The organism is Sporosarcina sp. P3, assembly GCF_002743415.1.
Lineage (GTDB): Bacteria > Bacillota > Bacilli > Bacillales_A > Planococcaceae > Sporosarcina > Sporosarcina ureae_A.
This window is the reverse complement of sequence record NZ_PDZE01000006.1, coordinates 1-57671: the sequence shown is the minus strand read 5'-3', so window position 1 is coordinate 57671 and position 57671 is coordinate 1. Positions and strand designations below refer to the sequence as shown.

The following is a 57671-nucleotide window of genomic DNA, read 5'->3' as shown; positions in this document are numbered from 1 at the left end:
CGATATTATGGTTGGAAAAGGTCCGACGGCACGGTCTGTACGACTAGACTTGCCGCCGTTTACATTGATCGGTGCAACGACGCGTGCAGGGGCATTGTCTGCACCGCTACGTGACCGTTTCGGAGTACCGCTTCGACTTGAGTATTATGAAGTGGAATCATTGACGGAGATCGTTATTCGAAGCGCGAATTTATTTGGCGTGGACATCGATCCGCAAGCAGCTGTCGAACTGGCGAAACGCTCTCGCGGAACACCGCGTATTGCCAATCGTCTATTGCGAAGAGTGCGCGATTATGCACAAGTGCGCGGGAACGGGATCATTACACATTCGATTGCACAAGAAGCGCTCGATATGTTACAAGTGGATCATCATGGACTCGATCAAATCGACCATCAGTTGCTCCATAGCATGATTGAACGGTTCCGCGGGGGGCCAGTCGGCATCGATACACTTGCTGCAAGTATTGGGGAAGAGTCGGTGACGATCGAAGACGTCTATGAGCCGTATTTATTACAAATGGGATTTATTCAACGTACATCAAGAGGTCGGATGGCGACAGAAAAGGCTTACGAGCATTTCGGCTATCCGCTTCCTGAGTGACAGATAGGAGTTAGCAGGATGGAAGTAGAAGACTTTGATTTTGATTTACCAGAACATTTAATTGCTCAAACACCGCTTTTAGATCGCACAGCGAGCCGTTTACTCGTCATGGGGCGTGATACCGGTACGGTTACACATAAGCATTTCCGTGATTTAGTGGATGAACTAGAAGCAGGGGACTTGCTAGTGTTGAATGATACAAAAGTATTGCCGGCGCGTTTGATCGGGACGAAAGAAGAAACTGGCGCGACGATTGAAGTGTTGTTATTAAAAGAGACAGGTGATGACCGCTGGGAAACGTTGGTTAAGCCTTCAAAACGTATTAAAGTAGGGACGGTCGTGACGTTTGGTGACGGCTTGTTGCAGGCTGAATGTACCGCTCTCGGTGAACAAGGCGGGCGCGAATTCAAATTTAGTTATGACGGCATTTTCTATGAATTGCTCGATCAGCTCGGACAGATGCCATTGCCTCCATATATTACCGAGACATTAGAAGATCAGACGCGCTATCAAACCGTTTTCGCCAAAGAGCGTGGATCTGCGGCAGCACCTACAGCGGGCTTGCACTTCACCGATGAAATCTTGGATGCATTGCGTGAAAAAGGCGTGCAGATCGCGTTCATTACATTGCACGTTGGACTGGGTACATTCCGTCCTGTTAGTGTAGATTCAATTGAAGATCACACGATGCATGCGGAATACTATGTCATGACGGAAGAGACAGCGGCACTTGTTCGCGAGACAAAAGCGAATGGCGGCAATGTAGTGGCGGTCGGTACGACGTCTACACGGACGCTTGAAACCATCGCTTCAGAGAATAATGGGGAAGTCGTCGCAGCAAGCGGCTGGACTTCGATATTTATTTATCCTGGGTATGAGTTTAAAGCAATTGACGGTTTGGTGACGAATTTTCACTTGCCAAAATCTACACTATTGATGCTGTTATCGGCATTTGCCGGACGTGATCATGTCATGCATGCATATGAACAAGCCGTGAAAGAGCAGTATCGATTTTTCAGTTTTGGCGACGCGATGTTTATTCGCCCAGCTACAAGAAAGGAACGAGGTTAATTGGCAGCTATTACGTACGAACATATCAAAACATGTAAACAAACGGGTGCGCGACTTGGAATTGTTCACACGCCACACGGTTCATTTGAAACTCCTGCTTTCATGCCGGTCGGAACACAAGCTACGGTCAAAACGATGGCTCCCGAAGAATTGAAGGCGATGGGTGCAGGGATTATTTTAAGCAACACGTATCATTTATGGTTACGTCCGGGTAATGAAATTGTGAAAAAAGCAGGCGGATTACATAAATTCATGAACTGGGATCGTCCCATTTTAACGGATTCCGGCGGCTTCCAAGTATTTTCCTTAAGTAAGTTCCGCGATATTAAAGAAGAAGGCGTGCATTTCCGTAATCATATTAATGGAGATAAGCTATTTTTGAGTCCAGAAAAAGCAATGGAAATCCAAAACGATTTAGGTGCCGACATTATGATGGCGTTTGATGAATGTCCTCCATTTCCTGCGACGCATGAGTATATGAAAGCCAGTGTCGAGCGTACATCACGATGGGCTGAACGTTGCCTTGAAGCACATGGACGTCCAATAGATCAAGGACTATTCGGTATCGTACAAGGTGGCGAATTTGAAGATCTTCGTAAGCAAAGTGCACGTGATCTAGTATCGATGGATTTCCCAGGCTACGCAATCGGTGGATTGTCTGTCGGGGAACCGAAAGATATTATGAATAACGTGTTGGAGTTTACGACACCACTGCTTCCACAAGATAAGCCTCGTTATTTAATGGGTGTTGGATCTCCAGACTCATTGATCGACGGTGCGATCCGTGGAATCGATATGTTCGACTGTGTCTTGCCGACGCGTATTGCACGTAACGGTACGTTGATGACAAGTGAAGGTCGTGTAGTTGTCAAAAATGCGAAATATGAACGAGATTTTGGTCCACTTGATCCGAACTGTGATTGTTATGCGTGCAAAAACTATAGTCGTGCCTATATTCGACATTTAATACGTGCGGGTGAAACATTTGGCATACGGTTGACGTCCTATCATAACCTGCACTTCTTGCTGAATTTAATGGAGCAAGTGCGTCAGGCAATACGTGAAGATCGCCTCGGTGATTTCCGCGAAGAGTTTTTTGAGCAATACGGCTTTAACAAACCGAATGCAAAAAACTTTTAAATCTTGTATAATAAAAAATGATGCTTCAGGAAGGGGGAAAATATTTAATGATGGAACAATACGGTGGTATTTTCACACTAGTCATCATGGTGGCTATTATGTGGTTTTTACTTATTCGTCCTGCTCAGAAGAGACAGAAAGCAGCGAAAGAGATGCAAAATAGTTTAAAGCGTGGAGACGAAGTAGTCACAATCGGTGGTATTCATGGTACTGTGGATGCAGTAGATGAAACTTCTATTTTCTTGCGTGTATCGGACACTACAGTTTTGCGTTTTGACAAGCAAGCGGTAGGTAGAGTCGCAACAGCGTCATAAGTAAAAGCGGAAATTATTGGTTTATCCATAGATTTCCGCTTTTTTGTTTGCTTACGTATAGAAAAAAGATCTGCTGACACACTAAGTGTGAAGGAGGCAGATCTGCTGTGCATGAGTTACTAATTATCGGGTTGCGTACGGTGTTTTTATATGTTTTTCTTCTTGTGATATTACGAATTATGGGAAAACGAGAAGTTGGTGAATTGGGTGTCATAGATATCGTCGTCTTTATCATTATGGCGGAAGTAGCTGCAATGATTGTAGAATCTCCCGATAAACCGATTATTGAAGGGATTCTTCCAATCCTCCTATTGCTGGTCATTCAATATATATCCTCCATGATTTCATTGAAAAGTAAAAAGTTTCGTGATGTAGTCGATGGCGATCCGACGTTAATTATTCGACATGGGGTGATCCAGGAAGAAGAAATGCGTAAACAGCGTTATAACCTGGATGACTTATTCCAACAGTTACGAGAGAATCAAGTCGGTTCTATTCATAGTGTCACGTTTGCGTATCTCGAATCTTCTGGAAATTTATCTGTATTCACTAAAGACGGTGACATGCCAATTGTTGGCTTAGTCCTCGATGGGGAAATACAGCCCGAGCATTTAAAGTTGATTGGCAAGACGGAAGACTGGTTGTTACGAAAATTACGTGCTAAACACATTACCGATTTGAGCACGATCTTCTATTGCTCCTTTGAAAAAGGGGAAATTAAAGTTCAATTGAAAAATATTAATACCGTTTAACTAAATTCCGTAGCATGACAAAGTCCTGTGTTTTGATTTGTCTCGTCAACAATAATAAAACCAACAGCACACCGGACGTAATGGCGCACTCCACAAATAGATGATGGGAGCCAATTGGAAGGAAAATTGGACGAATGACGACGGTCAGCAAGAACACGATATAGGTCATCGCGAACATGGAAAATCCAGTAGCGGTCGATTTATTTTGACGTAGTGTGGCGATATGCAAGAAAGATGTAACGAGTACACCGAAACCGATCGCGAGAACAGCACCTGTTTCTTGTAGACCTGGTTGTGATGCTAAAATGAACATCACCGCAAGCTTTGCGATCCCTCCGTAAACGGAGTTCAGCATACCGGCTTTCGCATCACCTGTTGCCTGTAAGATGGAATAGAGTGGGCTTTGAATATAATAAAAGAAGAAAATGGGTGCGAGCAACGTCATATAGCTGCCACCTTCTACTATATGGAATAACTTCTCTGCAAGCTCTTGGCCATGCATATAAAATACGGTAGCTGCAAATGCACCGGTTAAGGCAGATAAACGCAATGCCAAGTGAATGCGTTCTTGCAACTTTTTGACGTTACTCGAAGCGGCTGCCCCACTGACAGCCGGGACGAGCACGACGGATAATGCGTATGGAATGAATGCAGGAAACAATAATAACGGAATAAGTACCCCTGAAATAACCCCATACAATGAAGTGGCGGCTACGGTTCCAACGCCTGCCATGGAAAGCGCGCGTAAAAAGATAATGGGCTCTAGAAACCATGTGAACGTCCCAAATAGTCGACTGCCTGACGAAGGAAGTGCCACCTCAAGAATCGGCTCCATTGGATAGCGCGGTTCTTTTCTCTGTGGCTTCGGTTGTTTCTTTTGTTGCTGATGGTATTTGTATAGAAGATAAAGTACCGACACGATTTCAGCAAGGAATGTCACAGCCATCGCATACGCCGCATTCATCATAGGATCTTCTGGAGCTAGAATGTATGGCAACATCCATGTGATCAATAATATACGAAAGATTTGTTCGATCACTTGTGCCCATGCAGTTTCCTCAATACGTGAAATCCCTTGAAAATATCCTCTGATTAACCCACCAATGGAAGCGATAGGTACGATAGCGAGTGCTACGTATAATGCAGTGGAAGTTGCACTGTTCCCAAGTAAAGTTTCAGCTAAAAAAGGAATGAAAAGAATACACGCGGGAATGAAGACTGCACCAGATAAAATCGTGATAAATGTGGCGGTTCTCATAACTTGTCGCAATTGTACGGTGCCGCCCTGTGCTTTTAATTCCGCTATCACTTTCGCAATTGCAGTGGGTACACCAATCTGTACTAAGGAGAGGAAAAAGATGAATGCCGGGTATGCGGTCATATAGATCCCGACGGTTTCTTCTCCTGCTACCCGCATAAATTGAATTCGATAGACGAAGCCGAGTAATTTTGATAAAAACACGGCCGCCATCAAAAAAATCGTCCCCCGAATAAATGATGACATCCTACACCACTCCTTCTGATTTGCCACGTTTTCCAATACAATGAGAATGCTTGGGCAAAACCCAAATATAGTTAAGTGTATGTGATATAATCAAGTTTATTCCGGAACTATACACGAGGGGGGAAGTGGCGTTGGATCAACAGTTGATAGACTTATATAGACAGTTGTTCCCTGCACTAGAAAGTAAAAAGAAAGAATTGACGTTTTACGGCTACTCGGAGATTACGGAGGAAGATTTACTGAAATATGTAGTGGAGAAAAAGTGGCGGAAAAAAGATATTTCTGCGATGCGTTCTTATGAAATGATTTCGGATGTTTTGGCCATTACGGCGGCACAGTTCATGACGCATACGCAAACCGAAGCTCAACGCAACAGTGAAGATGTGTTGGAGTTGAGTAAAGAGGAATGGTCTGTGTTATTTTCGCCTAAAAAAGCGGATTGATTTGCAATTCCTATCATGAAGTATTTGACACAGACAACCTACTGTTTCATAATTGGTATGTTGTACAATGAGAGAAGAAAGTACATAACAGGTGCTATGCCGCTCTAGTATATGAGGGGGAAAAGGAAATATGAAAAACAGAGGAAGGATCGTCGCATTTTTGCTGCTTATCGTTATTTTAGCATCAACGGTATTTTCCACGACGAGTCCGATTTTAAAAGACGTCAAGTTAGGCCTTGACTTACAGGGTGGTTTCGAAGTTCTGTATCAAGTGAAACCATTGAAAGAAGGACAAAAGATTACGGAGTCAACAGTTGCCGATACGGCACGTGCGTTGACGAATCGTATTGACGTGCTCGGTGTTAACGAACCTAGCATCCAAATCGAATCAAACAACCGAATCCGCGTTCAGCTTGCCGGGGTAGAAGATCAGGAAACTGCCCGTGAATTATTATCCACCCAAGCCAACCTATCATTCCGTAATGCGAATGATGAATTGATGCTTGACGGAAATGATTTGAAAGAAGGTAAAGCAAAAGCCAATTTCGATGAAAATAACAACCCTGTTGTTACATTGGAAATGAAAGATCCAAATAAATTTGGAGAAGTTACTTCAGAAATTGCAGCAATGAAGCCGGATAACATGCTCGTTATTTGGTTGGACTTCATCGAAGGAGAACACTCCTTTAAAGAAGAAGCAATGAAGGCGGACCCTGCTTTCATCTCGGCTCCGTATGTGTCTAAAACGATTAACTCTTCAAATGTTGAGATCTCAGGTAACTTCTCTATTGAAGAGACGAAAAACTTAGCGGGTATTTTGAACGCTGGTGCATTGCCTGTTGATTTAGAAGAAATTTACTCGACTTCTGTCGGTGCGCAATTTGGTGAACAAGCACTAGATAAAACGATATTTGCTGGAATTGTCGGTGTCAGCTTAGTCTTTATCTTTATGGCACTCTATTACCGTTTACCAGGGATTATCGCAGTCGTCACACTCTCTGTTTATATCTTTTTGATTTTGCTAGTGTTCACATTAATCAATGGGGTATTGACACTACCAGGTATTGCCGCATTAATGCTCGGGGTCGGTATGGCAGTCGATGCCAACATCATCACCTATGAGCGGATTAAAGAAGAATTGCGTGTCGGAAAATCGATTAAAACGTCCTTTACGGCCGGAGCGAAGTCTTCGTTCACCGCAATCCTCGATGCGAACATCACGACACTCTTAGCAGCAGTCGTATTGTTCATTTACGGTACAAGCTCTGTTAAAGGTTTCGCAACCATGCTCATTATTAGTATTTTGGTCAGTTTCCTAACAGCGGTTTGGGGATCTCGTCTATTGCTTGGACTACTCGTTCACAGTGGATACCTCGACAATAAAGTAGGCTGGTTTGGATTAAACAAGAAACAAGTTCATTCAGCAGATGAAGGCTATGAGACATTGGATCTCACGACGAAATTTGATCGTTTTGATTTCGTTCATTCGAGAAAACGTTTCTATACTTTCTCTGTCGTCTTGTTGCTTGTCGGGGCTATCATGCTCGGTGTCTTCAAGCTCAACTTGGGAATCGACTTCTCAGGCGGTACACGTGTGGAAATGCTTGCTGAACAACAGCTCGATGAAACGGAAGTAACAAAACTTCTTGAAGAAATCGGCCACCCAACGTCCGACGTCGTCATTTCAGGCGATGACAAGAACATTGCGGTTGCACGATATAAAGAAGACTTCGGACAAGAAGAAGTCAATAAAATCAAAAAAGAGCTATCTGAAGTATACGGTGCAGAACCAAACGTTTCGACGGTTTCCAATACGGTAGGAAAAGAGCTCGTGCGTAATGCGATATCTGCACTAGCAATTGCGGCTCTAGGGATCATCATCTACGTCGCGTTCCGTTTCGAATGGCGCATGGGTCTAGCAGCAATTATCGGTTTACTGCATGACGCATTCTTCATGATTGCGATCTTCAGTATTTTGCGACTTGAAGTAGACATCACATTCATCGCAGCGGTACTGACGATTATCGGTTACTCTATTAACGATACGATCGTCACCTTCGATAGAATACGTGAAAACTTGAATCGTTCGAAGCATATTAATAATGACGACGAGTTGGCAGCAATCGTCAATAAATCATTACGACAAACACTTGGCCGTTCAGTTAATACGGTGTTGACAGTCATCTTCGTTGTAGCGGCACTAATGGCACTCGGTGCAGAATCGATTCGCCCATTCTCCGTCGCTCTATTGATCGGTTTGCTGGCAGGTACGTATTCTTCCATCTTCATTTCTTCTCAACTTTGGTTCGACCTAAAGAGAAAGCAAATTTCGAAGAATGGTGGAATGAAAGTAGAAAAAGAGAAAAAACAATGGGGCTCAGACGAACCGGTTGTATAATACGTTTGAACTATATAAAGAGCAGGGTATACTTCGGTATATCCTGCTTTTTTTGAATGGAGGAACAAGGCATATGAGATTTCAATGGACGGTTTTAGTCGGTTTGTTATTTGCTGTGTTAATCGCATTGTTTGCTGTATTTAATGTAGAGTCTGTACCGGTTAATTACTTCTTTGGTACGGAAATGATCCCGCTTGTGCTCATTATCCTGGGGTCAGCATTACTTGGCGCGGTCATTAGTGGTTTCTTCGCTATTTATAAATCGTATCGTAGTGGACGACGTGTGAAGGAGTTGGAAAAGCAGTTGCAGGTGAAGGAAGAAGAGTTGACAGCGCAGCGTAGACAAATGCAAGAAATGGAAGAGCGCATCGATGCATTGATGGAGCCACCACTAGTTCAAGCGGAGATTATTCCACCGAAAGAGTTGTATTGAATAGGTCTTACCACAGCAGGTTATGATGTGCGACTTGCTGTGGTTTTTTGTTCGTTGTTAAGGGGGGAAATGCGATAGTGATACGGTATTTTGCTTGGGTCCGTAATAAGTGGCTCTCGTTGTGGTTTTGGTAGGTGCTTTTCTATATATGAACATAAAACAGGACTTTATTTAGTCTAAAAAGTAAGCTACGTATTATCCATTCAGTTGTCTTATGTCGAAAGGCAATCCCTTACGTCGCATAGAAAGAAAACGACAGTAGTTGATCTGCGTTTCAGGCGGCGACTCCCGATGGATCAGCCTGACAGGTGAGACAACTAAAGGGAGCTTGCGACCTAGTTGGCTCACCGCGGGCCCATGGGAAAGCGTCCGCCTGGAACGCAGATCAACGGCGCCATCCCACTCCCAATCTTCCCATATCGTTTCCTTTCAGTCTCCATCCACATTCGCTATAATAAGAACAGAGGATGTGAAAGCATTGATACAATCCAAAAAAAGATGGCAAATTGATCGGCCAGACGAAGAACTCGTCAATCAGCTCGCGAAAGACTTGAACCTCTCCACGATGCTGACGAAAATACTTGTCGCACGCGGAATCACCACAAGCGAACAAGCAAACGCGTACTTGCACATGGACGAGTCCAACTTGCATGATCCATTTTTATTACACGACATGCAAACAGCCGTCGATCGCATCCGACATGCAATCGACACACAACAACAATTTACAATATTTGGAGATTATGACGCGGGTGCGACACGTTTCTAACTGAAAAGGTTAGACACTAGGGAGTCGAATAAAATCCCTAGGAGAACTGATTTCTTGATAGGTGGAATGATTGGGTAACGCCTTGAAACGCCTACTCTAATACTCCGACATGCCTTCTCAATGGTTAAATTGAAAGGTGTGAAGCTCGGTGAAGTCGGCAGAGAGATACCGTAAGTTAGGGAAAGCATAGCGAGTACCTGACACGAAAACTGTCCAGAGGTGGATGGTGTTTCCTATATGCCGGGAGTCCATAAAATATCTATGGTTAGAATGTGCTGCAGAAGCACTGACGAATCTCTGAATGTACGGGTCTAGACGTAGTTGTCACAGAAATGTGACAGGTGGCAGTGCCATCGTATGTGTGGGCGAGTAAAAATCTGGCGTTATGAAAACCCATAACTTGTTATAGGCAAGTTCAAGCATACAGGACTATAGGAGAAACCTAAGGATATATGTAAGGATAAAGAAATTGGAACGTGGAAAGCGATGGATGTGGAGGTATTAACCTACCTACGAAGCAGTTTGGTATATAAAGGGGCGACCTATTAAAACTGATTTACCATTCGTGAGAGTGGAGCCATAGTACACCTTTGAAACCATGATAATAAGTGGTGGAGGAATAGGCTCTAGTCGGAAATTTCAAAGACTTATAAATGCATAACAGACACAGATTCGAGTATGACTAAAAGAATCACCACTTGAGAGAGGGGTTGATGTCTGTGGCAAATTCACAAATCGTTAAACATGTTAAAAAGTCCAAGCTCAGAAACGCAGAGTATTATCACATGCAAGATACATTTGACATGTTGCATGAACAAAGCAAAAATGACAGTTCTTTTAAAAACTTAATGTCCATGATTAGTTCAGTTGAAAACATTAAGTTGGCGTATCGAAATATCAAGAAAAATACAGGCAGCAAAACGGCTGGTGTAGATGGTCGAACAATCGATCATATTTCCGAGCTGACCGAAGAGCAATTTGTTGGTTTTGTTAGAAACAAACTGCGAGATTATAAACCGAAAGCAGTTAGACGGGTAGAAATACCAAAGCCAAATGGAAAAAGTAGACCTTTAGGAATTCCTGCTATTTGGGATAGGATCGTCCAACAATGTATATTGCAAATTCTTGAACCCATAGTGGAAGCAAAATTCTCGGGGAGAAGTCATGGATTTAGACCGAACCGCTCAGTAGAGAATGCGATAGCTCAAAGTTATCGTCTTATGCAGAATTCAAAAATGTCATATGTAATTGATATAGACATTAAGGGATTCTTCGATAACGTGTCCCATGCCAAGTTGTTAAAACAAATGTGGGCAATGGGTATTCAAGATAAGAATTTACTCACTATTATTTCGAAAATGCTTAAAGCAAAAATCAAGTTGCCGGATGGTCGAATCATTGAGAATGAGAAAGGTACGCCACAAGGTGGCATCCTATCTCCATTATTATCTAATATTGTTCTTAATGAACTTGACCGTTGGATTGAAAGCCAATGGGAGACAATCCCTATCTGCGAAGATAAAATAATCAGACGTGAAGATCGTGGGAATTCCACGGACAAAGGAAATCAATATAAATCGTTACGTAAAACTAACTTGAAAGAATGTTATATTGTTCGATATGCAGATGATTTCAAAATCTTTTGCAGTAATCCTAATCACGCCAAAAGATTATTTATCGCAGTACAAAAATGGCTGAAAGAAAGACTTGGTTTAGAAATAAGCGAGGATAAATCAAAAATAGTGAATCTCAAAAAGGGTTACTCAGAATTCCTAGGGTTTAAGATGAAGTTAATTCCAAAAGGCGAGAAATGGGTTGTGAAAAGTCATATGTGCGACAAAGCAGTTCAACGCACAAAGAAAAACTTGAAGCAAATCATAAACGGTATTCGATATGATAGCGGTGTTAACGACCAAGCAAGAAAAATAGCACTCTACAACTCGACTGTAATAGGACTTCATCAATATTTCCGTACCGCTACAATGATTTCTGAAGACATGGGGAACATTGCATACGAAGTGAATGCATGTATGAAAGACCATCGTATGAAAAGGCGAATTAAGAAAACAGGTGTGATAACATCTGATTTTATTAAGAAAGAATACGGGAAGAGCAAACAATTAAGATTTATATCACGCGATCCGCTACTTCCAATTGGATATATTAAACATAAGAATCCGATGATGAAGGCTAACACAGTTAATGCATATACAAAAGAAGGCAGAGAAGAAATTCACAAAAATCTGGCGACTGTTGATATCACTATACTTCGATTTCTGATGGAGCATCCAATTCCACAGCGAAGTATAGAGTACAACGATAATCGTATTGCATTATACTGTGCACAAAGAGGGAAATGCCATGTAACAGGGCAAATGTTAAACCCGATGACGATTCATTGCCATCACAAAGTACCACGGTTGCAAGGTGGTACTGACCAATATAACAACCTCTGTCTCGTTGATAAAGACATTCACATCTTAATCCATGCAAAAGATGAAGAAATAATCTCAAAGTATAAAAAGTTACTAACCAACTCACAAAGCCTGAATAAAATAAATACGCTACGAAAGAAACTGGAACTACAGCAAGTAACACTCTAATTGGACGATTAGACATACCAACGAACAAGTGAATTCTGTTAAGTTATGTAGATTACCAAAGTTTTGAAATTTTTCGATGGAACGCCGTGTGAGGTGAAAGTCTCACGCACGGTGTGAAGTGGGGGAAAAGCCGGAGATAACTTTCAAAGGTTTACCTATCACTATATGGCGTAACAAGCGTCACCGTGCTAACGACCGCGCTCGAACGTCTTGGCGCGAAAGTGAACTTCGCGATTCCAAACCGTTTCGAACACGGCTACGGACCGAACAGCGACTATTTTGAACAACTACATACAGAAGGCACAGAAGTTCTGATCACAGTAGACAACGGAATCTCAGGCATCGAGCAAATCGCCTTCGCGAAGTCGCTTGGGATGACGGTCATCGTAACGGATCACCACGAAATGGGCGACGTATTACCCGAGGCGGACGCGGTCATTCACCCCCGACATCCAGAAGGCAATTATCCATTCGCAGAACTCGCAGGTGTAGGGGTGGCGTTCAAACTAGCCTCTGCTTTACTCGGAAAGCCGCCGCTCGACCTGCTGGAATTCGTGGCAATCGGTACAATCGCAGACTTGGTACCGCTAGAAGATGAAAATCGTTATATGGTCAAAGAAGGAATCCGCAGATTACGCCGCACGCAGCGCCCTGGAATTAAAGCATTAATGCAAGTGAGTGGTCATGAACAGAACGCTTTATCAGAAGAAACGATCGGCTTTACGATCGGACCTCGTTTAAACGCCCCGGGTCGACTTGGTGACGCAGATCCAGCGGTTGATTTACTAAAGTCAGAAGATGAGCAACAAGCGCTTGGAATTGCGGAAGAATTGAATGATTTGAATAAAGAACGGCAACAATTAGTGAAAGAAATTGCAAAAGAAGCGCAAGAGCAAGTGGAAATCCGTTATGGCGATCATGTGCCTCACGTGTTAGTCATAGAAGGTGAAGGTTGGAATCCGGGGGTCGTTGGCATTGTGTCATCGAGACTGACGGAGAAATACTACCGTCCATCCATCATCTTGTCGCTTGATCGAGAAACAGGAATGGCCAAAGGTTCTGCACGCAGTATTGAGGGCTTTGATTTGTATAAGGAACTATCGAAAAATGCATCGATCCTGCCACATTTCGGAGGGCATGCGATGGCTGCCGGGATGTCTTTGAAAATAGAAGACGTTGAATTATTGCGTTCGAATTTGAATGAACAGGCGAAAGAAGTATTGACGACAGAAGATTTGCAACCTATAGTATCCATCGATGTGCCGTTGGCGTTGGATGAAATAGATATTGCGTCGATCGAAGCGCTGGAAAAAATTCGACCGTTTGGTATGGGATTCCCGAAACCCGTTTTCTTATTAGAACAGCTCGATACGATCTCTGTCCGTAAAATCGGCTCAGCGAAAGATCATTTAAAGCTTGAAATGGGTGATCGTAGTGAACGTCTAGATGCGATATTTTTTGGTGCAGGAGCATTGGCGGACGAAATGGCACCGCAAAGTAAGCTTAGTTTGACGGGTGATCTGCAAATTAACGAATGGAACGGTAACAAAAAAGCCCAATTACTTGTCGAAGATGTAAAGTGTGACGAGTGGCAGTTGTTCGATTACCGTGGAATTCGAGATCCTGCTAGATGGTTGCCAATGATTCCAGATCAAGCACAATTTATTGCGTTTAGTGAAGAAGCGATTCAACATTTTGCACCGTTCTTTAAAAACATTCCAATCGCTTTGATTGGGCGCGACGAACTTCACCCGTCTTTTTCTATCGTATTACTCGATATGCCATCAGCTGAAGAACAGTTGAAGCAAGTAATGGAAAAGACGCTTGCTGGCCGAGTGTATCTACATCTGCATGTACATGATTCGATGTACTTCGAAAAGATGCCGGATCGTCAACAATTTGGTTGGTATTACAGCTTTTTGAAAAAACGTGAGACATTTGATCTGCATAATCAAATCGATATGCTTTCCAAACATAAAGGTTGGAAAAAAGATGTGATAAAATTCATGACAAAAGTGTTTTATGAACTAGAATTTGTTACACTAGAGAATGGTAAGGTGACGATGCTTACTTCTGCAGGTAAACGTGACTTGGCAGAAGCGCCATCCTATAAAAAACGCCAACAGCAGATCAAACTAGAAGAGTTGTTGCTTTATGCTCCGTATCAGGACTTAAAGAAAGTATTCGACTCTTTACGCGAGACGGAAGCTGTTGAGGAGGAAAAATTGTGGACTTAAAAAAGTATGTAACGACTGTAGACGATTATCCGAAGCCGGGTGTCAGCTTTAAGGACATCACGACGATCATGGATAACGGGGAAGCATATAAATATGCGACAGACCAAATTGTCGAGTATGCGAAAGGATTAAACGTCGATATTATCGTAGGCCCAGAAGCACGCGGTTTCATCATCGGATGTCCTGTTGCTTATGCGCTTGAAATCGGTTTTGCACCGGTTCGTAAGCCTGGCAAGTTACCACGCGAAACGATTTCGGTCTTTTATGACTTGGAGTATGGACAAGATGAGTTAACGATTCACAAAGATGCTATCAAGCCTGGCCAACGTGTTCTCGTAGTTGATGATTTACTGGCAACTGGCGGTACAGTCGGTGCGACAGTCGAATTGATTGAGAAACTTGGTGGTGTAGTAGCTGGCTGTGCATTCTTGATCGAACTTTCGTACTTGAATGGTCGCAAAAAGTTGACGAATGAAAATATCAAGGCATTAATTACGTACTGATGGGGAATCCTTCGCTTAATGCGGAGGATTCTTGCTATATAGATAGAGGCACTGGGTTTGATTCACTTTACATATAGGTGATATTATACATATACTACTAAAACTTATTATCTAAATATTTACGAAATAGGAAGAAAGGGGTAAGTCCATGGCGAAAAATCAAGACCTGACAGAACAAGATATATACGACCTGGTCGCCAAATATATGAACGAAGAACACGTTGAGTTTATTAAGCGGGCATATGTAATGGCTGAAAAGTCGCATGAAGGTCAATTTAGGACTTCAGGTGAACCGTATATCAACCATCCGATTCAAGTAGCTGGTATTTTGGCGGGTCTTCAAATGGACCCAGAAACGGTTGCAGCCGGCTTCTTGCATGATGTAGTAGAGGATACGGAAATCAGTCGCGAAGATATTATCCGTGAATTCGGCGATGAAGTTGCGATGCTTGTGGACGGTGTGACGAAGCTCGATAAATTGAAATTTAGGTCCAACGAAGAAAAGCAAGCGGAAAACCACCGCAAAATGTTTATTGCGATGGCACAGGATATCCGTGTCATTTTAATTAAACTTGCAGACCGCCTGCATAATATGCGTACACTCAAGCATGTTCCAGCAGCGAAGCAACGCCGTGTATCGGAAGAAACATTAGAAATTTTCTCTCCACTCGCTCACCGTCTCGGAATTTCCACGATTAAATGGGAACTCGAAGATATCGCATTGCGTTATTCCAACCCCCAACAGTATTATCGTATCGTAAATCTCATGAAGCAAAAGCGGACAGAACGTGAACAATACTTGAAAGACGTCATGAATCAAATGCGTGTCGAACTGGATGAAATGGGGATCGCTGCAGAAATTCATGGCAGACCGAAGCACTTGTATTCTATTTATCAAAAGATGGTCATTCAGAAAAAAGAGTTCAATGAAATTTATGATCTACTGGCAGTTCGTATCGTCGTAAAAAGCATTAAAGATTGCTATGCAGCACTTGGAATTATCCATACATTATGGAAGCCAATGCCCGGACGATTCAAGGATTATATCGCGATGCCCAAACAAAATTTGTATCAATCAATCCATACGACAGTTGTCGGTCCTGCGGGAGATCCGCTCGAAGTACAAATTCGGACGGAAGAAATGCACCGAATTTCGGAATTTGGTGTGGCAGCGCATTGGGCGTATAAAGAAGGTAAGCAAGTCGCAAAGCTTTCTAGTGATATTGATTCGAAACTGACTTGGTTCCGTGAGATATTGGAAATTCAAAATGAATCGTCTAATGCACAAGAATTTATGGAGTCATTGAAGTTCGACTTGTTTTCGGACATGGTCTATGTATTTACGCCAGACGGGGATGTCATCGAATTGCCGCAAGGATCCGTACCGATCGACTTTGCCTATCGTGTGCATTCCGAAATTGGTAACCGGACGACGGGTGCTAAAGTGAATGGAAAAATCGTACCACTTGATTCGTCGTTATCTACAGGTGATATCGTCGAGATTCTGACGTCGAAACAATCATTTGGTCCAAGCCGTGATTGGTTGAAACTAGCGCATACATCCCAGGCGAAAAATAAGATTCGCCAATATTTCAAGAAACAATTGCGTGATGAGAACATCGACAAAGGTAGCGAGATGATTCAGAAAGAATTGAAAGATGAAGAGTATGATATCAAAGAAGCGTTAAGTAAAGAAAATATGCAACGTACCATTGATAAATTCAGTTTCACTTCTGAAGAAGACCTCTATGCCGCAGTCGGATCCGGCGGCATTACTGCGCAACAAGTAGTCAATCAACTAGCTGAGCGAATGCGCAAGGAACGCGCGAAAAAAGAAACGATTGATAAAATTGTCTCAGAAATTCAAACACCCAAGCCGGAGAAACAGACGGAGTCAGGCGTAATCGTTAAAGACATCGACAATATGCTGATACGTATTTCGAAATGCTGTAACCCGGTGCCGGGCGATGATATCGTTGGCTTTATTACACGAGGTCGCGGTGTTTCCGTTCACCGTACTGATTGTCCGAACGTTTTGTCTGAACAAGGACAGCAAGAACGTATCATTGAAGTCCAATGGGCATTACAGGACGATCAAGTTCGAAAAGAATTCCAAGTTGATATTGAAATTTCGGCATTCGATCGACAAGGATTGCTGAATGAAGTGATGATGGTGGTAGCGGATATGAATACGCCGATTATCGCAGTGAGTGGCAAAGCGGATAAAGATGATATTGCGCATATCCATATGTCAATCAAGATTCAAAACATTACACATCTACAACGCACTGTCGATAAGATCAAACAGATCAAAGATGTGTATTCTGTAGAACGGGTGATGAACTAAATAGGAGGTGCGAACATGCGAGTATTATTACAGCGTGCAAAAGACGCTTCCGTAACAGTAGGCGGAGAAATTACAGGCTCTATTTCAACTGGCTATGTGTTGCTTGTCGGCATCACGCATGACGATACCGAACAAGATGCCAACTATATTGCCAATAAAGTCGCCGGTTTACGTATCTATGAAGACGACGAAGGGAAATTGAATCGTTCAATTAAAGAAGTCGATGGCGCGATTTTGTCGGTTTCCCAGTTTACTTTGTATGGCAACGTACAAAAAGGGCGTCGTCCAAGCTTTATCGAGGCGGCGAAAACTGATGTAGCGGAACCGTTATGGGAATACTTCAATGAACAGCTACGCGGTCATGGACTTCACGTAGAGACAGGACAGTTCGGTGCGATGATGGACGTACAGTTGACGAATGATGGTCCTGTGACGTTGATGATTGAGTCTAGGTGAGTAGGGAATGCGGTTTATGAGCGTTTGCGGTGTTTGATAGAGCGCTTGTCGCGAGTCTATGAGCGGATCGCAGGTGCGATAGAGCGATTGCAACGTTTTATTGAGCGCTCATGGATGGAAATAGAGCGGATATACGTTTCGTATGAGCATTTGCGCACTATGACCATTACACATAAATCGTCAAACAAGTTGACAGTTTCCGCGGTTACGACTAACATAGAAAGTAATCGAATTAATTCATTTACCGATGATGTGGAAAATACCTTTACTTCAGGCTGGAAAGAGAACGGGGGACTTGGCTGAAATTCCCTGACAGTACCGTAAAGCGAATAACACCACGGAGGATTCATGCTGAAATTAGTAGGCGTGAACGGAACCGGCCGTTATCCGGATTCGAGTGGGCACATTTGTGTCAATTTGGGTGGAACCGCGGAAGCTACAAGCTCTCGTCCCTGTTTTATTAGGGATGGGAGCTTTTTTGTGTTCTCAGAAAGTTCGCCCGTTATTAGATCATCGAAAGGAGTTTTATTAATGAATTTTAAAGTTCCCCGCGGTACGCAGGATATTCTACCTGATGTTTCTTGGAAGTGGCAGCGCGTTGAAAAGATCGCTCGTTCGATTTGTGATGTCTACAACTACAAGGAAATCCGCACACCGATTTTCGAACAAACAGAATTATTCCAGCGCACAGTCGGTGATACGACAGATATTGTGCAAAAAGAGATGTATACATTCACGGATCGAGGAGATCGCTCGATGACGTTGCGCCCAGAAGGTACAGCGCCTGTCGTGCGTTCATTCGTCGAGCACAAGATGTTTGGCTATGCAGATCAGCCTGTGAAGCTATACTACACGGGGCCAATGTTCCGCTATGAACGTCAACAAGCTGGCCGTTACCGTCAATTCGTCCAATTCGGCGTAGAGGCAATCGGCAGTGATGATCCGGCTATCGATGCAGAGGTTATTGAGTTGGCAATGAACATCTATAAGAAAACTGGCTTGACGGATATCAAACTCGTACTGAATTCACTTGGCGACAAAGAATCACGTGACGCACATCGCGAAGCGCTAATTGCACACTTCAGCCCGAATATTGGCGAATTCTGTTCAGACTGTCAAAACCGTCTGGAGAAAAACCCATTGCGCATTCTGGATTGTAAAGTGGATAGAGAACACCCATTGATGAAAACAGCTCCATCACTTGCTGATTATCTCAATGAACAATCAAGCGTGTACTTTGAAAAAGTGAAGAGCTATTTAGACATCGCAGGCATCAAGTACGAATACGACCCGAATCTTGTACGGGGACTGGATTACTACAACCACACGGCATTCGAGATCATGAGCACGTCTAAAGGCTTTGGTGCAATCACAACTCTATGTGGCGGCGGACGTTACAACGGACTTGCTGAAGAAATAGGCGGCCCAGCAGCACCAGGCATCGGCTTTGCCCTCAGCATCGAACGACTTTTACTAGCACTTGAGGCAGAAGAAAAGTCCTTTGCAGACGAACCTTCACTCGACGTCTACATCGTCACATTGGGCGACGTAGCACGAGAAAAAGGCTTCGAAATTCTTAGTAAGCTACGCGAGAACGGTTTACGCAGCGAGATGGACTATATGGACCGCAAGATGAAGGCTCAAATGAAGTCCGCCGACCGCTTGAAAGCACATCACGTCATCGTCATCGGCGAAGACGAAGTGAACGAAAACGTCGTCCAGCTAAAGAGCATGGCAGACGGTGAACAGAAAAAAGTGAAGGTTGAAGAATTGATCGGCGAATTGAAGGCGTAAAAGTATCGATAGCGCATGGGATTTGCGCTTCAGCGGGGACGCTTTCCCGAGGGCCCGCGGTAGTCGCCCCTCTAACGCTCCAATCCTGCAAAGAGACTTTAGATCATAGAGGATGTCACTAAAGTCTGTAAGCGAATTTTTTCTGTACTTGTACTTTGTTTTATAATACAAGTATAAGGTCAAATTCAAGTACAGTCACAACGCATTTCAATGTCCTAATTAGGGATAGGAGTGCAGAGCGGCGACTCCCGATGGATCAGCGTGCGCCTTGAGACCCCCGCAGGAACGTAGTGACGAGGAGGCTCAAGCCACGCCCATGGGAAAGCGTCCGCTCGGAACGGAAATCCCCAACCACAACACTATTTTCACTTTCTACTTAGTCTTTCATTTAATAAAAAAATACAAACTCAAACATCAGAAGGGTAGTGTAGCTACAATGCAACGCACACATTATTGTGGGAATTTATCAGAACTACAAATCGGAGAAGAAGTCACACTCAAAGGCTGGGTGCAGAAGCGCCGTGATCTCGGTGGACTCATCTTCATCGATGTCCGCGACCGCGCAGGCATCGTCCAGACAGTCTTCAACCCGGACATCTCAAAAGAGGCACTTGAAATTGCTGAAACATTGCGTAATGAATACGTCATCGAAGTTACGGGTCTCGTCATCGAACGTGAAGAACGTACAAAGAATAAAAACATTGCGACAGGTGCTATTGAAGTGCAAGTTGTTGAAGTAAAAGTCATCAACGAAGCGAAAAACCCACCATTTACCATTGAAGACGAAACGGATGTAGGCGAAGAGACGCGTCTGAAGTACCGTTACTTAGACTTGCGTCGTCCTGAGCTTGCAAAAGTTTTCAAAATGCGTTCAGATATTACGAAAACAGTGCGTAACTTCTTGGATGATGAAGGATTCTTAGAAGTGGAAACACCGATTCTAACGAAATCGACTCCTGAAGGCGCACGTGATTACTTAGTGCCAAGCCGTGTTCACGAAGGTGAATTTTACGCATTGCCACAGTCACCGCAGTTATTTAAGCAGTTATTGATGGTATCCGGTTTCGATCGCTATTACCAAATTGCTCGTTGTTTCCGCGATGAAGATTTACGTGCAGACCGTCAACCAGAATTCACGCAAATCGATATGGAAATGAGTTTCATGTCAATCGAAGAAATTTTGGAGCTTAACGAACGTTTGATCAAGAAAGTCATGAAAGACGTCAAACAAATAGACGTAGAAACGCCGTTTAAACGCATTCCGTATGACGAAGCAATGGGCCGTTTCGGTTCAGACAAGCCGGATACTCGTTTCGGAATGGAATTGACGGACGTATCTGAGATCGTCAAAGACTCTTCATTCAAAGTGTTCGCTAGTGCAGTAGAAGCGGGCGGACAGGTGAAATTGATCAACGTTAAAGGTGCAGCGGATCAGTATTCTCGTAAAGATATCGATGCACTTGGCGAGTTTGCTAAAGTGTATGGTGCGAAAGGTATGGCGTGGTTAAAAGTGACGGAAGACGGCTTCAATGGCCCGATTGCGAAATTCTTCGATGGAGAAATTGGCGAAGCGTTAAAAGCAGCTGGTGGCGGAGAACCTGGAGATTTATTCTTATTCGGAGCAGATAAGAAGTCTGTAGTTGCCGATTCATTAGGCGCGTTACGTCTGAAGCTTGGAAAAGAACTAGATTTAATTGATCAGTCTCAATATAACTTCCTGTGGGTTACAGATTGGCCATTATTTGAATACGATGAGGAAGACGGTCGTTATTATGCAGCACATCACCCATTCACTATGCCGGCTGACGTGGAAGAATTGAAAACGAGCCCGGAAACAGTAAAAGCACAAGCGTACGATCTAGTATTGAACGGATATGAGCTAGGTGGCGGATCTTTGCGTATTTACCAACGTGATGTGCAAGAAGCCATGTTCAAAGCACTTGGATTCACAGAAGAACAAGCGCGCGAGCAATTTGGATTCTTGTTGGATGCGTTTGAATACGGAACACCTCCACACGGCGGAATCGCATTCGGTCTAGACCGTATCGTGATGTTGCTTGCGGGATCTACAAACTTGCGCGATACGATCGCGTTCCCTAAAACAGCTAGTGCAAGTGATCTATTGACAGAAGCACCTAGTTCTGTTGACGAGGCACAGTTGAAAGAACTCGGGATAAAAGTAGTCACTGAACTAGCAAAAAAGTGAGGAAACAACTATTTTTAAAGACTTTGTTCAAATAGATTGAATTATAAAAATGCGTATGATAAGATGAAGTTAGTAGAAATCCTGAAGTGTTCGTCATTTGTAAATTAGTTTTGACCCAACATCTTATCGTCGGGAGTTCAACGTTATAGCTTGGATGACATGCCTTTAATCGGGACGCCAAAAGAGTTATACAGGACACCCACCTGCTATTAGCGGGTTCAAAGCGATATTCAAAGACGGCACAGTCGGGATTTCACTTTCCTACAACCATTCACCTTCTTGCGTAAGCGAGAAGGTTTTTTAGTGTCTAAAATTCAGTTAGTTGCGCGAGTGCAGGTGACTGTTTTAGGATAGAGTGAATACAATTAATCATAAAGGATGCGGTATAGATGTTACATCAATTTTCGAGAAATGAATTATCGATTGGTACAGAAGGCGTAGAAAGAATGAAAGGCAAAACGGTTGCGATTTTAGGTGTCGGTGGCGTCGGTTCATTCGCAGCTGAAGCGTGTGCACGCACTGGTGTTGGACGCATTATCTTAGTCGATAAAGACACGATCGATGTCACCAATATCAACCGCCAATTGGTCGCTTATTTATCAACGGTAGGGCGTTCGAAATCTGAAGTCATGAAAGAACGAATTGCAGATATCAACGCAGAGTGTGAAGTGATTGATTTACATATGTTCTACACCGAAGAGACGTCTGAAGAATTCTTTTCATATAAGCCCGATTATGTAATTGATGCATCGGACACGATCAGCTATAAGATTCATTTGATCCAGCAATGTGTTGAACGAGGTATTAAAGTAATATCGAGCATGGGTGCTGCCAATAAAACAGATCCGACTCGTTTTCGGATTGCTGATATTTCGAAAACGCATACCGATCCATTAGCAAAAGTGATGCGTCTTCGTTTGCGTAAGCTTGGTATTTCTAAAGGTGTGCCTGTTGTGTTTTCTGATGAAAGCCCAATCGTTGTCCGAGAAGATGTCCTGGAAACAGTCGGTAAGGCCGACGCATCGATACGAAAAGCACAAATACCTCCAGCTTCCAATGCATTTTGCCCGTCAGTCGCTGGTTTAATTCTAGCCAGTTGGGTATTAAATGATATAGTGGCGGATATTCCCGTTGAACGTGTTAATGATGCTAAATAAAGGAGAGGTTGGATATGAAAACGACTGAAATGATCATCAACGGAAAGCGACTTGGTGCGGATTTACCCCAAATCGAAGTAGTGAATCCTTCAACAGGTGAGACGATCGGGGCCGTACCTAAAGGCGGCAAAGCGGAAGCGAAGCAAGCGGTCGATGCGGCTTCTGCGGCGTTTTCGGACTGGGCCGCATTGTCGGCGTATGAACGCAGTGCGTATTTAATGAAATGGCATGCGTTGATTGAGAAAAATGAAGAAAGCGTAGCCGACACGATGACGACTGAGCAAGGGAAGCCGTTAGCGGAAGCACTTGGCGAAATGCGTTATTCGAATGGATATATCAGTTGGTTTGCAGAAGAAGGAAAGCGGATTTACGGTGAAACCATTCCGGCTATGCAGTCTAATAAGCGAATGTTCGTGCACAAGCAACCAGTGGGCGTCATCGCGTCGATTACACCATGGAACTTCCCAGCGGCTATGATTGCACGTAAAATTGCGCCAGCACTTGCAGCAGGCTGTACAGTCGTCATGAAGCCGGCTTCCCAGACTCCGCTCACTGCAATTCGTTTAATAGAGCTAGCACAAGAAGCGGGTATTCCGGATGGTGTGCTGAACATTGTAACGGGCAGTGCGGGTGAAATTGCAGAGGCGTGGCAAGAAGACGGTCGTGTGCGTAAGCTGACGTTTACAGGATCTACTGAAATTGGTAAGACATTGATGAAAGGTGCAGCCGATACGATGAAGAAGATTTCATTGGAACTCGGTGGACAGGCACCAGCGATTGTTATGGCGGACGCGGATCTTGACAAAGCAGTAGATGGCGTCATCGCAGCGAAATTCCGTAATGCAGGACAAACTTGTGTTTGCGCGAACCGTATGTATGTTCATTCATCGATCGCGGAGGAATTCACCACGCGAATTGCAGAAGAAACGAAGAAATTGAAAGTTGGCGACGGTAAAGAAGAAGGCGTCGTAATTGGTCCATTAATTGACCAGGATGCAATCGATAAAGTACAAGAACATGTAGAAGATGCGAAATCCAAAGGTGCGACAGTCGTCACAGGTGGCGAACTCGTAAATGGATTATTCTACCAACCGACTGTTTTGAGAGGTGTAACGGACGATATGCTCTGTATGCAAGAAGAGACATTTGGCCCGGTATTGCCGATTGCGACGTTTGAAACACAAGAAGAAGCAATCGAGCGTGCGAATGATACTGTATTTGGACTCGCATCATACGTCTTCACCGAAAATATCACACGTGGTATTCAAATTTGTGAAGCATTGGAGTATGGTATCGTAGGTTTGAATGATGGCTTGCCGTCAGCACCACAAGCTCCGTTTGGTGGCTTTAAACAAAGTGGTCTTGGACGTGAAGGTGGTCATCAAGGTATGGATGAATATTTAGAAGTAAAATATATTTCATTAGGTTTATAATGCAAAAGGAAGCAAAAAGGGAGAGCCGTACTCTTCCTTTTTGCTTCTTTTAGTTGGTTTGGAATTCGCGCAAAATGCTATTGCCGTCAAGAACTTTAAAGTGCGCGGTCATCGTACGGTCTTGCACGCTGTCTGCCGCAACGCGGTGGCCAAACTCGGGAACATAGACGCGATCCAGTCCGAAATTCACGATATAATGATCGTTTTGACGATATTCTCGATCGGTCGTCTGCGCCAGCCAGCCCATTAAATAGACGCCTTCAGCGGGTTTTTTGTCGCTCAATGAAACCAATTCAGATACTCCGTCTTTTTGTTCCAATACGCCAAACACTCGTGTCTGACCGAGTTCATCGGGTTTTTTTAATGCAGTCACTAAACTAGGCGTCATACGCTCCTTTGGTACTTTTTCCACGTCGTAGCGTAACATGACATAATTTTCGGTTGCATCTTGCTCGGTAATCGTTTCTGATTGAAGATAGACATCCGCACCGTTTTGAATTGTTGTGAAGTATGGGACCGTGAGGCTTGCTAAGATGAGCAGGGGAACTATGAAGAGTATGGATATACTGAATTTACTATGTTTGGGGCCCATGTCAGAGTCACCGCCTTTTCTGCAGTTTTCATAAAAAGTGTTCTTCTTATGTACAGATAGCATGTGCTATTTATGAATGTTTTAGTAATTAAATACCCAGTTTTTTTATGTTGAAAACCTTTCATAATTGGTGTGAATAGATTCGTGTGAGATGGGGATAGTCATTTTGTTATGTTAGAAGATAGTGCAAGGTAGGTTTTGAATGTCTGATCTGTTGATGCATAAGAATCAGCGCAGGTCAATGAAGTGTAACCACCATACTACTATGTATATGGCCACGAAAAAATGCCGCAAGAAGTCGCGATGACTCTTGCGGCAGAACTTTTATTAAATTAACAACCCGAACAACGAACTGTCTTTGTTCACTTCTTTATAAGGGAAACCGTTCTTTTCCATACGCGCAATCAGGCCGTTATAATCTTCTTTGCGCTTAATCTCAATTCCGACAAGACCTGGACCGCTCTCTTTGTTATTTTTCTTCGTATACTCGAACATCGTAATATCATCATCCGGTCCAAGTACACCATCAAGGAACTGGCGTAGTGCACCTGCACGTTGTGGAAAGTCCACAAGGAAATAATACAGCAAGCCTTCGTAAATCATCGACTTCTCTTTGATTTCCTGCATTCTACCAATATCGTTGTTTCCGCCACTGATCACGCAGACGACACATTTGCCTTTGATTTCATTTTTATAGAAATCGAGTGCAGCGATCGGAAGTGCACCTGCTGGCTCTGCGATGATCGCGTGTTCATTGTATAAGTCGAGAATGGCGGTACATACTTTACCTTCAGGAACGCTGACGATGTTTTCTAAATAGTTATTACAAATATTGTAATTCAGATCGCCTACGCACTTGACGGCCGCGCCATCGACGAATTTATCAATCGTTGCCAGAGGTACGACTTTTTGGGCGTCGATAGAAGCCTTCATACTTGCTGCACCTGCTGGCTCTGCGCCGATCATCTTCGTATGCGGAGACAAGTTTTTGATGTAGGTACTGATTCCTGACATTAAACCACCACCGCCGATACTTGCAAATACATAATCAATCGGCTCTTCGATATCATTCATGATCTCGACAGCTACCGTTCCTTGCCCCGCGATAATATCCTTATCATTGAATGGATGGATGAAAATACGCTTTTCTTTCTCCATCAAATCGAGCGCCCTCTCGAAACAATCGTCGAAAGTATCTCCGACTAAAATAATTTCAATGCGATCACGTCCGAACATTTTCACCATGTTTACTTTTTGTTTAGGAGTAGTTTGAGGCATGAAGATCTTGCCGTCAATGTCTAGGTTTGCACAAGCGAAAGCTACACCTTGTGCATGGTTTCCTGCACTAGCGCAAACAATTCCTTTTTTACGTGCTTCTGTTTCAATGCGCTTCATCTTATAATAAGCACCGCGCAATTTAAAGGAACGAACATGCTGCAAATCTTCCCGCTTAATATACACATGACAGTCATACTTTTCCGATAGACGATCATTTTTCTGTAAAGGCGTATGCGCTACAATGTCTTTTAGCAGCTGGTTCGCGATTAAGATATCTTCAACTTGAACACTTGGAGTTTCCATTTTTTTCACCTTCATCACTTATCATCTAACCTCCGTTATTGAATCAACGTTTACTCATAATAACATGAAAAAAACCGAATGAACATACGAAAGTTCTAAATTGTATGTTTATTTCGTGAATAATGACTATATTTAAATCACTCTGTAAATGTAAGCGGTTGCTTGTTTAGTTCAGGTTTTAAAAAATTGAGAAGATCAATCATTTAATTTATTTATGGAATAATACGTACATATTTTATTATCGGGCAATAGCATTATGAAGATAGTATGAAGATTCATTCATATAGATCTGTTTTCTGATTATACACAAATACATCGCGTTTAATTCGTAAACAGAAGGGAAAACTAATGAATGAAGAACTACACACCAGAAAGGAAGCGTTTATTCATGCAGAAATGGGATAGTAGACCAGAAAAGCCGGATAATATGCAATGGACGGTGTTTGTCGTAACGCTAGTCATCATCGCGGCTGTAATAGTTTATGGTGTGATGATGTAAAGAGGAAAGAAATGGTATGTCGCGATATTGACATGCCATTTTATTAATCTTTTCTATTTCCTATATTCGTCGTGCTCTTTTGGATTCTATCGTAAAATAACAGGTTCCGTCTGAAAAGAGTGACAAGTCTGACGATACTGTTATATATTAGTCTTAAGAAAAGTTGCTGTATCAGTACAGGGGGATGACAACTAAATGAATGGAGGAATGTACGATGAAAAAGAACACTGAGCAAAAAAGACAAATGGTGGAAAAGGTTTGTACAGAATGTGGGAACCAGTTCAAGGAAAAGCAAGAGTCTATGATGTACGAATGTGAGCGTTGTGTCGGACGACATGAAGAATAATAAAAAATCCTATGTTCCCATACGGGGCATAGGATTTTTTGTTGAAGATGGAAGTCTCTACTTATTAAGTAATACACCCGTGAGTCGCATTGGTTTCCATATCTAGTCACTACAGATGAAAATTATATTTTTACACTCGTATGACAGAACTTCAGGTGATTAATGTTTTAGAAAAACTGAGAGTGGTATAGAATGATAAGATGTATTTAGTCTGTTGGAGAGGAGGATGTGTGTATGGCGTACATTGGTTTATTATTAATTGCAATCTCAATATTGATTGTCGCCATCTACCTTTCATTGTTACTAACGAAGTCTTCGAACTTATTGCTAACCGTTATGGGAACAGTAAAAGGGGTAGAGGCAGAGCTCGACCAAAGCATAGAGCAATTATATGGAACTTTAAATGAGACTGAACAACTGGCGACAGATGTTCAAGTGAAACTCGCGGCAACGACACCTTTATTTTCTACGATTGAAAATATTGGACGATCCAGCCAGTACTTAAGTGAAGAAGTAAACAAGCGGACAAAACAGTTTGAAGAGGATGGTTCTCTTCCGGGAACCGAAAAGTTCGTTCAGGCAATGCAATACGGAGAGTTTGGTGCCCAAGTTTACGATTCATGGCAACGCGGCAAGAAGAGTGTAAAAAATACGTAAAAGGAAATGAGGGTTGAGAATGGATCTCGTTGGAATTGGCGTTATACTAATCGGTATTGCCTTCGTCATTTTAGCTATCTATTTCGCTAAGGTTTTACAACAAGTTGGAAATATTCTACACGATGTCGATGAAACGGTAGGAGCGCTTCCGAAACAACTTGATGGCATTTTGGATGAAACCGGTAATTTAATTAAAAACAGTAATGAATCTTTAGCAGATATCAATACAAAAATTGAAAATCTGACTCCATTGTTCCAAGTAATCGGCGATCTTGGAGAATCTACACACCAGTTGTCTTCTTCATTAGTGGACGTGTCGTCGTCTGTTCAACAAAAAGGAGACCACACAGACACATCAGAGCAAAACAAGAAACTAGGCAACATCTACGGTTCGGCTATGTTAGGTTATTACATCTTTAAGAAGCGTAAGCAATCCGTGAGCGCTGCTAAGGATCGTGCAGAACAGAGTGTTCCACAAAAAAAGTTACCAGCACCAGAAAATGCATCACTTTAAGTGCTGACAAAGACTGAAGATCAATCCCAATCGGGTTTGAACTTCAGTCTTTTTTTAGGGTTAGGCATGGGGAACTTTGCAATCAAACTAAAGAATAGGTGTTATGATAGTGGGAATTAACTATCGGTAGTTGGGGGGAAATGTGAAGTTGGTAAAAGAATCAGTAGGTAGTGGAAGACTATTTATCTTAATCACAAGTTCATTAATATTACTTATATGAATTATCTTCAAGTGAATAAGAATTTCTCTTTCGCATAGGTGAAGAAACGCAAACGACCGACATATAAAAGACCACTAATTCATGTAGCGAATTAGTGGTCTGATTTACGTTTTATATGAGTGAACTGAACAACTCGTCCACTTAAGGTCGCATCTTCTTCAGCTCTTTGCGTTGCTGCATCAAATAAAATGCCAACGTAGCGACTCCATATAACCCTTTATACTCTTTTTCGCGAACAAACTCGCCTGCATTCCCTACACGATCTTTAAAACGAATCGTCGTATCGAGTGCGGCAGTCGTTACTTCGCGTGAAGCCTCACCAACATCCCCGACAATCTGGAAGACCGGTGTCACTTCATAAATCTGTTTGTTTACATTACTGATCGTATCATTCGTCGTATGCAGAATTTGCTGTGTCTGACCCGTAACTTCTGCTACCGTTGACGGCAGGGTATCGGTCGTCTTCTTGACACTTTCCAATACTTCGGTCAATTTTCCAAGTGGTTTAATTAACACGATTGCGACAATAATTAGCGCGATGCCGATGAGCAATACGCCTATTCCTAGTACCCAATCCATCAAGTTCACCTCTCTCCGTTATTCTGCTTCATCTTGTAGAACATTTTTGACGCTACTTCAGACAATGCAGTCGTTTGCTCCATCAGCTTGGCGTATTTGCCAGGAGGCGCTGATACTTGATCTGCCATTTTAGCGATAGAGTTTTGCACGTACTGGGTGGATTCGCGAAGTTCTTTCGCTGAAGCCGCCAATCCGTCAACCGATTGCAGTTTTGCATTCGCATCATCCGCAATTTGGTTTGTCTGCGTCATGAGCTGATCCGCTTTATCTGTGATACCGCCCACTTTCAGTTCCACACGTTTCATCGTTTCTTTTACATCTGTCATTGCTTCTTTGACCGCTTTGGCTGTTTTAATAATAGCAATTGCGATAACCACTAAAGCCGCAACGGCGACTATGGCACTAATATACAAGAGCACCTTCAATCTAGTCACCTCCACATAATAAGTGCGTTTCTAATTTGAACGTCTAACTTCCGTCGAAACGAGTAAACGTTCTATATCCTTGTCATTCCACAAATGAAAGTAATTTAAACCCTGGCGTGCTATTTAACTAGAAAAACTATATTTCTATACTCCTGTATGAGAAAAGGACCTGAAATATGATATGATTTTCAAATCAGATGCTGAAGGAGTGAAGTAAATGCCTTGCAAAGGTTGTGTTGTCCGTGAGATGGATTATGAAGTCTCATTTGAAAATTGTAAACAAACAGCATTGTTCGAATCAGTAGAAGATCATTTGAAACGAGCCGAGATGCTGGTGAACCAGGAAAGTTATACATTTCATGTGAAAGAACAAGGGATAAAAGAATTATACGACTTTTGCGTCGATCATGCAGTAGAAATAGATTCCATTCAGTTTCGTCTCGATCAAACCGACTGGCGGCCGTTCTCGGAAGTCATGCAAGTAGTCGACATGCAATGGATTGACCAAGTCATTCAAAACGAACAATTGGCGAGCCATTATCAGCCTATTGTTACACCCGAGCTCGAGATTTATGCCTATGAATTGCTTGCGCGCTTTTATCATCAAGACGGTAGAGTGATTTATCCAAATGAAATTTTCTCCGCAGCAAAAGAGCGCGGTAGATTATATGCTCTTGACAGAGTGTGTCGTCTAACGGCAGTTCGCTACGCACAACAGATTACGCAAAAAGCATTTATTAATTTCATTCCAACCGCTATCTATTCGCCGGAGTTTTGCTTGCGCTCGACGATTCATTTGGCGAAGGAATTGGAAATTGATCCATATCGTTTGATTTTCGAAGTTGTGGAGTCGGAAAAAGTGGAAGACATGGGCCATTTAAAAACGATTTTGGAGTACTATCATTCAAAAGGATTCGAGTATGCGCTTGATGATGTCGGGGAAGGCTATAACACAGTTGAAGTCCTCTCATTCCTTCGTCCGAACTACATGAAGCTCGATATCAAGTATGTACAAGGTGTCGCGACTGATCTTGCTAAGCAACATATCGCAGCAGAGTTTCTTGAAAAAGCGTTGGCGGTGGATTCGATTCCTTTAGCAGAGGGTATAGAGACGGTAGAAGATTTTGAGTGGTTGAAAGCGAATGGGTATCAGTTGTTCCAAGGCTATTTATTCGGCAAACCGTCGGCAGTTCCACAAGTTGAAATTTTCATATAAGATATGTGCGTTGTTAAGAGTAATTAGTTTACACCGAATTTGATTTAATATTAAAGTATAATCAATAAGGAGATGGTACATATGAAATTAGACAAAAAAGTTGCAATCATCACGGGTGGGGCTGGCGGCATCGGATTAGGTATCGCTACAGCCTTCGCGAAAGAAGGTGCGATCGTTGCGATCGTCGATTTAAACAAAGAAGCAGGCGATGCAGCGATTGAAAAATTGCAGAAAATCTCTCCGCAATCGATTTTTCTTCAAGCGGATTTAACTGCTCGAACAGAATTACCTTCTATTGTCGAGCAAGTCGTAACGAAGCTCGGAAGGTTGGATATTTTAGTAAATAACGCTCATGCTTCACGTATGAAATCTATTGAAGAGATGACGCAAGAAGACATAGACCTTTCGTTCAATACAGGATTTTATCCAACGCTTTACTTGATGCAAGCTGCACTGCCACACTTGAAAGAGTCAAAAGGCACCGTGATCAACTTCTCATCCGGCGCAGGATTAAATGGTGATGTGAATCAAGGTTCATACGCTGCGGCAAAAGAAGCCATTCGCGGGATCACAAGAGTAGCGGCAAATGAATGGGGCCAATACGGCATTACGTGTAACCTGATTTCACCAATTGCTAAAACACCTGGCATCGAGCATTGGGGAAAAGAGAATCCCGAATCGTATCAAGCGATTCTTGCGAAAAACCCACTCGGCCGCTTGGGCGATCCAGAAAAAGATATCGGCCGCACAGCAGTTTTTCTAGCGAGCGAAGACGCTTCTTACATCACGGGTCAAACCATAATGGTAGACGGTGGGTCTATTAAATTACGATGATATAATTATGTAAGGCTGTCCTGATTTATAGGGCAGCCTTTTTTGTGTGTGGGATAGGGCGTTAGGGGGAGTATGAGCGGCTGGGTTGGTTGATAGAGCGGTTGGCGTGTGGGATAGAGCGTATGCGGTGGAAGTATGAGCGGCTGGGGTGGCTGATAGAGCGGTTGGCGTGTGGGATAGAGCGTTCGCAGGGGAAGTATGAGCGGACGCGATGGCAGATAGAGCAGCTAGCGCACGCGATAGAGCGCTCACGCATATCCATTGAGCGCATTCACAAAGCCTCGTACCAATAAAAAAGGCTGCTCCATAACGGAACAGCTTTCCTTAAACGAATGTGTTATTTAACTTAGTGTAAATTTGAACTAAACTATTTCGTTCAGCCTCCGATAAGTGACTAAAGAACTCCGAACGCACTTGTATTCCACATTTCTGCGCTTTGCCCAAAATATCTATGCCTAGGGGTGTTATTTTCCAATACTTTGTTCGGCGGTCTTCATCATCATTACGTAACGTAATAAATTCACTTTTAATGAGCTTTGACGACAAATGCGTCAAGGAAGCGGGCGTGAAGCCTAATGTCTCAGCCAAATCAGAAGGGCGTTGTTCACCTTTGTTATGTAACTCTAGCAACACAAGAATATGAGAGATTCCTAGGGATAGCTTGGATTCTTGCTGGAAACGGATCAGCATTTTATTCGTCACTTGATCCATTAAATGTACCAAATTAAAAATTGTTTGTTTTTCATTCAAAAATGAACGCCTCCTGTTCCTTTAAGAAACTTTATGTTTATATACTATTCATCATACAATATTATATATGAAATCACCCCGTTGTGACACGATAATAATACCTACATTTCACATAATAATTTAAATATTAAAGAGTTTTTCATTTTCTTCTTTTTAATTGTAGACTGATAGAGTATGATAAAGACAACGAATGAACTAGATAAACCAAATATGAAGGGTGGGCATAAGGTTTGATGAAAGTTAGAGATTCGTTAACATTTCAGCTAGGTTCTATTATAGCTGGAATCCTGGTGGTGATGTTGGCTATTACATCACTGGCTACATATAAGACTGCTTATGACAAACTGTATGATGCGGCAGGAATTGAAGCGTACGGCTGTGCCAATATTACTACGGGATTGATTCGACCTGGTGATATGGAAAAGGCAATGGCTGGTGACGTTGAAACACAAGATGAACTTGGAAAGACGCTAAATTGGACGACTGAACATAAAAATATATTTGAAACACAATATATTTTGGATTTGGATGGAAAAATTATTGCCCTCGACGATAATCTGAAAGCAAAAGGATTTAAGCCGGGAGACCAGTTTCATTTAGACGAAGAAGCGATTGCGGATCTACTCGAACATCGACATTCAACGTACTCTCAGCCTTACGAGTATGGCGGTATGGAGCGGCTTTCAGGTTATGCGCCAATACATGAAGATCAAGATGCGAGTAAAGAAATCATCGCAGTCAGCGTAATTGATTTCGATGCCAATATCGTTAAACATCGTACTTGGGATGTTGTACGCGACGGAATCTTGATCAGTATTATTCCTATGATACTTGCTTCAATTGGAACAGGATTCCTCATTCGCAGAAAAACGAAGCCGATCACGAGTTTAATTGAGCAGGCGAAGCAAATTGCGGATGGTAACTTGGCGGTTCAACCGACAGAAGTGAAGTCACAAGACGAAGTGGGCGACTTGGCTCGTACGCTGAATCGTATGACGGTGAACCTACAAGACATGATCACGACGATGAATACGACATCGCAGCATTTATCCGAAAACGCAGGGGAAACTTCTGCATCGCTTTCTGAAATGCGTGAAGCGATTACGATGGTTGCGCACAATATCGAAGAAGTCGTCACAGCTGTTACAGATGGTACCTCAACTGCGGAGCACGCAACGAGTATTCTCACGGGATTAGCAAGTGGTTTGAACAATACGAAACAAAGCGCTGACTCAATGCTCGTTAACTCCAATGAAACGATGAAGATTGCATTAGAAGGCGCAAAACGCGCAGAAGAAATTAGCCATGATATGGAATTAATTCGAAATGGATCACAAGAAGTTGGAGATACAATCCAAAACTTGGTTGAATCTACGACGAAGATCCAAAACATCACAGGTTCCATCGCGGGAATCGCAGCTCAAACCAATTTACTCGCGCTGAATGCTTCTATTGAAGCGGCTCGTGCAGGTGAACACGGTAAAGGCTTTGCGGTAGTAGCGGAAGAAGTACGGAACTTAGCTGAGCAATCAAATCAGGAAGTACTGGAAGTAGAGAAGCTAGTGAAGGATATTTCTGATCGGATCCAGCAAGTTATTACTTCCACATCGGAAAACACGAAACACATCACAAAAGGTACAGAAACAGTGCAGCTTACGTCTCAGTCATTGAGTAATATTTCTGTAGCAGTTGGAGAAACGGTCAAAGAAATCAAGAACATCTCGAATTTGATGACGTCGGAAGCCGTGAAATCAACGGAAGCGGTACAGTTGATCGAGCACTTGACGCACGCTGTACAAAATATTGAAGACATGACCAATAATATCGCAGCAGCTGCCGAGCAAACGACAGCGAGCATAGAAGAAATTTCAGAACGTTCTACGCAGACCAATCAAATGGCGCGTGAACTGGAAGTGTTTGTCGGTTCATTCGAATTACCTAAATAAACACTTGGCCATCGCTTTACAAGCGATGGCTTTTTTTACCATTGATTTTCGAATGTATGTTCTGTATAATACGAACATACATACGCTTAGGAAAAGGGGAATATCGAATGGAAAGGAACCGAGATAGAGGAAAATTGAAGTGGACGTCGCTCATGCTGCCTGAACACCTCGAGAGACTACGTGATTGGCAACGGGAAGATCAGTATATAGAACGGCCCGAGTTAACCGATTGGGAGCTACAAACGATGCAAGAGACACTTGAAGTAGCTTGGCGCAGATGTGAGGAGACGTGGATTAAAACTTGGCATGATGGAGAAGTTCGCTTTCATCAAGGGGAGATCGAAGCGCTCGACTTGCGGACGATGACCATTGTGCTGCGTGATCCATTCGGAACGGAAAGAATTCATGTAGCAGATGTGGTAGATGTCCAATTATCAAAAGAGGCAGATGGTTTTTAACCAAAAATAAAAGCCGTCTGCGGGGGCAGACAGCTCAGTCTCTGAAAAATGCTTTTTCTACGTTATATTTAGCTTGCTGTGTGTTGATTACGTATGTTTCGTAGATCTCACGTTCCATTGGATCATCGATGATGATAGCGGAAATCTTTGCTACTTCCTCACGGTGATTGCGTAATGGAGACACTTGATCGTCAAAATGCTTTTTCAGACGCGGACGTAATTTTCGTGCTTTTCCTACGAATAACAATTCGTCACTTTGGTTGAAGAACAACAAAAGGCCGCCTTTATCACGTGGAATGTCATGAAAATCGATGAAACCATAGATTGGCTTAATTGGCGTTTCATCCGGTCCCATTTCTTGTTTTCTGCGGACGATCGTTACGTCCGGTTTAGGTAATGTAATATTGATCATTTTACTTCACATCCTTATATCAGTCAGTGTTTATCCTATCATACGACCCAAAAAAAAGCGAGAAACTTTCTATCGGTCCCTTGCATATAGTAAACAAATGTCTTGGGAAGGATGAAATGATGAAAAACCCTGCTGTTATTCAAACGTATCACATATCAAATAGAAAGCCGAAAGTGGATGTGTCTTATCCTGTCATCACGCAACTGGGCGATCCAAAAATTCAACAGAAGCTAAATCAAGTACTGTTCAAAGAAATGAATAAAATGCTAGAGGACAATAATTACTATGACCCAAGCCTTGTCGAGATGGTCGCCACGTATGAAATTAAAAATAATCAGCGTGATCTTTTTAGTATTAACTTGATCGTCTATTCGTTCACTGGGGGAGCGCATGGAATGACCTACGTCAAATCTTTGACGTTTGATACGAAGACAGGAAGGCAATACAATCTGCAAGACCTGTTCAAGCCGGGTAGTCCTTATGTGCAGCGAATATCGGAATATATTAGACGCCATATCCAGCAATGGAAAACACCTGTAATTGAACCATTCACTAAAATCAAACCCGATCAGGACTTCTATATCGCGGACACAAGTCTCGTGGTCTACTTCCAATTATACGAAATTTCACCTTATGTGGCCGGCTTCCCTTATTTTCCGATTCCCTTGCTCGATTTACAGGAGATCATTAAACCGAATAGTCCAGCAGACCGAATGCTACCGTTTATAGGGACGTAAAAATAGCCGAACAAACAAATGTATGGGCTTACATGACGAAATAGTGTTATAATTTCGATATACGAAATATACAAATGAGGTGGAAACTATGCTAAGAAATTTCTTTATCGGTTTATCTGAAAACCAACTACTGAATCAAGCTGCCCAAAAATACGGCTTTCAACTAGGGGCCCAACAAGTCGTGGCAGGAACTAACATCGAAGAAATGATTACTAGTGTTAAAGAGCTCAATCAAGCAGGCATTTCATGCACGATCGACAATTTGGGTGAATTTGTGTACGAAAAGAGCGAGGCTGTTGAAGCAAAAGAACAAATCTTAGCAGTAGTGGACGCGATCCAAGAACATCAAGTGGATGCGCACATCTCGATCAAACCATCACAGCTCGGCCTCGATATTGAGTATGCGTTTTGCGAACAACAAGTAGAAGAAATCGTCAAACGAGCAAATACAGTAGGAATGTTTGTGAATCTTGATATGGAAAATCACTCGCGACTTGAACCGACGTACCGTTTACTAGATGAATTAAAAGCAAAGGGCCATGAAAATGTCGGAACTGTTATCCAAGCTTATTTTCACCGTGCGTTAGATGATACGAAAAAATATAATGATACACGCACCCGCCTAGTAAAAGGGGCGTATAAAGAGTCACCGGACGTTGCATATATAGATAAACAAGATATCGATGAAAATTATATTAAAATTATTGAAGAACATTTATTGCACGGAACGTTCACGTCAATTGCGACACATGACCACAACATCATCAATCATGTGAAGCAGTTTGTAAAAGAACATGATATTTCATGTGATCAATTCGAGTTCCAGATGCTGTACGGCTTCCGCCATGAGTTGCAGCTACAGTTGGCGAAAGAAGGCTATAATTTCTGTACATATGTGCCATTTGGAAAGGACTGGTACGGATACTTTATGCGCCGATTAGCGGAACGTCCGCAGAATATGAACTTAATGGTGAAGCAAGTGTTCAATAAGAAGACGAATACGATGATTGGCCTAGTTGCCGGCGCGTTTGTGCTTGGCCGATTAAGCAAGCGCGGGAGTGACGACAAACAAGATGGCGGTTGGGTGAAGTATCGGTGAACGGTTGGATAGAGACAACGTAGATCAACATTCAGTGGGGACGCGCTCATAGATTCGTTCAAGCGCTCATCATGTATGCTTGACCGCTCTATAGAATGAGATATCCGCTCTATCGTGGTCCACAAGTGCTCCATGACGTGCGATTACCGCTCTATCATGGCTTGTAACCGCTCATTGTGCGGTTATAACATTGTTATTTTCAGACGTAAACGCTAGAAAGTAACAATATGTCAGTTATCCTCTTCTTTGCATTCCAAAACACTGCTTTTCTCGCAGTGTTTTTTTGTACTCACTTTACATAAAACATGGAAAATAGTAGTGTTAGAGATAGTTAAAGAACTATTCACTCTTCATTACACCAAAGACAGGGAGAGAGTTCTATGAAAAAACCTTTGGATCATCGTTCTTTGTGCAGTCGTACTAGTCGGACGATAAGTTACACTGCTAACGCGTGTTCTAGGAAAGAATGACGGCTGAAATGAAAAGTGGTGTAGAGGCGTAGATTGGCTATATAGAAGCGGAACCGGCGTAGTGGTTCGTTTCTATTGAAAAATGAAAGCTTCTACTTTTCTTGATTCTCTGTCGTGCCGGAGAGATGAGATCAAGGAATTGCGAAAGAAATATTGCGATTTTTAAAGGAATATGCGACGCAACACGGGAAGAGAGTAGTAGCATGCAAAGTACGAGCGGATGTGCCGAGAAACATCTCACTCCATCAATCGATCGGCTGTCACGTGTCTGAGGAATATGTATTACATAGAACGAATGGTACATCGATTGCTGTATTCTCTATGTAGAAATCGCTGGGGGGTTGTGCAAGTGGAGAAACAACAGAAAAATACCCGCGATGTATTGCAATACGTGGCGCTTTTCATTGTATTGGGATCGCAGATTGTTCGTCTGATTCTGTATAGTACAGGAGTTGCGTATACAATTTCTGAAAAGGCGTTAAACCTATGGATGTATATAGGATGGGGGGCTGCCATCGCTTTATTGCTAGTATCTTATCTGTTTCCGAAAAAGGAGCAGTCGGAATAAGCCGTGAAAGGAGGAAATACATATGCACAGCAGTAATTTATTTTTTTCGTTTCTACCTATTTTAAGCGTATTCATATATATCATCCCGATCGCATTCCTTATATTTACTGTATGGTTCGGGTTGAAATTTCTTAAAGTACAAGAACGCAAAAATGAAATCCTTCAATCGATCGTAGAAAGACTCGATCAGTAGTTGTAAGAAGATCAACCATTTTTAATTTAAATAGAAGGAGAAACACCGTGATAAAAAATAGAATTGCCCTTATAAGCGCTGTGGTGCTTCTCGCCATTTGCATATTGTTATATTTTCCCTACCCAAATAATCCATTAATCGGAGCTACCGTGACATTCATGTCGTTTCCTATTCAGACCGATGACGGACTCGTCTGGAAAGGAATAGTAGGTTCTCTTTTGTTCCTGATCGCGATGGCGTTACTGATTTACGGATTGAAGAAATATTATGTGGTGTTAGCTGTCCTTGTACTTTTCCTGTATGCATTCATTCCGGTATATCTCATTACAGCGTATCAAGAAACAGTAGCGAGCGGTATAGGAGCGATTTCCTACGACCAGAATGGCAAGTGTACATTTGATACGTTGGACAATTATGAACGGATGAGTGGGGACTGCCAGTTCACTCTGAAAAATCACAGCAAACATCCCGTATCGTTCGAGCTGGAGTTCATGGACACTGGAGTGGGTCAAGATGAAATGAAAATGGTGTCACTGATGAATATAGCGGGCCCCTATAAGATGACAATCGAAGGAAACCGGACGGAATTCATTGAGCTCACAAAGATTTTGGACGTCTCGGATGTGCCGGATCATATCTATAGCGGATCGACATCAGACATTCATTTCAAGCTAATCGAAGAAGAGAAAGAACGTATTTTTTAATATAAAAAGTCAAATTAGGATTGAATATGCTTAACAATAGGGTATTCAATAAAATAGATAAGGAGAGGATCTCATGCTTCGAAAACTATTTTATATGACGTGTTTAGCAGTTGTACTGGCCGGTTGTCAGACCGCAGATAAGAACAGTACATCGAACACGCCACAAGAGGCAATCGAACAGCTTCATGCTGAAGAGGGTTTTGCGGAAGTCGTGAAATTGTACCGGACAGTGGAAATCGATAATGACAAGGTAATTACTGTCTATAAAGGGTTATTGGATGAAACGGAAGAAATATTTATCGCAAAGTTGAACAAAGAGAAAGATGATACGTGGACGGTAACGGATGCGATTGGAATCGGCATGCCTTCTGATGAGAATATAGGGGAGAGTGTCAAAACTTCTTCGTTTGAAGCGGGCTTTACAAAGAAGAATAACGCACCGAGTCCTAATACTAAGTTGGTTCAAACGGATGACAAAAAATATAGAGTCTGGATAAAAGTCATCGAGTAATACAAAAGACCGCGTGCGGTCTTTTTTTATTGCCTGCTTAGTAAAATAACAAAATAGATGACCATCGCAAGCAATCCAAGTGGTACACCGACTCGTGCCCATTCTCCGCTCCGGATATTGAGCTTGCCGGCTGCAATGATATTTGGAATATTTCCGGGAATCAACATCCCACCACTGATCAGTAAGCCGAGCAACAGTGCTTGGATCGTCGACTCGTCCATCGCGGGACTAATCTCTGCGGCAGCGAGCGTTGCGTTGTCGAGTACAGCTGAAATCATATTGATCCAGTAAAGTGTCAATGGATGAAGATCGAGTAAGTACAGTGTGATCAATGGCTCAAACCCTGCGCCGAGCAATGTTAATGCCAACACGAATATATACACTTTTACACTGCGCCCGAAAATACTTATGTACGACTCTGCCGCTTGTCCGGAAGAAAGGTTCTGCGAGCGGTTGCGTGGACGAATGAGGAAGAAAGCGAGCAGTCCGAAGACGAACACACCGGCTAGAATATCTGTTCCAAGCAAGTTCAGTAGATAATAAAAGTCCTCATCGAGTTTATTTGTCGCAATCGTTGAAAGTGGTTCTCCGATCGGTGTCAGTACTGCACCCATGCCAATTGCATAACAAGCTAAAATCACGAAACGGATTTCTGACGTTCGATCCATTTGCAAGACGGATGCGATGGCAACGAGGACTAGCACGGCAATGATGGCGGTGATTATACTCGAAATTAACCCCAATCCTATAATAAGTAGTGCTAAAAATAAGCGAAATGGAATGATTCGGCTACCTGATAATACCGCTTTCTCAAACGGATGTCGTATCCAGCGGAACACGATACCCGCCACAAGAACTGCAAACGTAATATGCAGTGGATCGTGTAACGCTTTATTCCACAGCTCCCACTGAAATACTCCGCTAACATATGCCGCAGCACACCCCATAATGAATAAAAATAATTCCAAATTACGTTCGATTTTCGGAACGGTAAACGGTAATAAAAGCACCAACCCCAAAATGATGAGCAATCCAGTGACCATACGTATCTCCTTTCACCAATCTTTCTTCTACACTGTATGCAAAAAGCCGATTCATCTTGCATAGAGTCTGAATAGAATAGTAAAAGAGGAGGGACACGCATTGGAAGTTTCAGATATTGTACTGATCCCTGTCATTGTTGGATTAACGGAAATTTTAAAAATGTATGGATTGCCAAAGAAACTAATCCCAATCTTTTCTTTACTATTAGGCATCGGTGGCGGAATCTTCTACTTATTTCCCCATGATTGGAAGTCGGGGTTACTGGGCGGGATTATTATGGGGTTGTCGGCAAGTGGGTTGTATTCGAGTGGGAAGACGATTGTTAGGAAGCCACCATGCGATAAGGAAGATGAACAGTGAGTTTTACAAAAGTAAGCCTCTTATTCGTGACTAGACATGAATGAGGGGCTTTGATGTTTGGAACCTATATGAATTGCCGATGATGCTGAAGTCAGTAATTCTAGTAGAATTTTACTCTTATTAATAAGTAATACTGCACTCATATTTTTCCACTTTGACCATCATATTTTGTTACACTGTAAGCATACGACAGAAAAATCTAACGATGACTTACTATACAACTTCCATAACATACGATTTCATGAATAAAAGGGGTCAGCCTATTGACAATTAATTTTAATTTGTATGGTGATAGAAAACAACCTTTACTTGTGTTCTTACACGGTGGAGGCGTAAGTAGCTGGATGTGGAATGAACAGGTAAAATACTTCAAAGATTATAAATGTCTAGTTCCTGATCTACCAGGGCATGGAAAAAGTAAAGATGGTAATAATTTTCTAAATGATGTAAGACGCATTAATTAATACCGCCTTACTTTTCATCCATAGACTAATGAGACCTGGATTATTCATTATCTGAAGTAAAATTAAAAGAGGAGATGTAAAATAAAATGTAAGTATTTGGGCAATGTAGTATTAGTAGCACTTACCTAATTACCGATTTATGACTTTTCCCTAAGTTGTTTATCCGTGCCATCATCGGAGAAATCGAAAACCTGAAAATGTACGGATTATCAATGAAGTTGATATCGATCAAACAACATCAGGGAATCGTTTTGAGAGGAAGAAAAGTGGGGAGCAGTTTTCCGCTAGTTTGCGACTGTGATATAATCGGCTAGATTATGCAAATTCGAACTCATGACCAAGCCAATACATAAGGGGGGGACCTGCGTTGGGAATCGATAAAAAACAACTGATCATAGAAGCAGCCAAACTTTACTATCAATTTGATTACACCCAGCTCGCTATTTCAAAAAAACTGGGCGTGTCAAGACCAACTGTTTCCCGGCTATTGCAACAAGCGAAAAAAAATGGCTATGTGAAAATCGACATCATCGATCCCTTTCATGACAATAATCAGTTGGCAAAATCTTTGCAACATAAATATCAAATCGATGAAGTAAAAATTGCGTACTCGGCAGTAGAAGACGAGCGGGATATGATGCACGCTATTAGCACGGAAGCCGCAAATTATTTATATCGAACTGTAAAAGACGGCGATATTCTCGGTGTGACGTGGGGCCGGACGATGTATCGAGTCGCGAATGCATTAAAGCAAAAAAATGTAAAAGGAGTCGAAGTCATCCAGCTGAAAGGCGGCATTGGCTTGTCAGACGTCAATACATATGATTCTGAAACGGTTTACAAATTTGCTGAAGCTTTCCATACCGTTCCACGTTACTTGCCGCTTCCTGTTTTGGTCGACACACCTGAAGTCAAAAGCGTAATTGAATCGGACCGCTATATGCACCGACTCATTGAACTTGGAAGACAAGCGAATATCGCCGTGTTTACCGTGGGTGCTGTCGACAGCCAATCACTGCTGTTCCGTCTTGGCTATTTGACGGCTGAAGAAGAACAGCAACTCCATCAAGAAGCAATAGGGGATATTTGTTCACGCTTCTTCAAACGTACAGGCGAAGTGTGTAAGACTACCGTCAATGACCGGACAATCGGCATCCGGCTAGAAGAGTTAAAGCAAAAGGAAAAATCCATTCTTGTAGCTGGCGGGAACCGTAAAGTGGAGGCCATTCACGGAGCGCTTCAAGGAGGCTATGCGAACATCTTCATCACGGATCAGTATACGGCACAGGCTTTGTTGCTTCACCAATAGAAATACATGGGAATCCGCTTATTAATAAGCGTGATTCTTTTTTTTATTCAGAATGAACAATGTTTCACATGCTTTGCACATCTGCTCAAGGTCTATGATATACTATACATAAAGTTAGGTTGCAACGGCATCCTAACAAAAATGGTGCGCAAGAAGCCAGGTGTAAGCGTAACCAACATGCAAGGGAGGAAGTATGATGAACTTTGTATTTTATATAACCGGATTGTTGCTCGTGTTAATCGTGGGCTTGATTGTCAGTGTAGACCGCAAGAAAATCCGCTACAAACCGATTACGATTATGCTGACGACCCAGCTTGTCTTGACATTTATCTTGTTAAATACAAAAGTGGGCGTAGTCTCCATCCGCTTTGTTTCAGCTTTATTCTCGAAGCTGGTTGACCTTGGAGTAACGGGTGTCAATTTCGTTTTTGGCGGATTGGAAAATGAAGGAGAATCCGTATTCTTCTTGAATGTGTTATTACCAATCGTTTTCATTTCCGTGTTGATTGGTATATTAAATCAATTCAAGATTTTACCGTTCATCATTAAATATGTAGGATTGATACTGAGCAAGTTGAATGGCATGGGGAAAATGGAGAACTACATAGCCGTATCATCTGCGGTTCTCGGGCAGTCCGAAGTATTTTTGACTGTCAAGGACCAAATGGATGATATTTCGAAAAGACGTTTGTATACGTTTTGTACTTCTGCGATGAGTGCAGTCAGTGTCGCGATCGTAGGTGCCTACATGGAAATCATCGAACCGCAGTTTGTCGTCGTGGCGATTGCGCTCAATATTATGTCGGCGCTGATTGTGGCTAGCATCATCAATCCTTATGAATTATCGAAAGAAGAAGACACGCTGACAATTGAGTCGAAGAAGAAGCTGTCATTCTTTCAGATGATCAGCGAAAGTATCATGGATGGTTTTAAAGTCGCGATTATTGTCGCTGCCATGCTGATTGGGTTCATCGCATTGATGAACGGAATCGATTATCTCTTTGAAATGCTATTTAACGTTTCCTTCCAGACCATTTTGGGCTATATCTTCGCACCCATCGCTTTTGTAATGGGCGTGCCTTGGGCGGACAGTGTACAAGCAGGCAGTATCATGGCGACTAAGCTTGTCACTAATGAGTTTGTAGCGATGTTGAGTTTCACGGAAATTTCGGCAGGATTATCAACGAAAGCGGTAGGTATGATATCGGTATTCCTTGTTAGTTTCGCGAATTTCAGTTCCATTGGGATTATTACAGGCGCTGTCAAAGCGTTAAGTCCAAAACAAGGGGACGAAGTGGCAAGAAACGGATTGAAATTACTTTTGGGTTCAACATTAGCGTCAGTTCTTTCAGCGACTGTCGTGGGTCTATTTTTATAATAGATATGGAAAGAAAATTAAAAAACAGGAGTGGTCTATACTATGCGTATGGTAGATATGATTGAGAAAAAACGAGATGGACATGTGTTGACGAACGAGGAAATTTCATTTGTGATCAATGGATATACGGATGGCTCGATTCCTGATTACCAAATGGCGGCCTTTCAAATGGCGGTGTATTTTCAGGGGATGACGCTGGAGGAAACCGCGCAATTCACCATGGCAATGGTAGAGTCGGGCGACCAAGTCGATCTATCTGCTATAGAGGGTGTTAAGGTGGATAAACACTCTACAGGTGGCGTTGGCGATACAACAACACTTGTGCTCGCGCCGCTCGTTGCCGCACTTGATATCCCAGTAGCCAAAATGTCAGGCCGCGGATTAGGGCACACAGGCGGAACACTCGATAAGCTGGAATCGGTTCCTGGTTTTCATATCGAAATTACAGATAAAGAATTTTTCGATCTCGTCAATACGAATAAAATTGCGGTAATCGGACAATCAGGCAATATTACTCCTGCCGACAAGAAGATTTACAGTCTGCGCGATGTCACAGCAACGGTCAGTTCTATTCCGTTGATCGCAAGTTCGATCATGAGCAAGAAGATTGCAGCGGGATCGGATGCAATTGTTCTAGATGTAAAAGTCGGAACAGGCGCGTTCATGAAAGATCTCGACATGGCTCGTGAACTCGCAGGAGAAATGGTGCAGATCGGAAATAAAATCGGTCGTCAAACGATGGCCGTAATTTCGGACATGAACCAGCCGCTCGGTTATGCGATCGGAAATGCTCTTGAAGTCAAAGAAGCTGTCGAAACGTTGCAAGGTAATGGCCCGGAAGATTTGCACGAACTGTGCTTGACGCTCGGCAGCCACATGGTTCGTTTGGCAGGAAAAGCGGACTCGACGGAAGAAGCACGAGAAATGCTCGAAGAAGTTATCCAAAACGGCAAAGCGCTTGAAGTGTTTAAACTGTTCTTGCAGTCCCAGGGTGGCGACACTTCCGTCATTGACGATCTAACGAAGCTTCCTACGGCTCAGTATAAAATAGACGTGCCGGCAAAAGAAGCAGGATATGTATCTGCAATTACCGCAGATGAAATCGGTACAGCCGCGATGCTTCTAGGTGCGGGACGAGCAACCAAAGAGTCCGAAATCGATTTGGCGGTCGGACTAGTGTTACACAAGAAAATCGGTGATTCCGTAGAAGTAGGCGAAACGCTCGTGACGATTCACAGCAACACCGAAGATATCGAAAGCGTAAAAGAAAAGATTTATCATGCCTATGGTGTATCGGCGTCTAAAGTACAGCCTGTCACACTTGTGCATGACGAAATTACAAAATAATCAAAGGAGTGGTTCGCAAATGAATAAAACACAAATGATCGACCATACATTATTGAAAGCCGACGCAACGAAAGACCAAGTTGCAGCGCTCATAAAAGAAGCAAAAGACTATCAATTTAAATCAGTGTGTATTAATCCGAGTTGGGTTTCATATGCCGCACAGCAGCTAAAAGGTACGGATGTGTTGGTCTGTACGGTGATTGGTTTCCCGCTTGGCGCGACTACTTCAGCAGTCAAAGCATTCGAAACGAAAGATGCAGTGGCGAACGGGGCAGGAGAGATCGACATGGTCATCAACATCGGGGCGTTGAAAGACCAAAATGACGAACAGGTCGAGTCGGATATTCGTGCAGTAGTCGAAGCGGCCGACGGTACATTGGTCAAAGTCATCATCGAAACATGCTTGCTAACCGATGAAGAAATCGTCCGTGCATGCGAGCTATCCGTCAAAGCGGGAGCCGATTTCGTCAAGACGTCGACTGGATTCTCGACAGGCGGCGCAACGGTGCAAGACGTGGCGCTTATGCGGAAAACGGTAGGTCCTGACATTGGTGTCAAAGCGTCTGGCGGTGTACGTAGCGCAGAAGATTTTGAAGCGCTAGTCGAAGCGGGGGCTACGCGCATTGGCGCAAGCTCTGGTATAAGTATTGTAAAAGGCGAAGTGTCAAATTCGAATTATTAATGAAGTAGTTACGGGACTGTTCTGCATATATGCGGGGCAGTCCTGTTTTTATGGGACTAGATAGTAGGAGTTGTCTAGTATTTGGTGGGAAGTAGTAATCATTTCTATAGCACTTCTATCCTCAAGTGTAATTTCCATAGTCACGTATACTTTCAATATAAAATTTCAAAAAATTTTATGAAGTAAACTAACGATCCTGTGGTACGCGAAAAATGATATAGTAGAGATAACGACTAATAAGGGATATTATGTATAAATGAAAAGTCATGACAAGAACGCCAAAAGCAAGTAGAGTTTGCAGTTAGTATTGCCTCAATATTTTACAAATCAATTCGGTAAGCTATTAGTTTTCAATATATAAATGCAAAGGTGAATGTTCACTTTTGCATTTTTTATAATAGCTTTATTTTCTTAAATGCTCAATTCACAGAAAGTAATTTCATTGGAAAACATAATTTAACAATAATCTGAAGGCGTTAACTGAAAATTGTTATGTTGAGAAAAGGCCAAATAGTTTTAGCTTTAATGATGAGATGTGTTTCTACGAGAGGAAAGCTAAATGAGTAATTTTTTCTTAACACTTATGGGCGTTTTTATTGTTGTTGCAAATCTTATTGGATTTATATTCTACAAGAATAAGAAAAGCCTATACTAAGCGGCTTTTACTGTACTGCTAAGCAGATTTTTGAGGAGCAATCAGTAGTGTACTAGCACTTTTTGTTATTCGTGATGCATTTGCTATTTTTTATGGAATGCAGATAGGATGCTATTTACTAATCAATAGCATCATAGTCTTCTCCATTGCCATTTTAGCAACTATAAAAAGAGAATTAACAGCGTGTTAATTTTACTACTTGAAATGCTCTATTAAGCTAGCCTTCTAGAAGAAGTCCAGTGCATGTAAGAAGTACGACTACTAAAATAGCGGGGTGTAAATAAATGATTCGTCGAACAGAAGAACAGTTTCTGAATAAATTAATCCAATTGGATACTAAAGATGCGGCAGTTTTATTGAATAGGAAAGTGAGTGAAGCTTCATATGATAATAGAAGTTTTTTTCTATTATTACGTCTGGAAAACAGAACTCCAACCGAACTGTATGATCTTTATACACGAGATGAGTTAATCGAAATGATTCTGCAAATAGAATTTCCGCAAACAACGGATTTTTTTATAGAACCGGGATTTATCCATGATGCCATCGAACACCCTTGTATTCATTGTAATTTGAAAAAAGAGCCTCAGGAGTTTACATACAATATCGAAATTTGTAAGGACTGTTTGCATACTACCCCGAAGACTGAGTTGGTCGAGTATATATTCCGTTTAATCAACTATATAGATTCGAACCAGGCAACACTAGTTCATGTGGATTTGCAGTCAAAAAGTACTGCTGAAATTCATAATGAATTTACGAAATATGAATTGATAGATATAATTTTGAGCTTGGCATCAGACTTTGATTCGACGATAAAGGAAGAAGGGCGACCGATTCATGAAATCGATTGTGAACTATTACTGAACGACTATCCAATAGATGAATTAGTGAAAAACGTAAGAAGGTTTTTAAAAGGTTCAGAAAAAAGAGATGAATCATGGAGAAAATACGTACCTGACTATATGAAGCAGCAATACAGTGATTGGAAAACTGGATCACTAAAACAAATATATACTGAAGCTAATCGACTTATTTCAACACAAGGTAAAGTTGCACGCGATCAACTGATGAGCTTTGCTTCCGATCTATCACGTATCCTCTTTGAAAATAAGGATGAAAGTCAGATAGATGACGAACCGATTCATAGCCTTGAGGAAGTAGAAGCTCATATCACGTATGCAGTGGAAATGGTCATGTTGCCATATCTTGATTTACTGGATCAAATTGAAGAGGCAGAAGGTTTGATACATTTTGATACGGTAGCCAACGAGCAATTAGCTAGTTCTATAAAATCGGAAATCATAGCTCGAGATGCGGGGATATGTGTCATCTGTACAAGTGACCAAGATATTCATATTCACTTTAGAATACCTCGAAAATATGGCGGACTAGACCAATTAAATAATATAGTTACGTTGTGTAATTCTTGTAGACAAGTAGTCGAAACAACAAATCTACGGGCTGCTGTCACAACGGGAATTTTTAATTACAATAGAGCACTAGGAAGAAGATTACTAAAACGCGAGAAACAAAGTTAAGAAAGAGACGTATTTCTAAATGCAAAAGTGTACCTGAGTGGTCGCGCCACTGTAAACTTGCCAAAGTATGTTTGCATGACGAATTCCGTTAAAGGTTGAAATGTGTATTATTTAATTTGTGGAGTCTAATTATTGTGCATGCATAGTCCCCATCTCTATCAATAGGTGGGGTTTTTTACTGAATGATGACCTATTACTAATTTAATCAGCAGTGTTTATATCAGTTAAATATAGTGAAAAACGGTAGAAAAGCACGTTGATAACTACATAAATTAATGCAGCAGTCAAAGTGATAAATGATCTAAAGAAACCAATTACGATTTGAAACATGGTAAGTTTTATATTACCAATTACTTTTTAGGCTGAGCAATATTAGATCTTTTTCTCTGCTCAATTTCTTTGGTAAGAACTTCATTCATTTCATTATAGGTTAGACCTGAATTAGCATTAAGTTTTTTTACTTCGTCTATATTCGTTCCAGCTACCGTATATTTTTTCTTATTCATATCATACTCTCCCTTTACGTTCTATTTTTCGGATAGGCGTCTATTTACGTTTCGATTAATAACTTTGCATTTTTCGCAAAGCGGCTTGACAGATGGTCTGACTTTCATATTTTTTATCCTCAATTATCGGTGTGTAATAATAGTAAAAACATTTAGGCACTGCAATCTTTTAATTGAATATAAAAGTATGATTTCCTACATTTCATTTATTATGCACATGGATTTCAAAAAAGCTTTCGTATGAATAGCAACATGGACCCTACCTCATTCAGGAAGTGGGGACTTTTGAAATCAAAAATAGTACGCACCGCATACTTTTTATAATGAACAAAGGAAGAGTTGGATGAAAAAAACGAAGAATGCATTCATGGCATGCAAAAACTATATCTATTGCAGCTTCATCGTCTTACTGCTGTTTAGCACAATTACATATGCGACGACTTCTGAAGAACAAGCCGCAGCATGTAATTTCAATGAAAAAGTTGAGACTTCTACGTTGAAGTTAATCGGTGGTGGGAATGATCTTTTCGCTATCGAACTGAACCACATGAAAAACCGTGATGCCGGTCTAGAAGAACCATCGATATCACAAGAACCGATCAATACGGAAAAGCCACCAGATCATTAAAATATCGAATGAGAATCGCTACATCAACCACTCGACAAACCGGGAACCATCGCTGCAGCGGAAAAACAATGAAACCATCACTGATCCACTATATGACGTCACTGTAAACCACTTGGACGATTCGCTCATTCCCCAGGAAATGAATGTGACGTTAATGGCAGACCGCTGAATGACATTACAGGTGAAATCACACTCAGTGAAGGTGCGAGCGAAACGCATTACGAGGGTACTCGGAATCGTTGCTGTAGGCTTAATCATCGTAGTGATTAATAGAATCATAAAAAGAAGGCGTCAAAGAGGTTAGAGGGATATAATGAAGAAAGATCTATTTGTCGTCGCATTCGTCCTCTTTATGGTCGGGTGGCTCGTCATGAGAACGAAGATTCAATCGGTAGAAGAGTATTACTCGACTCATATCGACGAAATTACCAAAGACTCGGAGACGGTGGCGCTTACTTTGATCGGTGGTATTCTGTACTTCTTCATGTTGTACGGAATTCAGACAGCACGTAAAGACTTAATTTATTACGTTTTCGTCTTTTTGCCGCAAAATCCACAAGCATTATTCATGCACTTTACTGTAAAAGAAGAGCTATTCCATGCGGTATCTGTGCAAAAAATGCCGAAAGAACAGAGAGAATTGATCGTATCATGTATGAGGAAGTAGTTACAGATCGAACATTTGTCAGAAAGAAATCCATTTGACTTAAGTGGCGGAGCACGGCAGAAGGCTGCACCTGCGAAATTGTTGCTACATAAATCGGATATTTTATTGCTGGATGAGCCGACTAAAGGAATGGATGTCATGTCGAAACAAGAAGTGACGCAGTTGATCCGAACACTTCAAAAACAGAACATCACGACGATTATCGTGACGCATGATATTGAATTTGCTGCCGTTGTATCTACACGTGTCGGCATGTTGTTTGCTCAATTATCCGAAAACCTTTTTCACGTCCAACCGCTTTTACACGACCGCAGCTTGCAAGATCGCACGCGGATTATTTCCATATGCCATCACAGCGGAAGACATTGTTACCGCTGAGAACTTGAACAACAGGAGGAACTAAAAAATGAGCAATCCATCAACAAAAGTACTGAACGAAATGAAAAAAGTAATCAACGGGAAAGACGACGTCATTCAAAAAGTGTGGATGACATTCTTAGCTGGAGGACATGTACTGCTAGAAGATTTACCAGGGGTCGGGAAGACGACACTCGCGAAAGCTTTCAGCCGAGTCGTCGGTCTTGATTCGAACCGTATCCAGTTCACACCAGACGTCGTCGCATCTGACGTCATTGGCTTCACGATGTTCGACAAAGAGAAAAACGAATTCATCTTTAAAGAAGGCGCGGTCATGTGCAATTTATTGCTTGGCGATGAAATCAACCGGACGTCTTCTAGAACACAAGCGGCATTACTTGAAGCGATGCAAGAGAAACAAGTGACAGTCGACGGTGTGACGTATCCACTGCCAGCACCATTTCACGTCATCGCGACACAAAACCCATATGGCACAATTGGTACACAGCCGCTTCCAAGCGCACAAATTGACCGTTTCATGACGAAGTTGAGCGTCGGGTATCCGGATTTTGAAAACCAAGTTGACATGTTAAAAAACCGCCAGCAGACAGACCCGATATCTTCACTTAACCAAGTCATTACGAAAAATGAATTGCTTGCGCTACAACACCAAGTACAGACCTTGTTCATTCACGAGGAAATTTTGCGCTATGTCACAGCACTCACTGAAAAAACAAGAAATCATCCGTCGATCCATCAAGGAATCAGCCCGCGTGGTGCTCTCGCTCTTTGCCAGATGGCAAAAGCACATGCCTTCTTACAACAGCGCGATTATGTCATCCCGGAAGATGTCCACGCTGTGTGGTTACCAACGAGCCGGCACCGTATCGTTATGTCGAGCATATCCGGCGAGGAAAACGAGCAGGATACGCTACTCGAAAAACTACTGCAAAGTGTTGCCACGCCTGACCAAGCAATGCTTGCGACATTGTAAGGGCTGATCGTATGATAAGGACACTACTTATTAGCGTCGTGTGGCTGCTGTTTACGCTCGCATTTTTCATCTTCACGACGACGCATTTCGCTCTATTGTTCGCAGTTGGTTCATTTATTGTCTGGCTGTGGCTCGTGTTGAGCGTCTACCTCGTAAAAGGGAAGTTGCATTACGAAATCATAGCACCGAATGAACTCTATAAAAACGAACAGATGGGCTATCAACTGCATATACAAAATACGAGCAAGTTACCCGTTACACAATTACAACTACATCTCGTCATCGAGCACATATTTACAGGCAGACAAGAGAGTCACCTTCACGTCTTGTCCATCCCAGCGAAAAGTAAGGAAAAATTTTCGTTCGTTTTGCCGCAGAAATATATGGGACAAGTCAGTATACGAATCAAACAACTGACGATCAAAGACAGTTTCGCGTTTTTTCGTTCCGTTCAGAAACTAGATGTGCAGTCCACAATGTTAATCGTGCCAAATCCGTATTTCCTAAAACTTCAACGCATCGAGCAAAATCAACATGTCTTACAAACACCGGGTATGATGCCGATGAAGAAAATGGATGGCGAAGAGCTGGCAGAAGTGTCGGTCTATAAACCGGGTGACTCGGTCAAACAAATTCACTGGAAATTATCGAGCAAAGTCGATGGGCTATTCGTCAAACAGCATGAAACGCTGACAGGAGATGCCATCATGATGACGCTCGATTTCACATCGTTTACGAACGAGATAACACTCTATGACGAATTCATCGAGACGTTTTCTGCTTTGCTCTACTCTTACGTCGCAGGCGATCACCAAGTGCAATTCATATTGAATTATTCGACGGGTGAGCAGCTGACGATTGACAATGAATGGGACGCGGCGAGGGCAATAAAAGAAGTATTGACGAGAAGTGCAGCGCAAGTTTCGCTATCGGATGAACAGTGGAAAAAGCTCAGAAAAACGTTTCCAAACTGTATTGTATTGACGACGAATATTGCGCGTAGTACTGAATGTCAGACCGTCGTCATCTCGGATCAGAAGGAGGGGACAGCTGCATGAAATGGCTAGATGGAGTAGTTGCGTATAGTATCCTCATGGCGGCCTTCCTCGTCATCCGTGCGATGCTGTTTCCTGAGATAAGTCTCATTCCCACACTCATTCTCGTGTTGTTGTGGATGGTCGCACGTATATGGCGGAAACAGCGTGGCGGCGATCTCGTCTTGATTGCGAGCGTTATTTTCAGTTTGATTTTCCTACCCACGTACATAGATGATGTCAAAAAAACGATCAACGCCTTGTTCATCACACTTTCGAAACATAAGCATGTCTATATGGATCTATTATCCGTCAATGAAACAACTTCATGGCTAAACGGCATGATCCTCGGTCAAATTGCGTTGCTGGTCGGCAGCGCAGTATATTACGCCGTGGTGAATCAAAAGCGCTGGATTCCTGTTGCGCTTGCACTCGTCAGTTGGTCGATACAAGTAATTCTAGGCACATCACCAGCATTACTTCTCGATATTCTGTTTTTCGCAGTGCTGATTGTGACATTGCTGTATATGAATCAACTTTCACTACGCTGGTGGAAGCGAGTGGCGATCGTGCCTGTTTCACTCGTTGTGCTTATGTTCGCCTACACGGCGATCAGTTCAAACGGTGATGAAGAGTTTACAGGCAGTTCGAAAATCGAAGACAAAGTACGTTATCAAGAGGATAAGTGGCGTTATTATAAAGGCGATGATCCCGTGTTGACGGCTGGAAACTTCCGGCGACTTTCCACGTTTACACCGGGCGGCCATACGGCGTTAAAAGTGGCGATGCAAAATCCAAGTCCTCTGTATTTAAAAGGATTTGTCGGGTCGGCTTACACGTCGAGCGGCTGGAAGGAAATCGGCGGGGAAGCGTATATGGAACAGAAGTCTCTGCTTGATGCGTTACAGAAAGAAAATTTCACCGGAGCGAAACAACTGAGCTTGGCTGCGGAAAGTAGTTTGCCAGATCAGTATGCAGAAGCAAAGCTCGTCATTCAAAATGTGGGTGCATCCAGTCAATATATTTACGCACCGTATGAATTGGCGGAGCTAGATGACAATCTGGTCCGTTCCAAACAAGCCGACGCGCTCCATGCGACAGGGATTTTCGGGAGACGTACAGTGGAAATGAACTATATGCTGATCCCGTACACCGATTATCCGCAAATCGCGAATGCGTTGTACGCGACAAAAGACACGGATTATTTACGCCGTGAAAGTCATTATAATCAATATGTCTACAACAAATACCTCGCTGTGCCGCAAGACAGCTTGAATGTCTTACGCAATCATATGGACGAAAGCGTATTGGATACGGAAACGCGTTTACCATATGAGAAAACGATTCAGGAAGTAGAAAAATTCCTCGCACAGACGATGAGTTACAACGAACAGGCCAAACCAATAACAGATCATGATTTCCTGACGGGAATTTTGGAAGATTCAAAAGAAGGCTATTCCGTTCACTATGCAACGGTCGCTACATTGGCATTTAGAATGCTCGGCACACCCGCGCGTTATGCGGAAGGCTATATCGTCGGACTCGATGATGTGAAAGATTTACAGTCATTTAGTGAAATTAACGTCAGCGAGAAAAACGCCCATGCGTGGACAGAAATCTATATCAACATGGTTGGTTGGGTGCCGATTGAAGTGACACCAGGTTACGCTGAAAAAATGCCGGCAATCAATAAAAAAGACTATCCAGCTCTAGACGGATCCGATTCACCAAACACAACCGGTGGAAGCACAGCCGAACCTGAAATGAATGATCCGACACAAGTGCAGGAGGATCAAGACAAGCCGGAAGATTCCAAGCAAGTAAACCCAAACACGATTGTATGGTTTTGGTTGAATATTTTCATTGCGTTAGTTATGTTGATCCTGTTCGTGCTGTACTCCTTAAGAAAAAGAAAACGACAGCAAAAACTCGGGGTGAAAGATCACCGATTGGCTGTTATCCATCATGTTCAGTACATGGTACAAATGCTAGAAATAGAACAAGTTGTTGAGAAGCAACCTTCATTCGAAATGATACCTGAAGCAGTTGGAAATATTGATCCGCAACTTCGACAAGAAGCGGAAGATGGATTGAAGATTTATCAAAAAGCTAAATACAGTCCGCACGGTGTGACGAAAGAAGAACGCGCGAAAGTAGAGACATTATTTGCGCATGTTTATAGAGCTGTAAAGAAATCGAAGAAAGGATTAAAGAGATTAAAATTTATTGTACGTCATCAATAATAGGTATGAGAGTATGAACTGAGCACCGCTTTTAGCGATGCTTTTTTATCGTGTCAGTTCCCGGAACTATTCTGAATCGTTTCGGGAACTGGTACCAAAAAGTGAATCTTTTTACACACTCTACACGTATGAATAGTAGAGTGATGCTTGTTCCGTAAAATGATATAAATTGCCATAAGTAGTACGATAAATGAAATAGGAGAGTGAAGTATGGAAACAGAAAAACGAATGGAATTAGTTAACGTGATTGTGGAAGAAGTAAGACCATTATTACGAGGGAATGAATCAAAGAAGTTAGTAGATTACGGCAGTGGTTCTGGTTTAGTTAGTTTAGAACTAACGGACTTAGTAGATTCGATAGTGCTCGTGGACTCTTCAAAACAAGCGTTACAGGATGCCGAGGACAAAATTAGTGCAAGAGGCATTACAAATTGCGAAGTACTGTATTCAGACTTCACTGAAGACATGCCCGAACTTCAGGCTGACATCGTGTTCGTATCATTAGTTCTTCTTCATATTCCCGACACTAAATTAATTTTGCAAAAGCTATTTAGCATTTTACCAACTGATGGCCAGCTAATTATTGTGGACTTTGACAAAAATAAAAAGGTCAGTCATCCGAAAATTCATAGTGGATTTACGCATAATGAGATAAAAAATATTTTAACCGAAGTTGGATTTACATCTAGTACATGTAAGACTTTCTATCATGGAAAACAACTTTTTACGAATCAAGATGCATCGATGTTCATAGCCACTAGTGGAAAGTAAATTTCTACATAAACCGGATCGATTGCTTACGCCACGTAATCGAGCCATTTGGAAAACAGGAGGTAATAGAATGCCTATATGTGAAAATTGCAATAATCAATGGAGTTGGAAACAAACCATAAAAAAGACGTCTACATTGGACCCGGCCATGACTTGCCCATACTGCGGTGAAAAACAGTATCAAACGCAAAAATCCAAAGGGAAAGTAGGGATGTTAACTCCGATCGTTTTATTGCCACTGGTCATTCAATTGTTCTTTGACGTGCCAGGAGCTATACTACTCAGTTTATTTCCCATTTTATTCATTTTGGTTATCATTCTATATCCGTTTTTAGTGAAGTTAAGTAGCAAAGAGAAATACATAGGGGAATAGTGAGGTATGTATGCTAGAATCGGATGTAAGTGTGCACTGCAGAGAGTGTGATTCATTGTCCTTAGGAATCAAAAAGATGTAATAATGCACCTAGGATGCAATAGTCATTGATTTTACAGTGGCTATGTTAAAGCAGCAAAACGAAGGAAGCAAGGCATATGCAGATGAATCTGTTATATGGTTTCGATTAATAGATAAAAAAAATAGAAGTTCAATGTTCACTGATTACTACTTTGTGTGATGAAACTATTCCCGACATTGACTGCCTTGAAATTTACCAAGTAATAACGTACGGGAAATTCGCTTCAATAAATGGGGTAGTTTCATTGGCTAATGGTATGAAGATTAATTTCCGTGATGTATTTAGGTTTAGTAATACTGCAAGCTCTGGAAAAGTAAAGGAAATAAAATCGTACAAGCTACAATAAATACCAGTACCAGGATCCAGCACTATTCAGAATTGATTTGGGACCTGGTACCTGATTAACATCCTCGCAAAAACATTGAATCAAGGTTGTTGGAATATTGTAAAATCATCATCGCTGTTTTTTGAAAGTCGTTCATTTGATGTTCTAGGTTAGATAACTGGGCGCTTCCTTGAAATTCGGGAATTTCCTTGATATCATTCATTAACTGCATAGCGTTCATGAAATTAGAAGCAGCTGGATTTACTAATTCATGGATCCAAATTTCAATACTCCTTTGTGAATAGGCATACGTTATACGCAAACATTCAACATAACCTTGACAACGATGGTGGTAATAACCCCCCAGATCGAAGAAATCAATAAATTGATTCCATGGATCGGGTAGAGAGTACGAAAGATTGAGGGTTAAATTGTATGATGTTTTTCTGACCTCCTCAATTTGATTACTAAATTGTACAAGCAACTTATAAATATCCTCAAATGTGACTGGTATGCTATTCCCATTCATACAATCTTCTCCTCTCATTTTCACAAAAAGCCGGTAATAGATGTTCTCCATAGTACCGTATGAATTATAGATGTTTTATATGAAATATATTATTGTGATATGACATGTAAACAACTCCTTTTTAAATAAAAGGGATGGAGGGTTAAAGTAATGAAGACGATGACCGGATTATATTTTTTCTTTATCGCAATACATCTTGTCAATCTAGCAAATATTACGTTATCGAAAGGAGAATGGAACGGCATAACGATGTGGGTTAGTACAGGGTTGTTTATAGCTGGCACTGCCTATTACTCATTTAACAAAAGTGCCAATCGAAAAGCGGAATAATTAAATGTTCTACAGATAAAGCGCAGTAGTTGAACTAGATTTGTTGCTAAATCTTAGATGCTGGGCTACCTTATTAATGAAGATAGATCAAAAATAGTACCTACAGAAAAAACCATCTAAAGCAAACGGAGATCATCCGAAAGCTTTAGATGGTTTTTCTTTAGGCTATACATAGCGAAATGAAATTAGGGAGTGTGAATCTATTCTTTCCAATAGGCATTTGTATCTTCAATCATCTTTTTCGATGATTGCAATCCACCGCCATAGAACCATGCTTCTGTATCTAGATAAATTATATGATCATTCTTATACGCATTTGTTCTTTTCACCAGTTCATTTTCAAACATTTCCTTTGTGCTATCATGAGCAGTATTGAGTACTGCACTACGATCCACAACAAAGATGATGTCTGGATTTTTTTCTGTGATATATTCGAAATTAATGGTTTGACCAAATTTCGCTTTTTCAATGTTTTCATCAACCGCTTTGTACCCAGCAACATCATGGATGAATCCACCGTAACGCGAACCAGGTCCATAAGCACTTATTTTTCCTTCATTCACCATGACAATCAACGTTT

Annotated in this window: 59 protein-coding genes, 1 other RNA gene, 2 pseudogenes and 1 other annotated feature (1 of these 63 running past the window's edge); of the genes and pseudogenes, 50 read left to right on the top strand and 12 right to left on the bottom strand. The window is 42.1% G+C overall.

All coding sequences use genetic code 11. The annotated features are described in order from the left end of the window. The 5 genes from ruvB to CSV61_RS09155 form a co-directional block, all read left to right on the top strand. Window positions 1–601, top strand: partial view of a Holliday junction branch migration DNA helicase RuvB gene (gene ruvB / locus CSV61_RS09175; protein WP_083031781.1) — the 3' portion only. 398 nt of this gene lie to the left of the window's left edge; the window shows 601 of its 999 coding nt (coding positions 399–999); the start codon falls outside the window, past its left edge; its stop codon occupies window positions 599–601. A gap of 18 nt (window positions 602–619) precedes the next feature. Further along, a complete protein-coding gene (queA, locus tag CSV61_RS09170; RefSeq protein ID WP_099638978.1) occupies window positions 620–1672 on the top strand; it encodes a tRNA preQ1(34) S-adenosylmethionine ribosyltransferase-isomerase QueA in 1053 nt (350 codons plus the stop codon). Continuing rightward, window positions 1673–2812, top strand: coding sequence for a tRNA guanosine(34) transglycosylase Tgt (gene tgt, locus CSV61_RS09165; protein WP_099638977.1), 1140 nt, complete (start codon window positions 1673–1675; stop codon window positions 2810–2812). It abuts the gene before it with no gap. A 47-nt stretch (window positions 2813–2859) separates the two neighbouring features. After that, window positions 2860–3126, top strand: a complete 267-nt coding sequence (gene yajC / locus CSV61_RS09160) for a preprotein translocase subunit YajC (RefSeq protein ID WP_369802807.1) — start codon at window positions 2860–2862, stop codon at window positions 3124–3126. A 107-nt stretch (window positions 3127–3233) separates the two neighbouring features. Continuing rightward, window positions 3234–3878, top strand: a complete 645-nt coding sequence (locus CSV61_RS09155) for a DUF421 domain-containing protein (RefSeq protein ID WP_099638976.1) — start codon at window positions 3234–3236, stop codon at window positions 3876–3878. On the opposite strand, the gene CSV61_RS09150 is transcribed toward CSV61_RS09155, so the two are convergent. Next, window positions 3865–5382: a putative polysaccharide biosynthesis protein gene (locus tag CSV61_RS09150; protein ID WP_099638975.1), complete on the bottom strand. Its 1518-nt coding sequence runs from the start codon at window positions 5380–5382 to the stop codon at window positions 3865–3867. The two genes, CSV61_RS09155 and CSV61_RS09150, sit on opposite strands and share 14 nt — an antisense overlap. 131 nt (window positions 5383–5513) lie before the next feature. Between CSV61_RS09150 and CSV61_RS09145 the strand changes: the two genes are divergently transcribed. The 15 genes and pseudogenes from CSV61_RS09145 to CSV61_RS09080 all read left to right on the top strand — a co-directional run bounded on the left by CSV61_RS09145 (window position 5514) and on the right by CSV61_RS09080 (window position 24161). Beyond that, window positions 5514–5825, top strand: a complete 312-nt coding sequence (locus CSV61_RS09145) for a post-transcriptional regulator (RefSeq protein ID WP_158233825.1) — start codon at window positions 5514–5516, stop codon at window positions 5823–5825. A 130-nt stretch (window positions 5826–5955) separates the two neighbouring features. After that, entirely contained in the window at window positions 5956–8223 is a 2268-nt protein-coding gene (gene secDF, locus CSV61_RS09140; RefSeq protein WP_099638973.1) for a protein translocase subunit SecDF, read from the top strand. 73 nt (window positions 8224–8296) lie between these two features. Continuing rightward, entirely contained in the window at window positions 8297–8656 is a 360-nt protein-coding gene (locus tag CSV61_RS09135; RefSeq protein ID WP_083031761.1) for a LapA family protein, read from the top strand. A 478-nt stretch (window positions 8657–9134) separates the two neighbouring features. Then, window positions 9135–9425 carry a single-stranded DNA-binding protein gene (locus CSV61_RS09130; protein WP_083031758.1) on the top strand — a complete coding sequence of 97 codons (291 nt, stop codon included), beginning with the start codon at window positions 9135–9137 and terminating at the stop codon, window positions 9423–9425. Between the two features lie 785 nt (window positions 9426–10210). Beyond that, window positions 10211–12028, top strand: coding sequence for a group II intron reverse transcriptase/maturase (gene ltrA, locus CSV61_RS09125; RefSeq protein WP_483315641.1), 1818 nt, complete (start codon window positions 10211–10213; stop codon window positions 12026–12028). A 179-nt stretch (window positions 12029–12207) separates the two neighbouring features. Continuing rightward, window positions 12208–13590 (top strand): annotated as a pseudogene (gene recJ, locus CSV61_RS09120) (single-stranded-DNA-specific exonuclease RecJ); the annotation flags it as partial. 33 nt (window positions 13591–13623) lie between these two features. Next, complete coding sequence (locus CSV61_RS17190) at window positions 13624–14265, top strand: single-stranded-DNA-specific exonuclease C-terminal domain-containing protein (RefSeq protein WP_255408181.1); 642 nt, start codon at window positions 13624–13626, stop codon at window positions 14263–14265. Further along, window positions 14256–14768, top strand: a complete 513-nt coding sequence (locus CSV61_RS09115) for an adenine phosphoribosyltransferase (protein ID WP_083031751.1) — start codon at window positions 14256–14258, stop codon at window positions 14766–14768. The genes CSV61_RS17190 and CSV61_RS09115 overlap by 10 nt, the downstream gene beginning before the upstream one ends. Window positions 14769–14916: 148 nt before the next feature. Continuing rightward, a complete protein-coding gene (locus tag CSV61_RS09110; RefSeq protein ID WP_099638970.1) occupies window positions 14917–17115 on the top strand; it encodes a RelA/SpoT family protein in 2199 nt (732 codons plus the stop codon). A 15-nt stretch (window positions 17116–17130) separates the two neighbouring features. Beyond that, window positions 17131–17571: a D-aminoacyl-tRNA deacylase gene (dtd, locus tag CSV61_RS09105; RefSeq protein ID WP_083031745.1), complete on the top strand. Its 441-nt coding sequence runs from the start codon at window positions 17131–17133 to the stop codon at window positions 17569–17571. A 238-nt stretch (window positions 17572–17809) separates the two neighbouring features. After that, window positions 17810–18028: a binding site (T-box leader), on the top strand. A 74-nt stretch (window positions 18029–18102) separates the two neighbouring features. Then, the gene (gene hisS / locus CSV61_RS09100; protein ID WP_099638969.1) at window positions 18103–19365 is read left to right on the top strand and encodes a histidine--tRNA ligase; all 1263 of its coding nucleotides are present in this window, start codon (window positions 18103–18105) and stop codon (window positions 19363–19365) included. Between the two features lie 436 nt (window positions 19366–19801). Next, window positions 19802–21571, top strand: coding sequence for an aspartate--tRNA ligase (aspS, locus tag CSV61_RS09095; RefSeq protein WP_099639096.1), 1770 nt, complete (start codon window positions 19802–19804; stop codon window positions 21569–21571). A 75-nt stretch (window positions 21572–21646) separates the two neighbouring features. Further along, a non-coding RNA gene (gene ssrS, locus CSV61_RS09090) (6S RNA) lies at window positions 21647–21827 on the top strand. Window positions 21828–21960: 133 nt separating this feature from the next. After that, the gene (locus tag CSV61_RS09085; RefSeq protein ID WP_099638968.1) at window positions 21961–22728 is read left to right on the top strand and encodes a tRNA threonylcarbamoyladenosine dehydratase; all 768 of its coding nucleotides are present in this window, start codon (window positions 21961–21963) and stop codon (window positions 22726–22728) included. A gap of 14 nt (window positions 22729–22742) precedes the next feature. Beyond that, entirely contained in the window at window positions 22743–24161 is a 1419-nt protein-coding gene (locus tag CSV61_RS09080) for an NAD-dependent succinate-semialdehyde dehydrogenase (RefSeq protein WP_099638967.1), read from the top strand. A 49-nt stretch (window positions 24162–24210) separates the two neighbouring features. On the opposite strand, the gene CSV61_RS09075 is transcribed toward CSV61_RS09080, so the two are convergent. Beyond that, entirely contained in the window at window positions 24211–24753 is a 543-nt protein-coding gene (locus tag CSV61_RS09075) for a GDYXXLXY domain-containing protein (protein ID WP_158233824.1), read from the bottom strand. Window positions 24754–25080: 327 nt separating this feature from the next. Further along, the gene (gene ilvA / locus CSV61_RS09070) at window positions 25081–26349 is read right to left on the bottom strand and encodes a threonine ammonia-lyase IlvA (protein ID WP_099639095.1); all 1269 of its coding nucleotides are present in this window, start codon (window positions 26347–26349) and stop codon (window positions 25081–25083) included. 337 nt (window positions 26350–26686) lie between these two features. On the opposite strand from ilvA, the gene CSV61_RS16800 reads away from it, so the two are divergent. The 4 genes from CSV61_RS16800 to CSV61_RS09055 all read left to right on the top strand — a co-directional run bounded on the left by CSV61_RS16800 (window position 26687) and on the right by CSV61_RS09055 (window position 28350). Next, window positions 26687–26833, top strand: a complete 147-nt coding sequence (locus tag CSV61_RS16800) for a hypothetical protein (protein WP_158233823.1) — start codon at window positions 26687–26689, stop codon at window positions 26831–26833. A 214-nt stretch (window positions 26834–27047) separates the two neighbouring features. After that, window positions 27048–27179 carry a protein YhfH gene (yhfH, locus tag CSV61_RS09065; protein ID WP_099638965.1) on the top strand — a complete coding sequence of 44 codons (132 nt, stop codon included), beginning with the start codon at window positions 27048–27050 and terminating at the stop codon, window positions 27177–27179. Between the two features lie 234 nt (window positions 27180–27413). Further along, window positions 27414–27836 carry a DUF948 domain-containing protein gene (locus CSV61_RS09060; RefSeq protein ID WP_099638964.1) on the top strand — a complete coding sequence of 141 codons (423 nt, stop codon included), beginning with the start codon at window positions 27414–27416 and terminating at the stop codon, window positions 27834–27836. A 19-nt stretch (window positions 27837–27855) separates the two neighbouring features. Then, entirely contained in the window at window positions 27856–28350 is a 495-nt protein-coding gene (locus CSV61_RS09055; RefSeq protein ID WP_233193566.1) for a DUF948 domain-containing protein, read from the top strand. A 361-nt stretch (window positions 28351–28711) separates the two neighbouring features. Here CSV61_RS09055 and CSV61_RS09050 read toward each other — a convergent pair whose 3' ends face one another. Together CSV61_RS09050 and CSV61_RS09045 are read right to left on the bottom strand one after the other, a co-directional pair. Next, the gene (locus tag CSV61_RS09050; protein ID WP_029053736.1) at window positions 28712–29149 is read right to left on the bottom strand and encodes a DUF948 domain-containing protein; all 438 of its coding nucleotides are present in this window, start codon (window positions 29147–29149) and stop codon (window positions 28712–28714) included. A 5-nt stretch (window positions 29150–29154) separates the two neighbouring features. Continuing rightward, window positions 29155–29568: a DUF948 domain-containing protein gene (locus CSV61_RS09045; RefSeq protein WP_233193572.1), complete on the bottom strand. Its 414-nt coding sequence runs from the start codon at window positions 29566–29568 to the stop codon at window positions 29155–29157. Window positions 29569–29791: 223 nt separating this feature from the next. Here CSV61_RS09045 and CSV61_RS09040 point away from each other — a divergent pair, with 223 nt between their 5' ends. Next, window positions 29792–30790: an EAL domain-containing protein gene (locus CSV61_RS09040; protein ID WP_083031714.1), complete on the top strand. Its 999-nt coding sequence runs from the start codon at window positions 29792–29794 to the stop codon at window positions 30788–30790. A gap of 81 nt (window positions 30791–30871) precedes the next feature. Continuing rightward, entirely contained in the window at window positions 30872–31624 is a 753-nt protein-coding gene (locus CSV61_RS09035; RefSeq protein WP_099638962.1) for an SDR family NAD(P)-dependent oxidoreductase, read from the top strand. A gap of 324 nt (window positions 31625–31948) precedes the next feature. Here the strand turns inward: CSV61_RS09035 and CSV61_RS09030 are convergent, their stop codons facing one another. Then, entirely contained in the window at window positions 31949–32374 is a 426-nt protein-coding gene (locus CSV61_RS09030) for a MarR family winged helix-turn-helix transcriptional regulator (RefSeq protein WP_233193565.1), read from the bottom strand. 233 nt (window positions 32375–32607) lie between these two features. Between CSV61_RS09030 and CSV61_RS09025 the strand changes: the two genes are divergently transcribed. Then, on the top strand, window positions 32608–34320 hold the full coding sequence (locus CSV61_RS09025; protein WP_083035839.1) for a methyl-accepting chemotaxis protein: 1713 nt from the start codon (window positions 32608–32610) through the stop codon (window positions 34318–34320). Window positions 34321–34427: 107 nt separating this feature from the next. Continuing rightward, the gene (locus CSV61_RS09020; protein ID WP_158233821.1) at window positions 34428–34778 is read left to right on the top strand and encodes a YolD-like family protein; all 351 of its coding nucleotides are present in this window, start codon (window positions 34428–34430) and stop codon (window positions 34776–34778) included. 34 nt (window positions 34779–34812) lie between these two features. Here CSV61_RS09020 and CSV61_RS09015 read toward each other — a convergent pair whose 3' ends face one another. Further along, a complete protein-coding gene (locus tag CSV61_RS09015) occupies window positions 34813–35190 on the bottom strand; it encodes a nucleotide excision repair endonuclease (protein ID WP_099638960.1) in 378 nt (125 codons plus the stop codon). Window positions 35191–35306: 116 nt separating this feature from the next. On the opposite strand from CSV61_RS09015, the gene CSV61_RS09010 reads away from it, so the two are divergent. The 6 genes from CSV61_RS09010 (at window position 35307) to CSV61_RS08990 (ending at window position 39472) form a co-directional block, all read left to right on the top strand. Further along, entirely contained in the window at window positions 35307–35927 is a 621-nt protein-coding gene (locus CSV61_RS09010) for a DUF3298 and DUF4163 domain-containing protein (RefSeq protein WP_233193563.1), read from the top strand. 88 nt (window positions 35928–36015) lie between these two features. Beyond that, window positions 36016–37026, top strand: coding sequence for a proline dehydrogenase family protein (locus tag CSV61_RS09005; RefSeq protein ID WP_099638959.1), 1011 nt, complete (start codon window positions 36016–36018; stop codon window positions 37024–37026). Between the two features lie 819 nt (window positions 37027–37845). Further along, window positions 37846–38064 carry a hypothetical protein gene (locus CSV61_RS09000; RefSeq protein WP_099638958.1) on the top strand — a complete coding sequence of 73 codons (219 nt, stop codon included), beginning with the start codon at window positions 37846–37848 and terminating at the stop codon, window positions 38062–38064. Between the two features lie 22 nt (window positions 38065–38086). Continuing rightward, complete coding sequence (locus tag CSV61_RS16930) at window positions 38087–38257, top strand: hypothetical protein (RefSeq protein ID WP_199173607.1); 171 nt, start codon at window positions 38087–38089, stop codon at window positions 38255–38257. Window positions 38258–38304: 47 nt separating this feature from the next. After that, the gene (locus tag CSV61_RS08995; RefSeq protein WP_099638957.1) at window positions 38305–38961 is read left to right on the top strand and encodes a hypothetical protein; all 657 of its coding nucleotides are present in this window, start codon (window positions 38305–38307) and stop codon (window positions 38959–38961) included. 73 nt (window positions 38962–39034) lie between these two features. Beyond that, window positions 39035–39472, top strand: a complete 438-nt coding sequence (locus CSV61_RS08990; RefSeq protein ID WP_099638956.1) for a hypothetical protein — start codon at window positions 39035–39037, stop codon at window positions 39470–39472. A 26-nt stretch (window positions 39473–39498) separates the two neighbouring features. Here the strand turns inward: CSV61_RS08990 and CSV61_RS08985 are convergent, their stop codons facing one another. After that, on the bottom strand, window positions 39499–40515 hold the full coding sequence (locus CSV61_RS08985; RefSeq protein WP_099638955.1) for a DUF1646 family protein: 1017 nt from the start codon (window positions 40513–40515) through the stop codon (window positions 39499–39501). Window positions 40516–40615: 100 nt separating this feature from the next. On the opposite strand from CSV61_RS08985, the gene CSV61_RS08980 reads away from it, so the two are divergent. From CSV61_RS08980 to CSV61_RS08945, 7 genes are all read left to right on the top strand, one after another. Continuing rightward, window positions 40616–40876 carry a hypothetical protein gene (locus CSV61_RS08980; protein ID WP_099638954.1) on the top strand — a complete coding sequence of 87 codons (261 nt, stop codon included), beginning with the start codon at window positions 40616–40618 and terminating at the stop codon, window positions 40874–40876. Between the two features lie 263 nt (window positions 40877–41139). Continuing rightward, a complete protein-coding gene (locus tag CSV61_RS08975; protein ID WP_099638953.1) occupies window positions 41140–41340 on the top strand; it encodes an alpha/beta fold hydrolase in 201 nt (66 codons plus the stop codon). Between the two features lie 367 nt (window positions 41341–41707). After that, the gene (locus CSV61_RS08970; RefSeq protein WP_099638952.1) at window positions 41708–42649 is read left to right on the top strand and encodes a DNA-binding transcriptional repressor DeoR; all 942 of its coding nucleotides are present in this window, start codon (window positions 41708–41710) and stop codon (window positions 42647–42649) included. 196 nt (window positions 42650–42845) lie between these two features. Then, entirely contained in the window at window positions 42846–44027 is a 1182-nt protein-coding gene (locus tag CSV61_RS08965) for a NupC/NupG family nucleoside CNT transporter (protein WP_099638951.1), read from the top strand. A gap of 42 nt (window positions 44028–44069) precedes the next feature. Next, entirely contained in the window at window positions 44070–45374 is a 1305-nt protein-coding gene (locus CSV61_RS08960) for a pyrimidine-nucleoside phosphorylase (RefSeq protein ID WP_099638950.1), read from the top strand. Window positions 45375–45393: 19 nt separating this feature from the next. Further along, window positions 45394–46056 carry a deoxyribose-phosphate aldolase gene (gene deoC, locus CSV61_RS08955; RefSeq protein WP_099638949.1) on the top strand — a complete coding sequence of 221 codons (663 nt, stop codon included), beginning with the start codon at window positions 45394–45396 and terminating at the stop codon, window positions 46054–46056. Between the two features lie 939 nt (window positions 46057–46995). Continuing rightward, on the top strand, window positions 46996–48252 hold the full coding sequence (locus CSV61_RS08945) for an HNH endonuclease (RefSeq protein ID WP_099638948.1): 1257 nt from the start codon (window positions 46996–46998) through the stop codon (window positions 48250–48252). A 350-nt stretch (window positions 48253–48602) separates the two neighbouring features. Here the strand turns inward: CSV61_RS08945 and CSV61_RS16925 are convergent, their stop codons facing one another. Both CSV61_RS16925 and rpmJ read right to left on the bottom strand, forming a co-directional pair. Further along, entirely contained in the window at window positions 48603–48758 is a 156-nt protein-coding gene (locus CSV61_RS16925; RefSeq protein WP_199173605.1) for a hypothetical protein, read from the bottom strand. Window positions 48759–48809: 51 nt separating this feature from the next. Then, window positions 48810–48866, bottom strand: a pseudogene (gene rpmJ, locus CSV61_RS08940) (50S ribosomal protein L36); the annotation flags it as partial. 235 nt (window positions 48867–49101) lie between these two features. Between rpmJ and CSV61_RS08935 the strand changes: the two are divergent. From CSV61_RS08935 to CSV61_RS08900, 8 genes are all read left to right on the top strand, one after another. Next, window positions 49102–49386: a hypothetical protein gene (locus CSV61_RS08935; protein ID WP_099638946.1), complete on the top strand. Its 285-nt coding sequence runs from the start codon at window positions 49102–49104 to the stop codon at window positions 49384–49386. A gap of 313 nt (window positions 49387–49699) precedes the next feature. Beyond that, a complete protein-coding gene (locus CSV61_RS08930) occupies window positions 49700–50053 on the top strand; it encodes a hypothetical protein (RefSeq protein ID WP_099638945.1) in 354 nt (117 codons plus the stop codon). Between the two features lie 15 nt (window positions 50054–50068). Continuing rightward, window positions 50069–50431, top strand: coding sequence for an ATP-binding cassette domain-containing protein (locus CSV61_RS08925; protein ID WP_158233820.1), 363 nt, complete (start codon window positions 50069–50071; stop codon window positions 50429–50431). Between the two features lie 28 nt (window positions 50432–50459). Continuing rightward, window positions 50460–51404, top strand: a complete 945-nt coding sequence (locus CSV61_RS08920; RefSeq protein WP_099638943.1) for an AAA family ATPase — start codon at window positions 50460–50462, stop codon at window positions 51402–51404. Between the two features lie 11 nt (window positions 51405–51415). Continuing rightward, the gene (locus CSV61_RS08915) at window positions 51416–52462 is read left to right on the top strand and encodes a DUF58 domain-containing protein (RefSeq protein ID WP_099638942.1); all 1047 of its coding nucleotides are present in this window, start codon (window positions 51416–51418) and stop codon (window positions 52460–52462) included. Beyond that, entirely contained in the window at window positions 52459–54681 is a 2223-nt protein-coding gene (locus tag CSV61_RS08910; protein WP_158233819.1) for a transglutaminase-like domain-containing protein, read from the top strand. The genes CSV61_RS08915 and CSV61_RS08910 overlap by 4 nt, the downstream gene beginning before the upstream one ends. A gap of 210 nt (window positions 54682–54891) precedes the next feature. After that, a complete protein-coding gene (locus CSV61_RS08905; RefSeq protein ID WP_099638940.1) occupies window positions 54892–55452 on the top strand; it encodes a class I SAM-dependent methyltransferase in 561 nt (186 codons plus the stop codon). Between the two features lie 70 nt (window positions 55453–55522). Next, window positions 55523–55825, top strand: a complete 303-nt coding sequence (locus CSV61_RS08900) for a TIGR04104 family putative zinc finger protein (RefSeq protein ID WP_099638939.1) — start codon at window positions 55523–55525, stop codon at window positions 55823–55825. A gap of 483 nt (window positions 55826–56308) precedes the next feature. Here the strand turns inward: CSV61_RS08900 and CSV61_RS08890 are convergent, their stop codons facing one another. Then, complete coding sequence (locus CSV61_RS08890) at window positions 56309–56761, bottom strand: hypothetical protein (RefSeq protein ID WP_083031641.1); 453 nt, start codon at window positions 56759–56761, stop codon at window positions 56309–56311. Between the two features lie 150 nt (window positions 56762–56911). Between CSV61_RS08890 and CSV61_RS08885 the strand changes: the two genes are divergently transcribed. Continuing rightward, the gene (locus CSV61_RS08885) at window positions 56912–57091 is read left to right on the top strand and encodes a hypothetical protein (RefSeq protein WP_083031640.1); all 180 of its coding nucleotides are present in this window, start codon (window positions 56912–56914) and stop codon (window positions 57089–57091) included. A 200-nt stretch (window positions 57092–57291) separates the two neighbouring features. On the opposite strand, the gene CSV61_RS08880 is transcribed toward CSV61_RS08885, so the two are convergent. Beyond that, a partial coding sequence (locus CSV61_RS08880) for an ABC transporter substrate-binding protein (RefSeq protein ID WP_158233818.1) occupies window positions 57292–57671 on the bottom strand: 380 nt, incomplete at its 5' end.

Coding starts and splice junctions, on each gene's coding strand:
- queA (WP_099638978.1), top strand. CDS start 620: ATGGAAGTAGAAGACTTTGATTTTGATTTACCAGAACATTTAATTGCT.
- yajC (WP_369802807.1), top strand. CDS start 2,860: ATGATGGAACAATACGGTGGTATTTTCACACTAGTCATCATGGTGGCT.
- CSV61_RS09150 (WP_099638975.1), bottom strand. CDS start 5,382: ATGTCATCATTTATTCGGGGGACGATTTTTTTGATGGCGGCCGTGTTT.
- secDF (WP_099638973.1), top strand. CDS start 5,956: ATGAAAAACAGAGGAAGGATCGTCGCATTTTTGCTGCTTATCGTTATT.
- CSV61_RS09135 (WP_083031761.1), top strand. CDS start 8,297: ATGAGATTTCAATGGACGGTTTTAGTCGGTTTGTTATTTGCTGTGTTA.
- ltrA (WP_483315641.1), top strand. CDS start 10,211: ATGCAAGATACATTTGACATGTTGCATGAACAAAGCAAAAATGACAGT.
- CSV61_RS09110 (WP_099638970.1), top strand. CDS start 14,917: ATGGCGAAAAATCAAGACCTGACAGAACAAGATATATACGACCTGGTC.
- dtd (WP_083031745.1), top strand. CDS start 17,131: ATGCGAGTATTATTACAGCGTGCAAAAGACGCTTCCGTAACAGTAGGC.
- hisS (WP_099638969.1), top strand. CDS start 18,103: ATGAATTTTAAAGTTCCCCGCGGTACGCAGGATATTCTACCTGATGTT.
- aspS (WP_099639096.1), top strand. CDS start 19,802: ATGCAACGCACACATTATTGTGGGAATTTATCAGAACTACAAATCGGA.
- CSV61_RS09085 (WP_099638968.1), top strand. CDS start 21,961: ATGTTACATCAATTTTCGAGAAATGAATTATCGATTGGTACAGAAGGC.
- CSV61_RS09080 (WP_099638967.1), top strand. CDS start 22,743: ATGAAAACGACTGAAATGATCATCAACGGAAAGCGACTTGGTGCGGAT.
- CSV61_RS09075 (WP_158233824.1), bottom strand. CDS start 24,753: ATGGGCCCCAAACATAGTAAATTCAGTATATCCATACTCTTCATAGTT.
- ilvA (WP_099639095.1), bottom strand. CDS start 26,349: ATGAAGGTGAAAAAAATGGAAACTCCAAGTGTTCAAGTTGAAGATATC.
- CSV61_RS16800 (WP_158233823.1), top strand. CDS start 26,687: ATGAAGAACTACACACCAGAAAGGAAGCGTTTATTCATGCAGAAATGG.
- yhfH (WP_099638965.1), top strand. CDS start 27,048: ATGAAAAAGAACACTGAGCAAAAAAGACAAATGGTGGAAAAGGTTTGT.
- CSV61_RS09060 (WP_099638964.1), top strand. CDS start 27,414: ATGGCGTACATTGGTTTATTATTAATTGCAATCTCAATATTGATTGTC.
- CSV61_RS09055 (WP_233193566.1), top strand. CDS start 27,856: ATGGATCTCGTTGGAATTGGCGTTATACTAATCGGTATTGCCTTCGTC.
- CSV61_RS09050 (WP_029053736.1), bottom strand. CDS start 29,149: ATGGATTGGGTACTAGGAATAGGCGTATTGCTCATCGGCATCGCGCTA.
- CSV61_RS09040 (WP_083031714.1), top strand. CDS start 29,792: ATGCCTTGCAAAGGTTGTGTTGTCCGTGAGATGGATTATGAAGTCTCA.
- CSV61_RS09035 (WP_099638962.1), top strand. CDS start 30,872: ATGAAATTAGACAAAAAAGTTGCAATCATCACGGGTGGGGCTGGCGGC.
- CSV61_RS09025 (WP_083035839.1), top strand. CDS start 32,608: ATGAAAGTTAGAGATTCGTTAACATTTCAGCTAGGTTCTATTATAGCT.
- CSV61_RS09020 (WP_158233821.1), top strand. CDS start 34,428: ATGGAAAGGAACCGAGATAGAGGAAAATTGAAGTGGACGTCGCTCATG.
- CSV61_RS09015 (WP_099638960.1), bottom strand. CDS start 35,190: ATGATCAATATTACATTACCTAAACCGGACGTAACGATCGTCCGCAGA.
- CSV61_RS09010 (WP_233193563.1), top strand. CDS start 35,307: ATGATGAAAAACCCTGCTGTTATTCAAACGTATCACATATCAAATAGA.
- CSV61_RS09005 (WP_099638959.1), top strand. CDS start 36,016: ATGCTAAGAAATTTCTTTATCGGTTTATCTGAAAACCAACTACTGAAT.
- CSV61_RS16930 (WP_199173607.1), top strand. CDS start 38,087: ATGCACAGCAGTAATTTATTTTTTTCGTTTCTACCTATTTTAAGCGTA.
- CSV61_RS08990 (WP_099638956.1), top strand. CDS start 39,035: ATGCTTCGAAAACTATTTTATATGACGTGTTTAGCAGTTGTACTGGCC.
- CSV61_RS08985 (WP_099638955.1), bottom strand. CDS start 40,515: ATGGTCACTGGATTGCTCATCATTTTGGGGTTGGTGCTTTTATTACCG.
- CSV61_RS08965 (WP_099638951.1), top strand. CDS start 42,846: ATGAACTTTGTATTTTATATAACCGGATTGTTGCTCGTGTTAATCGTG.
- CSV61_RS08960 (WP_099638950.1), top strand. CDS start 44,070: ATGCGTATGGTAGATATGATTGAGAAAAAACGAGATGGACATGTGTTG.
- deoC (WP_099638949.1), top strand. CDS start 45,394: ATGAATAAAACACAAATGATCGACCATACATTATTGAAAGCCGACGCA.
- CSV61_RS08945 (WP_099638948.1), top strand. CDS start 46,996: ATGATTCGTCGAACAGAAGAACAGTTTCTGAATAAATTAATCCAATTG.
- CSV61_RS16925 (WP_199173605.1), bottom strand. CDS start 48,758: ATGAATAAGAAAAAATATACGGTAGCTGGAACGAATATAGACGAAGTA.
- CSV61_RS08935 (WP_099638946.1), top strand. CDS start 49,102: ATGAAAAAAACGAAGAATGCATTCATGGCATGCAAAAACTATATCTAT.
- CSV61_RS08930 (WP_099638945.1), top strand. CDS start 49,700: ATGAAGAAAGATCTATTTGTCGTCGCATTCGTCCTCTTTATGGTCGGG.
- CSV61_RS08920 (WP_099638943.1), top strand. CDS start 50,460: ATGAGCAATCCATCAACAAAAGTACTGAACGAAATGAAAAAAGTAATC.
- CSV61_RS08915 (WP_099638942.1), top strand. CDS start 51,416: ATGATAAGGACACTACTTATTAGCGTCGTGTGGCTGCTGTTTACGCTC.
- CSV61_RS08910 (WP_158233819.1), top strand. CDS start 52,459: ATGAAATGGCTAGATGGAGTAGTTGCGTATAGTATCCTCATGGCGGCC.
- CSV61_RS08905 (WP_099638940.1), top strand. CDS start 54,892: ATGGAAACAGAAAAACGAATGGAATTAGTTAACGTGATTGTGGAAGAA.
- CSV61_RS08900 (WP_099638939.1), top strand. CDS start 55,523: ATGCCTATATGTGAAAATTGCAATAATCAATGGAGTTGGAAACAAACC.
- CSV61_RS08890 (WP_083031641.1), bottom strand. CDS start 56,761: ATGAATGGGAATAGCATACCAGTCACATTTGAGGATATTTATAAGTTG.
- CSV61_RS08885 (WP_083031640.1), top strand. CDS start 56,912: ATGAAGACGATGACCGGATTATATTTTTTCTTTATCGCAATACATCTT.